Raw genomic sequence first — 57,671 nt, forward strand, 5'->3', positions numbered from 1 at the left:
TGCTGCCGTGGCGCACAGTGCGCGAAAACGTCTGGCTGGGGCTGGAGCTGTCGGGCATGTCCCGCACTGAGAGGTTGCAGCGCACCGATGAACAGCTCGCTCTGGTCGGTCTGTCTGACTGGGCCGACCGTAAGGTCGGAGAGCTTTCGGGCGGTATGCAACAACGCGTCGGTCTGGCCCGCGCCTTTTCCACTCAGGCACCGATCTTGCTGATGGACGAGCCGTTCTCGGCCCTCGATCCGCTGATCCGGACCAAGCTGCAGGATGAGCTGCTCCGCCTGCAGGAAAAGCTCAAACGCACGATCATCTTCGTGTCCCATGACCTTGATGAGGCCTTCAAGATCGGCAACCGTATCGCCATCATGGAGGGCGGTCGCATCGTACAATGCGGCACCCCGTCCGAGATCTACTCGAAGCCCGAGGACGAATACGTTGCCGACTTTGTCGCGCATATGAACCCTCTGGGCGTTTTGCGCGCGCGGGACGTGATGGAGCCTGCAACCGGTACGCCGGATCGCTCTATCGATGCGGACACTGATATTCGCGACGTTATCCAGGGCTTCGACCAGAACAATGCACCGGTTGGAGTGATCGAGAATGGGGCGATCATCGGTCAGGTCACAAAAGACCGCGTGTTGAACAAGCTGGTTGATCCGATGGGGCAGTAACCCTCGGACCTTAAACATGGGGCGGTCCGGCACTAGAACGCCGGACCGTTCGTTCTCAATTGTTTTCGTGCCATCCCCTTCGAAACCTCCTAACCTGCCTTGAGAGGTGTTGAGCTAGGAGCAGGCCGTGACAGATACCTTCCAGAGAGTTGCTGATTTCACCCTTGGTATAACACCCGAGGATATCCCCGATGCAACACTGAACGCCGCAGCATTGATGCTGCTCGACACGCTGGGCATTACGATTGCTTCGGGTCCTATGGCGGCGGGGTCAATCGCCCGAGAAACCGCGTTTGCGCTCTACGGGGCAGGTGATCCAGCGCTCAGCTCGCGGATGTTGTTTGATGGCCGCCGGGTCAGCGCCGCCGGGTCTGCTTATGCTGCTGCGACGCAGACTGACAATCTGGATGGGCATGACGGGTATAACCCGACCAAAGGGCATATCGGTGTCGCTGTTGTCCCGGCGCTTTGTGCGCTGGCGGAAACGTTGCCGGACTTCTCGGGTCCCGAAGCTCTGACCGCTGTCACCATCGGGTATGAGGTCGCTGGGCGCGCCGGGATTTCTCTGCATGATACAGTCAGCGACTATCACACGTCAGGGGCATGGAACGCCTTGGGCGTTGTGGCCGTCGCGGCTCGGTTGCGTGGGTTGGGCGTGGACCAATTGCGGCAGGCCATGGGCATCGCTGAATATCACGGCCCCCGCAGCCAGATGATGCGCGAGATCGCCAACCCCACCATGCTGCATGATGGATCGGGCTGGGGGGCTTTGGTTGGTGTGTCTTCGGCCGTTTTGGCCGAGAAAGGCTTTACCGGCGCGCCCGCGATCACCATTGAGGCTGAAGAGGTCACGAGCCACTGGCAGGACCTTGGCCAGTTCTGGCAGATGCAGTATCAATATGTGAAACCCTACCCAATCTGCCGTTGGGCGCACGCCGCGATCGACGCTGTCCGGCAGCTAATGCACGACCATGACCTGAGCCATGAAGATATCGCCTCGGTGCAGGTCAATACGTTCCGCGAGAGCGCTTGTCTGTTTCAGGGCATGCCCGACGACACCTCAAAAGCGCAGTATTCGCTGCCATTCGCGGTGGCAGTGATGATGGCCTATGGGCGGATCGGGGTCGAGCATATCTCGGGTGCGGGTCTGTCTGATCCTTTGGTGGCGTCTTTGTTGGAACGTATTTCCGTTGATGAAGACGTGCGCCATTCGGCTCGGTTCCCCGAGTGTCGCATCGCCGATGTTACGATCCGCTTGCACGACGGGCGGGTGCTGGAAACTGGCGACGTCCATGCGCGCGGCGGCCCCGAGGCCCCGATGGATCAAGCCGAAGTGGTCGCAAAATTCATGGAGTTCGCGGTGCCGTCGTTCGGCGAAACAAGGGCCTCCGCCATACGCGACGCCGTTCTGGGGCTGAGAGATCCGGCATCGGCTTTCTCGGATCTTGGCGCGTTGATCTATGACGCTCCGTCCGGGTCCTAGCCCCTTAAACGCAGTCGAACAGCCGCCCCGGTAACCCCTTATGCGGTGGTAGCCCGAGTTCGCGCAGCAAGCAGAACATCATCGCCTGGTTGGACGTGACAACGGGTTTGCCCAGCGCGGCTTCAATCCGCTCGATGGCCTCGACGGACCGCATATCGGTGCAACTTAGAACGATCGCCTCGGCCTGCGGATCGTCGGCCTGGCAGGCGAGGTCAAAAACTTCGTTCGGGGTCAATTCTCCCTGACCGTAATTTCCCAGTTCCCGGCCCACATCGGCGCATTTAACCGTTTCAATCCCATTTTGGGCCATGAACGCGATGGCCTGCGTATTGATCTCGCCCAGATAGGGCGACGAAAAGCCGACTTTGCGGGCCCCAAACGCCTGAATGCCCGCGATCAGAGCACTAGCGGCTGTGACTGATTTGGCATTGGCACCGGATTTGATCTGCTCGGCCAGCTTGGCGTCAAAAGACGGTCCATGGGTCAGCGTTGCCGAGGTGCAGCCGTAAAGAACGATGTCGGGCCGCACGCCGGAGATCATCCGCAAATCATGGCTGATATCCGAAGCGCCCAAACCGGCCATCTGATCCGAGCCGGGGATTTCATCCACGTCATACCCGCCCATGCGCTGGAAATGCAGCGTGGTATTGGGTGGACGCATCAATGCCAGATCCGGCTCCAGGTTTGTGTTGGTGAAAGGCACCAGAACGCCGATCTTGGCCGCGGTTCGGGTCTCGGTCATGTCAGCACTCCTTTCAGCACATCGCGGGCGCGGTTCATCACGTCTGGTGTGCAAATCGTGGCGCGGAGGCAATCGCCTAGGCCATAGCCGCCCATCCCGCGCATCAAGAGGTTCTCGGCGCGCAAGGCAGCATCGACCCGCTGCGCTTGGTCGACTGAAGCAAAGCGCAGCAAGGCGAAATTTGTGTGGCTTTGCGGGACGGTTAACCCCATAGCGCGGCAATCTTCGTTGAACGCATCGCGGATTTGGGCAGTTTTTGTCACAACCTCTCGCATATGCGCCTGATCTCGCATTGCAGCGGCAGCTGCAGCCTGCGAGGGGATCGATACATTGTTTGGGTTCAATAGCTTGCGCAGTTCTGCCGCGATCTTGGGCGAAGTATAGGCCCACCCGACCCGAGCGCCCGCCAGCCCGTAGGCTTTGGAAAACGTACGAGTGACGACCGTATCACCGCGCTGAATCATGGCGAATATATCTACCGGATCATGTTCTGCATCCGAGAACTCTGCATAGGCTTGATCGACGACCAGCAGAACATTCTTTGGAAGGGTGGTCCGCAGGCGCACGATCTCAGCGTTCGGGACCAACGTTCCGGTCGGGTTGCCCGGATTGCAGATGAAGACGATGCGGGTTTCTGGAGTGACTGCGCTCAGAATGTCATCTACCGAAACAGTCAAGTCGACCTCGCGCGCCTTGACATAATCCGCCTGCACCTGCGCGGCTGCCGAGGCGATAAACGCGTAACCGTAGTCGGTGCCCAGCACGCGGTCTCCGGGCCCAGCATAAGCGCGGATCAGGCAACCGATCAGCTCCATCGATCCCGCGCCGCAAAGGATGTTGCTCGGGTCCAGCCTATGCACCTCGGCTATCGCTGCGCGGAGGTCCGGCCATTCCGGATCAGGATAGAGCGGCATATCTGCCATCGCGGCCTGTCCGGCGGCAATGGCGGCAGGGCTGGCGGGAAAGGCGCTTTCGTTCTGGGCCAGTGAAATCGTCTGAGGACCGCCAAGATCGGCCAGCGCATAGGCGGCTATAGCGCCAACATGAGGGATAGGCCGGATCATGTGGCTCCTCCGTAGGATTTAGCACCCTCGGCGCTGATCAAACCGCGTTTGAGGTCCAGCGCAAGTGCGTCAGGGTCGCGATCCACGGGATCGCCGAAGCCTCCTCCTCCGGGGGTTTCAAAGATCAGGTAGTCGCCGTCTTCGACCCGCAGCTCGCCCTTGCCGGGGATGTCAGCGTCGCTGTCGCGGAACCGAATACGCCCGGGTGCTCCGGGTTGGCCACCCATCCGACCAAGCGCGGGGAATTTCAGCCTCTCGACCGAAAGGAAGACGATGAAGGGCGCGCCGTTGGCCGAAGTCATCTCGATCCGTTGCCCCAACCCGCCACGGTATTTGCCCGCACCGCCCGAATCCGGCCGAAGCTCGCGCCGCCAGATCGTGACGGGGGCGACGCTTTCGGTGATCTCCACCTGGCTGCCAAACACGCCGGAAGGGTAGGCGGTTGCCGACAACCCATCCGCATGCGGTCGCGCGCCTGTGCCGCCGTTATGCACAGGCTCCACCGCGAATTCGCGGCCTCCGTCACGGGCGACCTCTGGCGCGTGGCGCATGGGCAGGTCGAACATGCAGGATGCGCCTTCCGCCGGGACCTGATCGGGCAGGGCTTGATGCAGGCAGCCCAGAACCAAATCAGGGGTCACCTGACCCAGCGTGTGTCGCATCGCCACGGGCACAGGGCGCTGTGCGTTCAGGATGCAGCCTTTGGGACCATCGACGGTAAAAGGCTCCAGAGAGCCTGCATTGTTGGGAATGTCCGAACCGACAATGCAGCGCAGGGCAAAAACGGTATAGGCAGTGGCATAATTCAGTGGCACGTTGATGCCCTTGCGCGAACAGCCGGAGGTGCCAGTGAAATCCACATGCATCCCGTCGGCGCTGACGGTCAGGGTGGCGTGCAGTTCCAGCTCATTCTCATAGCCGTCCATCTTCAGGATGTTCTTGTAGACGCCAGCAGGCACCTCGGCGATGGCGGCCAGAGTGCCCCGGCGTGAGGTCTCGATGATGTAAGCCCCAAGTGCGTCCAGATCGTCTATGCCGAACTCCTCCATCATCGACACCAGCCGGTTCACTCCGGCCTCGCAGCAGGCGATTAGGGCATAGATGTCGCCCTCATTGGCCACGGGTTCGCGGCTGTTGGCGCGGATGATGTCCAGCAGCAGAGCGTTCGGCGTGCCTTCCTCGACCAATTTGCAGGGCGGGATCAGCAGGCCCTCGTCGTATATGTCCGAACCCTCAGGCCCCATTCCAAGCCCGCCCAGATCAACCAGATGCGAGGTGCAGGAAGTGAAGCCGACGACCTTGCCATCCTTGAACGCAGGCATCATCAGCAGGAAGTCGTTCAAGTGACCCGAGGCGAGCCATGGATCGTTCGTCATATAGATGTCGCCGGGTTTCATCGTCTGAACCGGGAAGGCGGCGCGCAGGTGCTGAACGGCTTCGGCCATGGTGTTGATATGGCCCGGCGTGCCAGTAACGGCTTGTGCCAGCATCCGGCCGTTCACGTCGAAAATCCCAGCAGAAATGTCGCCGCATTCGCGTACAATCGGGCTGAAAGCCGCGCGGATCAGGGTCTGGCCCTGTTCCTCGACAACCGCCAGCAGCCGGTTCCACATCACTTGCAGTCGCGCAGGTGTCATTGCAGGCCTCCTTTCTGGTTCCGGATCAGGACGAGGTTTCCGATGGCATCCACATGGGCCGAGAAATCGGCTGAGACGAGCGTTGTCGTCTGTGGTTCATGGATCAGCGTGGGGCCGCAGACGCGGTCGCCGGGGTTGAGAGTGGCGCGGGCCACAAAACCAGCCTGTTTCGTCTGCCCGTCTACATCACAGATGATGGGCCTGGTTTCCGAAGGTGTCATAGTGGTCAGCGCCGGGGTGGAAAGCACTTCGGGAACGGCAGCGTCCGGGGTCGCGACCTGTACGGCCCAGTTCAAAATCTCGATCTGCATGCCCGGCACGGGGCGCGAGAATTGTTTGCGGTACTCCGCTTCAAACGCCTCGGTCAGCGGGGCGAGGTCTTCGGCGGTAAATGTGCGGTCGGGCAGCGAAATCTCAATCTCGTGCCCCTGACCGCTATAGCGCATAAAGGCCGAGCGTCGGATTTCGGTTGGGGCATCCCCGGCACCTTGGGCAACTACTGCGCTGGCCTCGGCGATCATATCGTCAAATAGGCCGTTGATCGCCGTGAAATCCAACGTACCCAGTAGAGAATAGTACGAGCGCACGATCTCAAAAGACACGGGCGCGAATAGAAAGCCCACGGCTGAGCCAACACCGGGATTTGGAGGCACCACGATGCGGTTAACGCCCGCAGATCGGGCCACGCGGCTAGCATGGAGAGGACCGTTGCCGCCAAAAGCGATCATGGTACGCGGCCCGAGATCCTTGCCCGACTCCACCGCATGCATCCGCCCAGCGCTGGCCATGCTTTCATCCACGATGCGGCTGACCCCGTCAGCGGCCCCTGTCGCGTCGGTTTCAAGCGCCGTGCCGATTACGCTTTGCAACGCGCCGTTTGACGCCTCAGGGTCAATCTTGATGAACCCTTCGGCAAATGTGTCGGGCACGATGTAGCCCAGAGTGATGTCACTGTCGGTCACAGTCGGCTCGGTTCCGCCGCGCCCAAAAGCCACCGGGCCGGGCTCCGAGCCTGCCGATTTTGGCCCCACCGTCAGACGGCCCAGCCGGTCCACCCCGGCGATGGAACCTCCGCCGGCGCCGATTTCGATCATCTCGATCACGGGGATACGTACCGGCATACCAGAGCCTTTGATGAAGCGCGCGGCCCGCGCGATCTCGAACTGGCGCGAGGTTTGGGGTCGGGCATGGTCGATGAGGCAGAGCTTGGCGGTCGTGCCACCCATGTCAAACGACAAAACCTGATCCAACCCGGCCCGAGCAGCGATACGCGCGGCTAGAATAGCCCCTCCGGCAGGGCCACTTTCGACCAGCCGGATCGGGAAACGCATGGCCGTCTGGACGGTGCACATGCCTCCACCTGCGGTCATCATCAGGATCGGGCAGGTGACCCCTTCGGCTTCGAATTTTTCGACGAAGCGGGTCAGATATGTCTCCATCAGGGGTTGGATATAAGCGTTGGCAACCGTTGTGCAGAGCCGGTCAAACTCGCGCGCCTCGGGGCTGACATCGGATGAGATCGACACGGTCAGATCGGGGCGTCGTTCGGTAAGAGCATCGCGCAACCGACGTTCATGCGTGGGGTTCGCGTAGGAATGCATGAGGCAGATCGCAACCGCATCCGCCCCGCTGGCGTCGATTTCAGCCAGAAGCGCGTCAATAGCGTCTTCTTCCAGTTCGATCAGAACCTCACCGGTCGCTGACATTCGCTCGCGAACGGTCAGAGAGCGTTCGCGCGGGACAAGTAGGTCGGGCTTTTCCAGATTGATATCGTATTGCGCATAGCGCCGTTCGCAGGCGATTTCGAGGATGTCCCGGAACCCTTGGGTCGCGACGGTTGCTATAGTGGCCCCGCGCCGCTCGATCAGAGCGTTGGTGGCCAGTGTGGTGCCGTGGATGAAGCCGGTCACTTCGGCCAGTGACCGTCCCGCGCTTTCCATGACGCGCAGCGCCCCTTCCATCGCGCCTTTGGCCGGATTTTGGTGCGTGGTCAGGGTTTTGGTCGAGGCCAATATCGTCTCATTGCCTGAAACAAGGACAGTATCGGTAAACGTGCCGCCAATATCTATGGCGAGGCGCAGAGCAGTTGTCATGGAGGGGTCCGTTGTCGTCTGTAACAGTTTGGGCATGGCGCCCGTTCGGCCTGCTACCGACGCGGTGCCACCAAGTTGCAGCCGGTGGCCCGGCGATCCATACGAGTTGGGATGCACTGACAAGTCATGAGGAATTGTCGGGCGGTTTTTACGTCACTGCTAGCGCATTTGCGACATCGCGGCATTCCAACGACGTAAAAACCTGAACTTCGCTGCAGGGCTTATCCCGACAGCCGCGCCAAATCCGCACTTAGCGCGCGGGCCTCGGAAATACTGCGCTGTAGGGCCTGCAATTGCGCCTCGGCAGTGGTGCCTTGGGGCTTTGCGTTCAGCACCCTGTCGATTCTGGCGGCTGTGGCGGGGTCTCCGCCGCCAATTGCATCGCGCTGTTGCAGGATTTTCAATTTTAGCTGCGCCAGTTCAGTCTCAGAGGATCGGATCTGCGCGGCCAATGCGTCGTTGCGGGCCTGAGCTGTCGCCACATCGCCCTCGGCGGCCTCGATCCGGTCATCATAGGCCCCGGTCGCAATGCCGGATACTCCGGCGAAGAACCCTCCGTCCGCCGGGTCTGTCGTGGTTTGGCAGGCGGCCAAAAGAAAGCAAGGCAGAGCAATGCGTGTGATCATGTTCTGCCCTGTCACAGCGACGACGCCAAATCGCTGGCGATCCCGCGCATCTGCGAAATCTGGTTGGACAGAGCCTGCAGATCACCGTCAATGGGCGAAGTGGTTTGGCGGCGCTTGATCGTCAGGCTGCGCGCCTCAGCAAATTCGGCCTGCCGTCTGGTTGCCCCGTCAATGGCCAGTTCCATCTGTTTCAGATTGCCATTGGCCTCGGTCAGCTCTCGTTGCAACTCGGCCTGATCTACGGTTCCCGCTGCGGCGCGAGCGTTCAGTGCGTCCAATTCAGCCTTTTGAGCCACCAGAACTTCGTTCATCACGTTCAACGTGGTCTGCATTTCGGCGGCGTTCCGGTCCAGATCGGATTTGATCTGACGCAACCGTCTTTCGCGCCCGGCATAGCTGCGCTGCACATAGGCCACATAGGTACCAGCCAGAGCGCCAGCACCTAGTCCGAGGGCGACACCTGTGCCTACGTCGTCAGAACCGCCCAGCCCAAAGCCGATCGCGCCCCCCGCTACACCACCTGCAATCGCCCCTTGCAGGATCGTCTTTTGCAGGGCTGCCGCTTGCTTTGCCAGATCGGCCTCGGCCTGGCTTGAGCCAGCGCCTACGGATCTCAGCGTTTCCGGCTCGCTGCCGCCACCGCAGGCGGACAGAGCCAACGATGCCCCTAACACGGCGGAGATCAGCCGGGTGGAATAAGATCTGCCAGCCATTGATAACTCCCTTTCTTACTATCTTCTGCCTGCGCCACATGGCGCAGAAACAATGCGGCATCCTCGCTCAGGCGCGCATGTGCTTGCCCGAGGTTACGCGAAGTTGCCGCAGCGTCAAAGAAATCTGCGCCTGGCTCGGATGGAAAAAACACCACGGCGCGGGTCAAAAGTTCATCGTAATAACTGCGGCTTTGATCCAGCCGCCTTAGAATGACACCGCGTGAGCGATAGATGTCGTAGATATCATTGCGGGCCTGTTGCAGTACTGGCAGCGCGGCAGGGTCCGAACGGGCGATCTCTTCGATCTGACCCAAGGCATTTTCAGCAACGGCCAGAGTGCGTTCGACACTGCGCAGTGCAACAATATCGGTGCGCAGGCTCTGCAATGTCGTGGCGGCCAGAAAGACCGAGACTTCGGCGGCGTCTTCAAACAGACGCTCTGGCGTTGCGGTTTCCTGCAGCGGCAAGCGACGGCGATACTGATCGAGGGCCGGTTCCAGGTTCCGGCTTGGCCCATCTGGCATCAGCCCAAGGGTGGAAAGGGCCGCGGCCAGCTTATCGGGTTCCGCAGCAGCCAGCGTTGCACTGATCGGCGCGGCTGGGGCGGTTGCGGTGTTCCTCAGCAGCTCAATCCGGTCACGCGCGAAAGCGGCGAACAGGCCATCGGGATAGGTCTGCAGATAGTCCTTGAAGTCGGCTTGATCGCTGCTTGCCGAAATGCTCCGCCAATGGGCCATATCGGCCTCAAAAGCGTCAGAGGGGCTGGCCGAGGGCAAACCCGGCGCGAAACTATGCTCATCTAGAACGGATTCTTCGACCCATGGGATCTGGCGGCCTTCAGTGTCCAGAACCACTTGCTGACGCACCCGACCCAGCATCAGCCGCACATCCAGATCTGGCGTTGCAATATGATCCAGCAGGCTCGAGGTGAAGACACTGTTGTCGCCCAGCCCATCATACGCCACGTTGCCGGGGTCAGTGGCATAGGCGATCAGTAAACCTGCACCGCCCCGGATGCGTACCAGACCCTGTTCGACGATCCCTTTGTCCGAGAACGGGTTATTGCGACAAGCGTCGAGCAGCAGGATGCCCACATCCGGCCCCGCCTTGGCAAGCACATCGCGCACGCGGTCGATGGTGATCGAACTTCGGCTGAGGGCGTCCAGGTCACTGCCCGAGAATTCGGTGCCGATCAGGTGGTTCTGACCGCCGATTTGAACCCCGTGGCCGGCATAGAAGAAGACAGCCATTTCAGCGCCCTGCGCCGCCTGCCCAAAGGCGTGTACAGCACGATCCATCGAAGCTGCGTTCTGATCGGTGGCCTCGGTTACGGCAAAGCCAAGCTCGCGCAGCGCTGCGCCCAGGGCCTCAACATCGTTGACCGGATTGCGCAGGGCCATATCCGGGGCGCGGTAGTCGGAATTGCCGATCAGCAAGGCCACACGATCCGCAGCCCGGGCCGAGCCTGTCGCCAGAACCAGACAGGACATTAGGCAAACCAGCAAAAATCGGACCCGAGTCATACCGTCACCTTAGCGCATGGATTTTCGACTGCACAGGCAGATTGGAACTCTATAGCCTGCCCAGTCGATCCTCGTCGTCCACAACGGTCAGCCACATATCCGGCCCGCTCCACCGCCAGAGGACGAGGTTGAGGTTCGCCGGTGTCGTCCCCGGCGCGAAGCTGCGCACCAGCAAACCGAGAAAACCGTCCTTGATCAATTGCGAAGCCAAATCTTGCGTCGGGACGGCGCGACGATCCAGCATGGCCGATCGCCAACCGGGATCGGCCAGTACGGGCGCGGTCATTCCGTATTGGGCCAAGGCGGCTGCGTCTCTTGTGTCGAAGATCGGGCCTAAATCAGCGTGGTAAGAAACCAGTACCGTCGGCTGCAAGTCCCCGACCTGATTGGCCTCACGCAGGGCCGTGGCCGGGTCCAGCGCCGTGTAGAGCGCGGGTGTGCCCTTCGCGTTGAACCGACCGCCATACTTCTCAGCCCCACGACCCGACAGGGGCTCACGCGCGTAGACCGGGTTTAATGCGCGAAAAAGCGGCCCGCGATACCAGCCCTCGTCAAGCGGCATCAGGCATAGACACCGGCATCGACGGCATCAATGTACTCCAACACCTGCTGCGCCTTGCCCTCCTGCACCAGCTGCATAGCGGTACGCCCGTCAAAGCCGGGCAGGGGTTCCGAGCGATACCAGGCATATGCGATCAGATCCGAGCCAAAACGCGGTTGCACCTTGTTGAGAACTTCGACCAGTTCGCGCAGGCGGCGTTGGGTCTTGTCGGATTGAATGCGCGTACGGCGTTGCAGGGCATCCTTGCCCAACCCCACTGTCAAGGCAACCTCTTCGGCGGATGTACGCAGAGCCGCCGCGATTTTCCGAGGCTCAAACAGCCCGCCTTCGGCGAATTGAGTAATCTGCATGCCACCCTCCAATCCTGCTACTTTCACGGTATATAGCGTCATTATTGCTGATTTTCAAGAATGTATGCCGTGTCACTGCCTCTCAAACCTCACCAAACCCCTTGGCAGACGACATGATCCTCACCAACTTGGGACCACCCGTTGATTGACGACAGGCTGAGCGGCCCTTTTACCTGTTCGCAGCCTCGGGTATGAGGTCTCAAATGGCAAGAAAACAGCAGGAGCCCGTCCATGTCGTTTCATCGCACCGCTTTTGCGGCATTGTTCGCGGCCGTGTTGCCAGCCGTCAGTTGGGCGCAATCAGAAAGCGCATCGTCTGAGGCGCTGTCCGTCGAATTGAACACAGCACAGAATGTGGGCAATGCCTGCCGTCTGACGTTTTTGGTGCAGAACGGAACCGGGGTCTCAATCGACAAAGCCGTGTTCGAGACCGTGATTTTCGACATCGATGGCGGCGTGGTCAGCCTTTCCCTTTTCGATTTCCGAGATCTTCCGGCGGATCGCCCGCGCGTGCGGCAGTTTGATTTGCCGGGAAGGGATTGCGCGCAAGTGGGCCGCGCCTTGATCAACGGTGCAAACACCTGCGTGGTCGACGGTGCGGATAGCACTATTTGTCGCGATACGCTCAGCCTCAGCAGCCGGGTCAAAGTGGAGCTTTTGGGATGAACTTCTTGGGCACTTTGCGTGAAATTCTGGCGCTTGGCGGGCCGGTGGTTGGCATCCTGATCGTGATGTCGATTCTGACGCTTTCGGTCACGCTGTATAAACTTTGGCAATTCGCGGCTTGTGGTGTTGGTCGCCATAAGGTTCTGTCCGAAGCTCTGGCTGCCTGGGATGCAGGGGATCGCGCAGCGGCGCGTACTCGGCTGAACGACAGTAGCAGCTACCTTGCGCCGATCGTTGGCGCGGCGATGGATGGGGTCGACGTGCCTGGCGTGGATGACCGTTTGGATGCCGAGGCTGGTCTGGCCTTGGCCGGGTTGGAGCGTGGCTTCCGTCTGTTAGATACGGTGGCGCAGCTTGCCCCGCTGCTTGGATTGTTTGGAACGGTGCTTGGCATGATCAACGCGTTCCAGAGCCTGCAAACCGCCGGTTCCTCGGTGGACCCATCGCTGTTGGCCGGTGGGATCTGGGTGGCCCTTGTGACAACAGCTGTGGGTCTGGCGGTGGCGATGCCAACCTCGATGGTTCTGTCTTGGTTGGAAAGCCGCACTTCGCGTGAGCGGGTGTTTGCGGACAAAGCGCTGCGGACCATTCTGGTGCCCGGTCACGCGCTGCAGGCAACGGCCGGGGCACAGATCCCGCGCGCCGCCCCTGAACATGCGTAACACGGCGCCCTTTGTCAGACGCCCCTTGTCGATGACGCCGTTGATCGACGTCATCTTTCTGTTGCTGCTGTTTTTCATGCTTTCATCCACATTCTCGCGATTTGCTGAGATCGAGTTGACTCAAGCCGAGGCTGGTAGCGGCGCGGGCACGGCACCGGCGGACAGAGTGTTCCTGCAGCTTGGTCCGGATCGGTTGGTTCTGAACGGGGCCTCGATCACGTTGGATGATCTGCTGACGCAAGTTGAAACCGGGCAGGTTCTGATCAGCCTCGACGCCGATACCTCGACGCAACGTCTTGTCGATGTATTGGTCCCTCTGCGAGGCCGGGACGGGTTGACCGTAACGGTGTTGGAGTAGGCCGATGATCCGTCAGACACCGCAACGCCGCGGACGCGACTCCACGATCCCGCTGATCAATGTGGTGTTCCTGATGCTGGTCTTCTTCCTGATCGCCGGTACCGTGGCCCCCCCTTTGGATCCCGACCTTGAGCTGGTCGATACCGCAGAACTGGAGGGGCGTGAGCCGCCGGATGCGCTGGTCCTGCATGCAGACGGATCGCTCAGCTTTCGTGGGCAGGCCACGGACGCCGAGACCTACATGGCGGATCATGAGGGCGAAGAGGTCCGCATCGTACCGGATCGCGCGGCCTCGGGCCCGCGTCTGATAGAGGTGACAGGTGCGCTGCGGCGTGCAGGGGCGAAATCGGTCTTTCTGGTCACGCAGCAGGCGATCGAATGATCCGAACCTCGGCCATCATCGCCGCTGTGGCCGTTCTGGTTTCGCTCTTGGTGCATATTCTGGGGCTGAGCATGACCACAGCCAGTTTGACCCATTCGCCAAGCGTTGTGGGCGATGAGGAAGATGCGGTGACCCTCGGCACGGCCTTTGAGGACCTGGCCGAACAAGTGCCCGAACCGATCGAGCCAGAAGAAGCGGAGGTGCCCGAACCTCCGGTCGAAACCTCGCCCGAGCCTGAAGAAGCGGAGATTCCGACAAGCGAAGCTCTGGTTGCGTCACCCGACCCGCAAGAGCAGGTTTTCGCACCTGATACCGGCCCCTCCAACGGCGGTCAGGCCGAGGTGCCAGAGCCTGAAGTGACCGAATCCGTTGACCAGTCCGAGACGCAAACGGCAGCAAGTGATGAGGTCGATGCAACACCACTGGCCGAGCCATCTGATATCGTCGAAATCCCGCAAGCCAGTGCGGCAGAGCCAGTCGAGCCGGTTGAAACGCCGGAGGCGGAGCAACTGGCCGCCTTGCCGCCCGTCGAGGTCGCGCCAGTGCCGCTGGAACAAGAGGCTGTTGAGCCAGAAATCGCGGTGGAGCCTGTGCCAGACGAAGCAGAACCCGTGGAGGACAGCGAAGGCACCGAGCAGGCGGTGGCAACCTCTCTTCGACCGCGTTTGCCCAATCGGACGCCCTCGGACGAGGTTCAACCTGCGCTGCCCGGTACGCGCAATTTCGACAACCTGAAATTCCCAGATCAAACCATTGAATCCCCACTGGCGGCTTATCAGCGCGAAGGGATTGATGCTTTCACCCGCAATGACAGAGGCAACCAGTCCGGTGGGCGAGGGCCGGGCAATTCCACGACGACCAACTATGCCGGACAAGTTCTGGTTCATCTGAACCGCGCGCCTCAGGTCTACGCGCCGGTTCGCGGCTATGCGCAGGTGTTTTTTCAGATCGACCCGGATGGCTCATTGGCCTGGGTCGAGGTGATCACCAGCTCGGGCTCGGACCAGGTGGATCGGGCCGCGAAGGAGCAGGTCAGGGGGGCAGCACCGTTCCCGCCGCCGCCCGGTGGTGTCAGCCGCAAACTGTCTTTCTACTACCAGAATGGCTGAGCCTAGCGTGGTCCGCGCCGTTGCTGCGCCCCGCCATCTTTGCGCATGGTCAGGCCAATCCGTTTGCGGGGGACGTCAACCTCGACAACGCGTACCTTCACGACCTGACCGGTTTTGACCACCTCATGCGGGTCCTTGACGAAGCGGTCCGCTAGTTGGCTGACATGGACCAGCCCATCCTGATGAACGCCGATATCCACGAAGGCCCCGAAAGCAGCCACATTGGTTACCGTCCCCTCCAACAGCATGCCAGGTTTGAGGTCGGTGATCTCTTCGATGCCGTCCCGGAACGAGGCGGTGACGAAGCTGGGGCGCGGATCACGGCCCGGTTTTTCAAGCTCGGCAAAGATATCGCGCACGGTGGGCAGGCCGAAGGTCTCATTGGCGAATTGCTCGGCTCGCAAGCCCTTCAGCGCTCCGTCACGTCCCATGATCTGCCGGATGTCCCGACCGCAGGCCGCCACCACACGGCGGGCGACGTCATAGGCTTCGGGGTGAACCGATGAGGCATCCAGCGGCTCCTCTCCTTCCCGGATGCGTAGAAATCCTGCGCATTGTTCAAAGGCGCGTGGACCAAGGCGGTCGACCTTCAACAAGTCTTTGCGGGACTGAAACGCGCCATTGTGATCGCGGTGCTGTACGATGGCCTCGGCCAAACCGGGGCCAAGGCCCGACACATGCGACAGCAGCGGGGCCGAGGCGGTGTTCAGGTCGACACCGACCGCGTTCACCACATCCTCGATGACCGAGGCCAGCGACTGTGACAAGCGATGCTGGTCCACATCATGCTGGTATTGCCCAACGCCGATGGATTTCGGTTCAATCTTAACCAACTCGGCCAACGGGTCTTGCAAACGGCGCGCGATCGAGACCGCGCCGCGCAGGGATACGTCCAGATCTGGGAACTCTCGCGCGGCCAGCTCCGACGCGGAATAGACCGAGGCTCCGGCCTCAGACACGACGGTTTTGGTGGGGGCTTTGACCGATTTGGGCAGCAGGCTGAGCGCGTCTGCGACCATCCTTTCGGTTTCACGGCTGGCGGTGCCGTTGCCGATGGCAATCAGTTCGATCTGATGGGCTGAGATCAGGTTGAGGATCGCCGCCTGCGCCCCCCGGAGATCCTTTTTGGGCTGAAAGGGATAGAGCGTGTCTGTCGCAACGACTTTCCCGGTTGCATCCACCACGGCGGCTTTGACGCCGGTCCGAATGCCGGGATCCAGACCCAGCGTGGGACGTGCGCCCGCCGGGGCTGCAAACAGAACATCCTTGAGGTTGCGCGAGAACACCTGAATCGCCTCATCCTGCGCCCGGCTGCGCAGGTCGGCCATTAGCTCGACCATCATGGAAAGCGACAGCTTGACCCGCCAGGTCCAGCCCGCGACCTTGCGTAGCCATTTGTCTCCGGGACCATCGCCACGGGTCTGCAGATGCGAGGCAACAATCGCCTGAGCCCGCGCCGCGCCCGCCTCGGGCTCAGGGGCGATATCAAGCGTGACGATCCCCTCTTTCGAAGCCCGCAGCATGGCCAGCGCCCGGTGTGAGGGGGCAGTCGCCCAAAGCTCGGAATGGTCAAAATAGTCGCTGAACTTCGCGCCTTCCTTTTCTTTGCCCTCAACGAGTTTTGACGACAATAGCGCCTCTTGCTGCATGAATTTGCGAAGTTCACCCAGCAGAAGGGCGTTTTCCGTCAGCCGCTCGGTCACGATGTCACGGGCGCCGTTCAGTGCGTCCTTGGTCGTTTCGACAGCCTCGGACAGATAGCCCTGAGCAAGGGTTTCCGGGTCGGCATTGCGGTCGGCCAGAATAGCGTCGGCCAGCGGCTCCAGCCCGTTTTCGCGGGCGATCATCGCCTTGGTGCGCCGCTTGGGTTTGTAGGGCAGGTAGATATCTTCCAACTGCGCCTTGGTCTCGGCCCCGGCGATGGATTTCGCCAGATCGTCCGACAGCTTGCCCTGATCCTTGATCGACGTCAGGATTGTCTGCCGTCGCGCCTCCAGCTCTCGCAGATAGGTCAACCGGTCCGAGAGGGTTCGTAGCTGCGTATCGTCCAGCCCGCCTGTCGCCTCTTTGCGATAGCGGGCGACGAAGGGCACGGTCGCGCCTTCGTCCAGCAACCTTACGGCGGCTGAAACCTGATCCGCGCGCGCGTTGATTTCGGTGGCGATTGTGCGGGCGATACGGTCCAAGGGGGCCTCCTGATACTGGGTCGGAAGGACTTCTTAGACAGCGTTTCGGAAGAGGGGAAGAGGGGCAGCGCATTGGGGCAAGATTTCCTGAAATGGTCTGCCCCTTTATCTGTGTTCGAGGCCCGGCCGCTGAGCCGGCCGGGCGTTGGCGTGCCTTAGAGGCACTCAGCCAATGTGTTTGCCATATTGCGCAGAAGTTGGGGATAGAGCGCCGCGCCGGGTTCAAGTTCGGCGCCAAGTGGGTCGATCACGGCGGTGTTGGCCTCGGACCCTTCCATCACGGTTGCGATCAGGCCGGGGTTGAACTGCGGTTCGGACAGAACGCAATCAATCCCTTCTTCTTTGATGCGACCCTGAATCTCTGCAATGCGCGCAGGGCTAGGATCGGATGCATCGCTGATCGAGATCGCACCGGATGCCGGGAAGTCGAAGTCATTTTCAAAATACTGATAAGCGTCGTGGAACACGATGAAGCTACCACCTTTAACCGGGGACAGCGTTTCTGCGATCTCGGCTGAAAGCGCCTCCATCTCAGCGCGCGCGGCGGCTGCGTTTTCAAAGTACTTACCAGCGTTTTCAGGGTCAGCAGCCGAGAGTTGAGCGGCAATCACGTTCAACCATGTTCCGGCGTTTGCAGGCGACAACCAGGCATGCGGATCGTGTTCGCCATGCGCGTGACCTTCGTGGTCGTCATGATCATCATGGTCTGCGTGCTCTTCATGGCCATGGTCGTCATGCGCGTGATCATCTTCCTTGTCATGGTCGTGATCATCGTGACCATGTTCATCCTTGTGATCGTCGTGATCATCATGGGCGTGTTCGTCTTCGTGGTCGTCGTGATCGTCATGCGCGTGTTCATCTTTGTGATCGTCATGATCATCATGCGCATGTTCGTCTTTGTGATCATCGCCATGATCTTCATGACCGTGATCGTCATGATCCTCGTCATCGCCGTGATCATGCGCTTCGAACAGTGCGTCCTCGCGGAAGTCCAGCAGAGTAGTTCCGTCCGCCTCCAGCAGCGTTGTTACAGCCGCGCCGCCAGCGAGCGTTTCGACAGCGTTTTCCATCCACGGCGTCAGATCTTCGCCGATCCAGAAAACCAGATCCGCCTCTTGCAGAGCTGCCGCCTCGGACGGGCGCAGATTGTATTCATGGGGTGAGGCACCCGGCTGAACGATCAGGCTGGGTTCGCCCACGCCGTCCATCACACGGGCCACAAGTGAATGCACCGGGGCAATGTCAACGGCCACATTCGGGGCGTCCGCCATGGCTGTTCCGCCCAGCAATGTAGCGGTGATCGAAATGGAAAGGAGGTTTCTGGACATTGGACCCTCTGTGTGATTTTATAACATTTAATCGCGGCATATATGATATAAGATAACATGACAAGTCAGAGGCAACAGAACTTGATCAGCGAAGCTGCGCCGGTGGGGTTCCATGATCATGACCACGTGTCCTGCGTGGAAACCGGCCTTGCCATGGCCGAGGCAAAATGCAGCGCCGAGGGTCTGCGCCTGACGCCTGTGCGTCACAAGGTGCTGGAAATGCTGTTGCAAGAACACAGGGCGCTTGGCGCCTATGCCATCCTCGATCGCTTACGGGATGAGGGATTCGGCTCACAGCCGCCCGTGGCCTATCGGGCCTTGGATTTTCTGGTCGAAAACGGGTTTGTCCATAAGATCGAACGCCTGAACGCTTTTGTGGCCTGCGCCCATCCGGGGGCAACGCATTCGCCGGTGTTCATGATCTGCCGAGGGTGCGACGCGGTGGCCGAAGCTTCCTCGGCCGTTGATAGCGGGGCCCTTGGCGATGCCGCCCGCGCCGTGGGTTTTGAAATCGAACGTACTGTAGTAGAAGCCGAAGGTCTCTGCTCTGACTGCACCGAAAAGGCCTAGCAATGTCCCTTGTCACCGTTGAAGACCTGAGCGTGAGCTACGGGGCCAATACCGTGCTGCGCCATGTCCATATGATCATCGAACCCGGTGAGATCGTGACAATTGTCGGGCCGAACGGGTCCGGCAAGACAAGCCTTCTGCGCGCCATTATCGGGGCCACCAAACCGGCCAAAGGGCGCATCACGCGCAAACAAGGGCTACGGATCGGTTACGTGCCGCAGAAACTGCATATCGATCCGACCCTTCCCATTTCAGTCGAGCGCTTCATGCGCCTTACCAATCGCGTCAGCCGCGCCCGCTGTGCCGAGGCGCTTGAGGAAGCAGGCGTGCCAGATCTGTTGAAGCGGCAGATGACAAAATTGTCCGGCGGGCAGTTTCAGCGCGTGCTGCTGGCGCGGGCCTTGATCAACCACCCGGATATCCTTTTGCTGGACGAAGCGACGCAGGGTTTGGATCAACCGGGTTCAGCGGCCTTTTATCGGCAGATTGATACCGTGCGCCGCGAGACCGGCTGCGCGATTTTGATGATCAGCCACGAATTGCACGTGGTCATGAGCGCCTCGGACCGGGTGATCTGCCTGAACGGTCATGTCTGTTGCGAAGGCTCGCCCGCCGTTGTGGCCTCAGCCCCTGAATACCGCGCCTTGTTTGGGACCGGGACCGGAGGAGCGCTGGCGCTGTACCGGCATGACCACGATCATCATCACGACCACGATCATAGCTCTCAGGACGCTGCAGAATAATGCTGGATGACTTTATGACCCGTGCGACACTGGCCGGGATTGGTGTGGCTTTTGCGGCGGCTCCGCTGGGATGTTTCGTAGTCTGGCGCCGAATGGCCTATTTCGGCGACGCAACCGCGCATGCGGCCATTCTGGGCGTTGCGCTGTCACTAACCTTCCAGATGTCTATCTTCGCGGGCGCATTGGCCGTAGCTCTGGTGATGGCGTTGACGGTTACTTTGCTGTCCGGGCGGGGATACGCGATGGATACACTATTGGGCGTTCTGGCCCATTCTGCACTGGCCTTTGGCCTCGTCGCCGTGTCATTCCTTTCAGGTGTCCGCATTGACCTGATGGCCTACCTTTTCGGCGATATTCTGGCTGTTTCGCGCGCGGACCTCGCCGTGATCTGGGGCGGTGCGGCACTGGTCGTTGCCCTGATCGGATGGCGCTGGTCGCAGCTATTGACCGCGACCCTGAACGAAGAACTGGCCTATGCCAGCGGCTATGATCCCAAGCGCGAGCAATTGATCCTGACCCTGTCTCTGGCGGTGACCGTCGCGGTGGCAATCAAGGTCGTGGGCGTTCTTCTGATCGCAGCCTTGCTGATCATTCCGGCCGCCGCTGCGCGCAGCCTCGCCCGATCACCCGAGTCCATGGCCTTGATCGCTGCGGCCATCGGAGCGGTTTCCGCCGTAGCCGGTTTGCGGGCTGCTTACGTTTTCGACACTCCTGCAGGGCCATCAATTGTATGCGTCGCGGCAATCTTGTTTGCCTGTTTCAGCCTGCTGGGATGGAAAGGTCACAGGCGGTAGAACGCCCTACCTTTCATTAAATGCGCGCTCCAACGTCAGTTGGACCGGTTTCAACAGATAGCTGAGAAGTGTCTGCTCACCCGTTGTCATTTCGGCCACAACGGTCATACCCGCCTGCAGCGGACGGTTGAACGCGCCGGTGCCGATGGTTGAGCCTGCCAGAGCGAAGGAGGCCCGGAAATAGGTCTCGCCCGTTTGTTCGTCGGTCATGGGCAGGGGGTGGACCGACAGCAACCGCGCCTCAACCTTGCCAAAACGGCGGGCATCGAACGTATCGACGCTGATCGCCACCGGGTGTTCCAGAGCCACATGCCCCACCTCGGAATTGGGAATGCGCGCCTCGACCATCAAGGTCTGCCGGGTCGGAAGCACTTCATAGAGCGTTTCGCCCGGGGCAATAACCTCACCGGGATTGGGTGAGGCAACCGACTGGATCACGCCACGCACCGGAGCGATCAGGCGCAGGTCGGCAAGCCTGGCATCTACGAGTTTCTGCGCGGTCCGCAACTGATGATGTTCATGTTCCAGCGCGTTGATGCGGGTCAGCACGTCCTCTCTCAGGGTTAGGGCCTCTTCCGCGAGTACCGCTTTTGCAAGGGTCAAAGCGTTGCGCGCCTCGGCAACGCGCACACGGGCGTCTTCGGCAGCGGCGCGCATGGCGTCGACTTCGTCTTCTTCTTCCAGAAAATCACTGAGAGATTTCAGACCCTGTGTCTGCAGCTTCGCGTAGCGATCCAGAACCTGCTCTTTCTTTGTGACCCTTTGGCGCGCGAACGCTGCGGCGTCTTCAAGAATTTGCAATGTCTTGGTTTGCTGCTCAATCGAAACGCGCTGAACCTTCTGGCTTTCGAGAAATAGCTCAATACGGGCAGCAGCCGTCGTCAGACCTGAATTTCTAAGCGTTTGTATCTGGGTGGACCTCTGCGGAGCATCGCCTTCAAGCATGGCAAGCACGGCCTGTGCATTTCCTAGATCCCGCGCGACAGAGGAGGCTTGCGCGGACAGGACCTCCATCTCTTGTGTCAGTTCCGGGTGGTGCAACTGGACAAGAACATCACCGATTTCCACAGTTTGACCGTCCTGCACATGGACTGAACGGACAATCCCGCCTTCCATGGTTTCAATCTGAACATAGTGGCCCATGGGAACGATGGTGCCCGGCGCGCGTGTGATCTGTGGGACATCGGTCCGCCATGACAAAGCGATCAGACTGGCAAGAAAACCGGTGATAGCTAGCGCGAGAAACGCCGCGAACCGAGGCGCGCGGGCACGCTTTCGTCGAGCGCTGCGGTCAAGCAGTCCTTCTCGGTTTGCGGAATGTGTTCGGAAAACCATCTTCAAGCTCCAAGCGTTTTCAGGGCGGCCCACATCTTCTTGCGCCCGACTTCTCCGGTGTCGTTCACAGCAACCTGGCCCGCGTTGAGATAGATGAATCGATCGGCGATGTTCAGAAACGAACGATCTGCGGTCGCGATGATCACAGTGTGGCCCCCGGCCTTATCCTTGACCCATGTTTTGAACGCTTGACGGCGAGTGTCGTTCAGTCCGTTTGTCGGTTCCGAGAACAGGTAGACCGAGGCTGGTCGTGCCATGCTACGTGCGAGGGTGAGAGATTTCAAAATCTCATCTGGCATTTGCGAAAGGGCTTCATCGGAAAGGCGCGTCTGCGCACCGTCTGGCAGCATACTGTGCCCTTGTCGTAAGCCCATCCGATCCAGCGAGGCTTGAATTCCCATGTCGGAAATGGACGGCGCGGCCAAACGGAAATTCTGCGCAACTGTGCCATAGAACAGTGATTTCTCGTAAGTCGCGTAGGTGACCGATTCGCGCAGCTCGTCCCGCGCGATTTGGCGGATGTCGATCCCGTCGTGCTCGATCGTTCCCCCAATCGGGGAGGCCAGACCATCGATTAGATCCAGAATGGCGGCACGCGCGGCTGTGTCGCTGCTCAGGACAACCACGACTTCGCCCGGCTTAAATGCCAGACTGACTTGCGACAGGATCGGAGGGCGGAGTGGATCCGGGCGGTATGTAACCGAAGAAAACACGATGGAACCGTTCAGCGCTTTTTGGTGGGACCAGCCGAGGCCAAGCTCCATCTCTTGCGGCAGGAACAGCACCCGGTCTGCCTGGCTGCGGCTGGCCTGGAAAGACATAAGCTGCGGAAATCCGGTATACAGCGCCTGAATGGGTCCGAAGATCTTTGACACCAAGGCGATTGAGGCGATCAGAGCGCCAAAACTCAAAGCTCCGGACATCGCGGCATGGGCGCACAATATAATTGCACCGGTTGTGGCTACGGCCGCAATTGTTTGCCCCAATGACTGCGCAAGTGCTTGAAATTGCCGAGCGCGCTTTGTGCTTTCCTCACTGGTTTCGATCAAAGGCATGCAGCGTTGGAGCCAAGGCGTTTGCATGCCGAGATTTGCGAAGGCGCCTTGATGGACGATTGCGTCTTGTACCGCCAGCTGGCTGAGTGAGGCGCCCCGTGCGGCTTTCCTTTCGAGCTGTTTTTGACGTGGGATCGTGATCAATCCCACTATTGCCAAAGCCACCGCCAAGCCAAATGTCCAAAGCCCAACGCTTGGCGCAAGATAGAGCAGAACGGCGAGGAACAGTAAGGCAAAGGGTAGGTCCAGAAGCGTGGTAATCATCTGCCCGGTAAACATCTCTCGGAGGGCCTCGAATTGGCGGAACCGGGACAGGTGTTGGTTCACGCCTGAGCTTTGCATTTGGCCCAGTGGCAGGGACATCAGTTTTCGGAACAAGGCTGTCATCAGCTTTTGTTCGCCGCGCCAGCCAATATATGTCAGCGAGCGCGTGCGCATGTGGCGAAAGCCCATGTCCGTCGCCGCGACGACGGCGACCCCAACGGCCAGTGACAGCAGCATGTCAACAGATCCCGACGGGATGATCCGGTCGTATACTGCCATCATGAGCAGCGGGGTGAAAAGGCCCAAAATGTTGCTGAGCAGGGAGACAAACAAAAGACCCGGCAGGATCGGGCGGAGGTCGCGAAAGGCCTGTGATACGGTGATCTGCGTTTTCGTGGTTCGGTTAAAGGCAAAACGATCGATCCGAAACAGGGTGCACCGGTGACGCGGAAGCTTTTGAAACCGCGGATTTTCCGCCTTTGCATCATCAACCAGTACATGCGCGCCTTTGCTGTTAAGCGCGAGAAAGGCTGGCCCATGATCGGGTACGACCAAGGCAGGACAGTCCGAGGCCGCGATCTCGTGCATCCGACACCTGACTTGTGCGAATGGTATTCCGAGATTTTCCAGGGTTTGTTTGATGTCCCCCGGCTGCAGGCGTTGGGAAAAGTGTGGAAACGCTTCGATCAGGCTGTCTCGGTCATGTTTCCAACCACTTGCCTGCAGGAGCGACTGGAAAAGCTGAGTGGTGTTTTCAATCGTCAAAGTGGTCATGCGGCACCTCTTTTCATGCGGCACGCTTCATCAGTGTCTCGATAGGCATCCTCTTGCCATTGAAGCAGATCGGAGGTCCGGATGTTGCCCAGCTGGGCGGATTGATCCGTCAGCTGGTGCAACCGGGGGTCGGGGCTTGCGATCACCAGAGTGGGGCGCGGCGAAAGCGTTTTCAAACAGGTTGCCAAGGCCTGACGCTCAGGTGCGTCCAGAACAGACGAGGGTTCATTCATCAGTAACATCCGAGGGCGTAAAGCAAGGGCTCGGGTCAGCGCGATCAGTTGTCGGTTGACCGGATCGCTTTCAAAACTCGACCCCTTGCCCAGCTGGGTATTGTAGCCTTCTGGCAGCCGGTGAACACGCTGCTCCAAACCAAGCGCGGCAGCGATCTGTTTGGCATGTTCAGCCGTTTCGGCGCCGCCAAACGCGGTCAGATTGTCCAGCAAGGTTGCTGAAAGGATCGCAGGGTCGCGCTCCAGCGCCACTATTCCGCCCCGACCTACAAGGGCGGGCCGTTCGGTTGTTGCAGCCTCATCTATCAGGCACGAGCCAGCATTGGGCTTTTGGTTGCCCAAAATGGTCGCGAAGAAGGCACCGACCATCCAGCTTTCTTCCGCTTCTATCAGTATCCCAGTGCCAGCTGGCACGTGAAAACTCACAGGGCGACTGGGGGCCTGTTTGTTTTGCGGGTGAGGCAGGCATAGCCCTTCGACCCGCAAATCACCTTTCAGTTTTTTGTGCGTAGCCCAGCTTGGCGGTTGCCGCGAGATACTGTCCATTTCGCGCAGTTTCCGCCGGGATAAAGCGACGCTTTCTGACTGAACCCATATCGCCATGATCTTGGTCAAAGGCTGAATGATACGACCATTCAAAAGCATACAGGCCGCCAATTCGGCAATTCCGATCATGTTCTGAATGACGAGATAGGCCCCCAACAAGCCCATTGCCGCGACCATGATCTGCCCGAAAACAGCGCCAAAACTCTGCGCAAAACCCGAGAACAGGATCAGCTTGCGGCTGACGTCGACAGTCTGGTCTTCAAGCAACTCAAACCTTCGGGCCATCTGAGGTTCCATCCGGTTGGCTTTGACCGTGGACAGGCTGGACATCAGGGCCGAGAGGAACGCATAGCGGCGGGTATCCAGTGCCTTGCGACGCTCAAACAGGGACCATTGCTGATGCTTCATCACAACCGCAATCACTAAAACGATACAGAGCGCGGCAATGGGAACCAGAACCAACCACCCTCCGATCAAGCCGATCATGAGGGCGAACAGGATCGTAAATGGCAGATCAATGGCGAGCGTCTGGCTCTGACCTGATTGGTGTTCTCGCAGTTGGCTGATCGCCATGTAGCGATCGAAATAGGTGCTGGCGGTGTCCTGAGCGAAGCGGATCGGATTTGCGTTCAATACCTGTTCCAGAAATTGGCGTTGGCGGGCGACGGCACACTCTTCGGCCCCGGTTGTCAACAGAACAGAACGCGCCCAACGCAATGCAAACTCAAGCCCTACACAGACCACCAGTGCCCAGGTCAGGAGGCGCAACGTCTCGGTCGATTGAAAGGGGATGATACGGTCGAAGATCAGCAGAATGGTGATAGGCGCCAAAAGGGACAAGATGTTCAGGGAAAGCGACGCCGCCAGAAGCGGAATACCCATCCGCAGCCTTGTTCTGCGCTTGACCGACCTGTTCGCTTTCATGTGTTAACGCCCGTTCATTTGCCCCCTAGGTCTGGGGTCGAGGCTTTTAAAAACGAGTAAACATCAGGTCGCGTGATGCGCTAAATTTAGAAAAAATTTCATGTATTTCAGTAACTTTCGAGAAAGCTCCGCGTGCTACTGGTTTTTGGGAATCGTCAGTAGGTAAATCGGGGTTTTGCGATGAAAAAGCCGGACATCAATCTGAATTTTCAAGCGAATTCCGCGAGGGCTGCGCAAAGCGAAAAGCAGGATATTGCAGAACACCTTTCACGGGCACCTGCAAGTTCGGCTGAGGACCCGACCAGGAGTACTCTGCATACGGGCGAACAGGCGCAAGGGGTGCTGGATGAAGCCCAGACCAGTGGTGGAGCGCCCTCGACTCGTGTCACTTTCGCTGAAAACGGGATGGTTGAAGAAGGTGCTATTTTAGACAAAACAAGCGCGCCGCAAAGCGTTGTCGCACGGGCTGGGTCGTCTGTGAATACAAGCCCATCTGGCGCCAGTGGGCAATCGGAGTATCAAGGGATGGTCTCCTCTGCGGAAACAACTGTCGGACCACTTCCTACTGCCGATGCATCGGCCGAATTGCCGGAAAATGCGCCTGTGGTCGAGCCGAATACACCCACCCCTCCGACAATTCCTGCAGCTTTGCCCCCTCAGCCACTGGAAGAACAAAACCAAGCCCCCAAGGATTTCATGCTTGATGGCTCAAGCCTATCAGAGAACGATGAAGGCGCGGTGGTCGGGACCATTTCGGTGTTTGATCCAGACTCGGATGGGCCGCATCAGTTTGAGGTGTCTGACCCTCGGTTCGAAATCCTCGACGGTCAGTTGCGGTTGAAACCCGACGTTGCGCTCGACCATGAAGACGCAAGCAGCGTTGAGGTGGATGTCACCGTTACGGATGAGGGCGGGTTGAGCTTGACTGAGCGTTTCACAATCGACGTTGCAGATTTGAACGAAGGCCCGGAAAAAGTGTCTTTGGACAACACGACCCTGGCTGAAAACGCAACGGGGGCGGTGGTTGGAAATATTTCCGTCGTGGACCCTGATTTGAGTGACACCCACAGTTATGAGATCTCGGATGGACGCTTTGAAATCTCGGACGGGCAATTGCGCTTGCGGCCGGGTATCTCGTTGGACCACGAGGGCGCAGATCACATTGAAGTCAGTATCAAGGCGACCGACGCCGGAGGCTTGAGCGTCACCGAAACATTCTCGATATCGGTTCAGGATATCAACGAAGCGCCGATTGATCTGACTGTTCAAAACGGAACGGAAAACCTGATCCGGAACGGTAGTTTCGAGGAATTCGACCTTACGCAGGGCCGGTGGAGAGGGTTTGACGATGATCAATCCGGTGCGTGGACCGATGCCAACGGGATCGAGATCTGGGACCGCCTAGGGGGGCTGCGGGCCTCGGACGGGGATCAGGTGATGGAGATGGACCATGGCTGGGGCATGGATAGCATCTCTCAGGTTGTGCAGACGCAAGAGGGGCAGCTCTATGATCTGGGCCTCGACCTGCGCGAGCGCCTTGTGAATGGCACCGACACGGTTGAGGTGTATTGGAACGACACTTTGGTTGCGGAACTGGATCCCAAATCGTCGGATTGGGAGACGTTCCAACTGCAGGTTGTCGGAACGGGTCAGGACAAGCTGGAACTGCGTGAGGCCGAAGGCCAGAATGACTCTTATGGCGCGTTGGTTGACAATATCACTCTGACCGAAGCGCAGTTGACCGTGGCGGAACATGTCGCGGGTGCCGTGATTGGACAAGTGCGGTTCGATGATCCCGATCATGGTGATACGCACCGCGTCGAGGTCTCGGATGACAGATTCGAAGTGATCGGAGGGCAGTTGCGTCTGAAACCAGATGTTGCGCTTGATCGCAGTGAGGCTGAGGCCTTGACCATTGACGTAACTGTCATCGACGAAGGCGGGCTAAGCACGACCGAGACACTTTCGATCTCTGTTGCAGACAGGCCCGACATGTCGATCAGCACCGGGTTTCACGCCAAATATTTCGATGCCGACCACAGCGTGACGCGACTTGAGGACGTGAACTGGGCCGCGCCCGCCATGCATCAGGAGGTCACGACGGAGATTGACTACGAAGTTAGCCGCGGGTCATTTTGGGAAGACGGGTCGCGAAACACTTTTGGCGTTGAGGTTTCCGGAACGGTACAGGTTTCCGAGGGCGGGACGTTCACTTTCCATCTCGGAGCAGACGAAGGCGCGATGCTGATTGTTGATGGAGTGCCGGTCATCAATGAGGATGATTCACATGGATATCAAACACGCACGGGCCAGATTGACCTCGAACCCGGAGCGCATTCTATCGAGGTTCGCTATTTTGAGAATTCGGGCGAAGCAGGCCTGAAACTGGAATGGGATGGCCCCGGCCTTGACGTCCGACAGCTTGTTTCGGCCCCGGATGTCGCTCAGGCACAGGTCGTGGCGGGGACTCCGCTCGCTTTCGATATCGACACAGCAGCTCTGGAAATTGGCTACGATACCCTGTTTTCCTTGGATGGATTGCCGCTGGGAACGCAGGTTGAAGTGGACGGTCAAACCCATGCTGCCGGTGAAAACGGCACCGTGGAAATGGTAGGTTGGCAGGGGGATTTGCTGATCATACAGCCTCCATTCGATTTCTCGGGCCCTATTGATGTGGGGGTACGTTCCTCCACTCCAACCGAATTCGGTGGTAGCCAAGACGCTGTCCAGACAGTGTCATTCGAGGTTCACCCGGCGCAGGTTTTTGCCCCGACTGCGCAAGTGATTGTAGGATTTCAGGCCAGTTACTTCGATGCGGAAAGTAGGTTGTCGAAATTGGACGACATTGATTGGAGCGCCGACCCGGCACATCAGGAAATCGTGTCTGAAATTAACTACAAAAACAGCGCTGACTCGTTTTGGGAAGGCGGATCAAAAGACACATTCGGCGCCCGCTTGGAGGGGCGCGTTTCGGTCGAAGAAGGCGGCACATACACCTTCTTTGCCGGAGGGGATGATGGCGTCGTACTATTCGTCAATGGTGTCGAGGTGATCGAGAATGATGGCCTCCACGCCTATAGGACCCGAGCCGGTCAGATCGAGCTCGACCCCGGCATCCATGATATCGAGGTCAGGTATTTCGAAAACTACGGGCATGCGGGGCTAAAACTGGAATGGGATGGCCCTGATACAGAGGGCCGCGCCTTGGTGCAGGCGAATCCGGAACTGACGATTGAAGAAAACGGGACCTTGGCGCTTGGCATTGACCTGACGGGTGCCAGCGATCAGGCGGATGTGGCAATTGAGGGGTTGCCAGCCAACAGCCTGATTGTAGGCGCAGAGGCCGCGGTGATGTCGGATGGGGGGCCGGTTGATGTAAGCGGCTGGGATATCGGCTACCTTGAAATCTCGCCACCACCGGGGTTCGAGGGCGCAATTGAAGGCCAGATCGTGATCTCGGATACCGGCTTTAACGGCGCGCCGGTGACATCGACAACCGCGTTTTCGATGGAGGTTGGAGATGGTGATGCGCTCACAAAACTCGATGCGCCGGATGAATTCGCGTTTTTTGGGAATGCCTCGGGCAACGGGGATGTAGCATCTTGGGATGCTGATTCATCCGATGCCGCGCAGGACGACGCTGACGATGTTCTGAATGAAGACGTAATCTCGCCCTCACATTCCGAGATCATGAGTATCGAGACAGAGGCCTATGAAAGGGTCGATTGGTAGCCCGCGGCTGACCTATTCGGACGTGGTTATGAAAAAATAGACCCATTCGCCTTTGAATTCCGGGTCCTTGGCGCGGGCGGCGGCGACTCGATCCTTTAGGAACTCAAGGTAAGGCCCCGCCGGTTCGATCAGAGGTCTTTCCTCGTCAAAGAGGGGCCTCGACGCCGCAAAGGCGACCGCGATTTCTTGTCCGTATGGAGGGCCGATTGTGATGAAAAGGCCGGGGTCGCCTTGTTTCTCAGCGCCAATTTTGAATGCAGATTTGGCGGGTGTTCTGGCAAACGGGACCGACGCGTTTGGGCTGAGATGTATGACCTGACCGTCGGCGTCGAAATAGTCGACATAAATATAGGCGTCGTAGTCGGCCCCGGTCAGGTCAAGGACCAGTTGCTGGCCTGAAGCGTAGCGAAACTCGCGCGTGTGGATATCATCGCCCACCAGCAGGGGGTTGGTGATCTGGTCAGTCGATTGTGGCAAGCCCACATCGACAATCCCGCTAAGCGCGCCGCATTGGGGTCGGGGGAGGATCAGCAGATTGTCAGTGACCTGAATATTGGCCCCCATCTGCGCCTGAAGCGCCGACAGGACAGGTCCGCGTAGCCCGTTTTCAGGGATGTGACCGATCAGTTCGAGGGTATTTGTTTCTGGGCGGAACTGCACCTGAAGGCGTGAGCACGGTACCTGCGCCAGCAGGCCGTCTATGCCATCACGCAGGTCTTCAGCCGCCTGGCCCGCATCTTCAGGGCGCGTGAAACTTTGAAAGGCGGCGAGGCTTACGGGATCAATCGGGGAATCGCCGGTTGCCGAAAACACATCGGCCGCCTTGGCCTTTGGGACGTCCGGTTGGGTTTGGGTCAAAGCGACGGGCCGCGCCTGCACGGCCTGAGCGGTATCAAAGGAAGGTTGTGTCAACGCCACTGTATCCGTCGGCGCGCGGTTGGATGACAGCGTGGTCGTCGGCAACTCGGCCGAGGCCAGAGACACCGCAACCGCCTGTTCGGCAACGACAGGTTGGGGCTTGTCCGGAACGGCCGTCAGAGCCTGCGTTTGGTTGGCCACCTCGTCGCTGACTGCGAGACTTAGAGCATTCGGGGCAATCTCTGGGGCCGAGGATTGTGGAATAGCGCCCTGCGCCAATCGTGCGCCGCTTGTTTCTTCGGTTGAGGTCGTCTCTGTATCCGGCTGCGCCTGCGCCGCGGTGCTTTGTTTCACCTGATGCGCCGAAAGCTGCATCCGTGTTTCCGGTACGGGCTGCTCGATCACGGGTTCAGGCTCTGTAGACCAAAGCAGAACAACCGCAGCCACGGCGTGAATTGTGACCGAGCAGAACAGCGCAGTGCCCCATATCAAAGGAGTGCGCGTCACCGGACCGGACCCGGAGGTGTAACGACCAGCACCACATCCCGCGCGCCCATCGCCTCGAACGTGGCGATCAAGGGCAAGACCTCTCGTAGGGCGGCATCCTGATGGGCGTTGATGCGGAGCAGCAGGTCGGGCTGTTCGGACAGCGCCTCCTCGACCGATAGCGCGATCTGATCCGCCGAAAGCTCTGTTCCGTCCAGGGCCAATTGGCCATCAGCGCTGACCGACAGGGTCAATCCTCCCGCTGGCATATCCGCTCCGGATTGCGACACCGGCGGGGTCACGTCGAATGGCGCGGTGGCGTCCATGCGTCCGATGAGCATGAAGAAGACCAGTAGAAAAAAGACGACATCTATCAGGGCGATTATGGTTTCGGGGTGATGGCGCGGGGCAGGGCGGGTGATCTTCACGGGCGCGCCTCCAGCCGGACGACGCGCATGTTGGTCACGCCTGCGCGGGTGACCACGTCCATGACAGTAACCAGCGCCTGCATGCGGGCGCTGCCAGTGGGAAGTACGATCACCGGAGTTGCCGGGGCCTGGGCTATTCTGTCGGACAACAGTGCCTCAAGCTCCTCAGAGGTCAGTGATTGCCCGCGGAAATAGGGCGCGCCGTCGCCTCCGATACGGATCACTACGGCGCTGGCGGGTTCGCCTGAGGTGCCGGAGGGTGCAGGGCGATCCGATTGAGCCAATGCCGGGATCATGTCGAGGTTCAGATAGGTCGAGGTCACCATGAAGAACACCAGCAGGATCAGCATCACGTCGATCATCGGCACCAGCGAGATCAGGGGCCGTGTCGGTCTGCGTCTGTTCAGGCTAAGCTCGGCGGACATGTGTGAACCCTTACTGCGTGCCGCGTTCCTCGATCACCATCAACTGCCCGACCGCGTTCTCGATCGCCTGAGCGCCCGCTTCTGCGCGGCCCGATAACAGCGATGCCCCGACAGCGGCGGGGATGGCGACCAACAGACCGGCGGCGGTGGTCAGCAAGGCCTGCCAGATCCCGCCCGCAAGGACCGAGGCATTGGCCGCGCCTTGCGCCAGCTCCAACTCCTGAAACGACTGGATCATACCGGTCACAGTCCCCAACAGGCCGAGCAGGGGCGAGATCATCGCGATCAGCTCCAGCACGCGAATCCATGTGTTCATGGCGGCGAATTCCTGATTGCCGCGACGTGTGAGTTCGGCCATCAAGGCGGGCCCCTTGAACCCATCGTTCAGCGCCTGCATGGCATAGGCGCAGACGCGATCAGCCGGAGATTTCCCCGCAGCGACAGCGGCCTGTGCCGCCTGCTTTTCGCCCTTGGACCATTGCACCAGCGCCGTGTCCCTCGCGCCTCCGCCGGACCGAACCGGGGCCAGTTGCATCGCTTTGATGACAATCAAAGTGACCGAGAGCAGCGACAACGCGCCAAGGATTGCGATGATTGGGCCTCCTGCGCCCAGTGTCTCGAGCCCGAACATGATCTATTGCGCCAGATTGGCTGAGGTCTTGCTGCCCAGCGCCAGCAGTGGGAAGCAATCCAGAGGCTCGGCGTTCTGGGGCTTGCAGGCCGGCAGGTCGTGCAGCAGCACCTCTGAGATATTGGAGCATTCGATCTCGGGGATTTCGAACAGTTTAAGCACCGTGCGTTGAACGGGCAGGGGGGCCGCGTCGATGGACAGTAGCCGGTCGATCACGCCATTGCTGTCGAGGATGGCCAGCGACATCTCGAATTCTTCGAAACTGTTGTCAGTCTGGTTGCGAAACAGGAAGAACGCGCGGCATCCGCCGTTTTCGGCGGGTTCGAATTTGTTCAGTTCGATACCAAGGCGGCCCTCATCGGCCTGCGCGGTTGCGGCCATCAGTGTCAATGCAACTGCGCCGAAAAGGGATTTTCTCATCTTCCTACCTCTGCTGCCGGTCGTTGAACCCACATCCGATGTCATGCGTCGCGGGTCTTAGCACTGAACATTGCAGAAACAGGGCGCATGCGGGAAGATATTTCTGCAATGGGTCACGTTCGCGTCGGAACAATGAACTTGCCCTAGCGTAAACAAACGGTACGGCGGATCAGGAAAATGTGTATATTGATCTCGACCTGGTCTGCACATTGCGACCGATTAACCACACAAACCGCAGAGGAAACTGGAAGTGTTTGCGAGTTTCGCCATCATGTGAACTAATTCATACACAAGATTGCAGGCGCTGCTGTAAGCGATTCAACAAGAACAACAAGCTGCGATCGAACAGGACGGTATTGGGAATAAAATGGACCTTTCATCTTATCTGGAGCCCAGAGACGACGAACCCCCCAGCGGAGAAAATCTGGAATACGATCCGGCCTTTACGGACCTTGAGATCGCGGCTCAGCCGGGCGAAGAGCGTCAGATGGGCGATGAGGTCGTCGCGGCCGAAGAACAGGACTGGCGCGATGTCGAGGAGAAAGCCCTGGCCGTCATGGATAAAAGCCATGACATTCGCGCCGCGATCTATCTGGCCGAGGCGGTTTTGCACACCAAGGGTCTGCCCGCCTTTGCCTCGGCCGTGGGCTATGTGAAATCCCTGCTGGAAGACAATTGGGATACCTGCCACCCCGAGCTGGATGAAGATGACGGCGATGCCACGATGCGCATCAATGCGGTTCGCGGTCTGGCCTCGTCTGATCGGATGGTACGCGCCTTGCGTCGGACCGCTTTGACAGACAGCCGCATGTTCGGTCGGATGACCCTGCGCCATCTGGATGTCGCCGAGGGTCGCATCAACATGCCCGCGGATCTGGACGACGCGCCGGATGCAACCGGGGTTGCCGCCGCGTTCAAAGACACCGATGACGAGGTGTTGGAGGCCAATGCCGATGCAGCGTCCGCGGCTCTCGATGATGTTGAGGCAATCGACGCTGTTTTCAGCGACAAAACTCCCGGCGAAGGCCCGGATCTGACGCCTCTGTCTGATGCGCTGAAAAGCATTAAGCAAGCGTTGGCCAGCTATGCCGATGTGGGTGAGGCCGAAGCAGACGATTCCGGCGACGATGACAGCCCAAGCAGCCCAACGGGTGCCCCGGCCGCGCCGATGGCGTCGGGCGGTGGCGGCGGTGGGGCGATCAACACGCCCGAGGATGTCACGCGGATGCTGGAACGCATCATGGATTATTATGCCCGGTGCGAGCCCTCCAGCCCGCTGCCAATTTTGCTTGAGCGTGCCAAGCGCCTTGTGAATGCCGATTTTCTGACAATTATCGAAGATATGGCAAAAGAGGGTCTGGACGAGGTGCGCCAGATCGGCGGCATAAAAGAAGACGACGATGACGATTATTGATCCGTTTGGGCGCAAGCCGAACACCGGATTGAAAAGAAACACTGATGGATGAATCGAGGAGCATCAGATGGCTGACAGTTCACAAAAATTTATAGCCCGGAACAGGGCTCCGAGGGTTCAGATCGAATATGATGTTGAACTCTATGGGGCCGAGAAGAAGGTCCAGCTGCCCTTTGTCATGGGTGTCATGAGCGACCTTGCCGGGAAATCCGAGGTCGAGCAGCCCGCCGTGGCCGACCGCAAGTTCCTGGAAATTGACGTCGACAATTTCGATGACCGGATGAAGTCGATGGCGCCGCGCGCGGCCTTTACCGTGCCGAACACCTTGACGGGTGAGGGCAATCTGGCCGTCGATATCACGTTCGAGAGCATGGATGATTTCAGCCCCGCCGCGATTGCCGCGAAGGTTGAGCCTCTCAAGGAGCTGCTGGACGCGCGCACCCAGCTGTCCAACTTGATGACATATATGGATGGAAAAACCGGGGCCGAGGATCTGATTTCGAAGATCATGCAGGACCCGTCGCTGCTGAAGACACTGGCAGCCCAGCCCAAACCCGGCGCTGACGCCGCCGAGGAGGAGTAAAAGATGGCCGAAGAAGAAGCCAAGGTAGAAGCCGCCGAAGGCGCAACCGCGTTTGGATCCTCGGAATTCGAGGCGCTTCTGACGAAAGAGTTCCGCCCTAAGTCGGATCAGGCGAAAACCGCCGTTGAAAGCGCAGTCAAGACGCTGGCCGAACAGGCACTGGCCAATACCGGCCTGATCTCGGACGACGCGCTGCGCTCGATCGAAGGGATCATTGCTGAGATCGACAAGAAGCTGACCGAACAGGTCAACCTGATCCTGCACCATGCCGATTTCCAGCAGATGGAAAGCGCGTGGCGTGGTCTGCACTATTTGGTGAACAACACCGAAACCGACGAGATGTTGAAAATTCGCGTGATGAACATCTCGAAGAAGGACATGCACAAGACCCTGCGCAAGTTCAAAGGGACCGCATGGGATCAGTCTCCGATCTTCAAGAAACTCTATGAAGAAGAGTTCGGCCAGTTCGGTGGTGAGCCTTATGGTTCGCTGGTGGCAGATTATCACTTTGACCACAGCCCGCAGGACATCGAGCTATTGGGCGAGATGTCCAAGATCGCCGCAGCCGCGCATGCACCGCTGATCACCGGGGCCAAGCCCAGCCTGTTCCAGATGGACAGCTGGTCGGAACTGGCCAACCCGCGTGATCTGACCAAAATCTTCCAGACTCCGGAATATGCCGCATGGCGGTCGTTGCGCGACAGTGAAGATGCGAAATATGTCGGTCTGGCAATGCCCCGCTTCTTGGGTCGTCTGCCTTATGGCTCCAAAACCGAACCGGTTGAGGAATTCGCGTTCGAAGAAGACACCAGCGGTGCAACCAGTGACAAATATAACTGGGTCAACGCGGCCTATGGTATGGCGGTGAACATCAACCGGTCCTTCAAGGAATATGGCTGGTGCTCGCGTATTCGCGGCGTGGAAAGCGGTGGCACGGTCGAGGGCCTGCCCGCGCATACCTTCCCAACCGACGATGGCGGCGTGGACATGAAGTGCCCGACCGAGATCGCGATTTCGGACCGTCGCGAGGCGGAACTGGCCAAGAACGGCATGATGCCTCTGATCCACCGCAAGAATAGCGATTCGGCGACCTTCATCGGCGCGCAATCGCTGCACAAGCCGGCGGAATATGATGATGCGGATGCAACCGCGAACGCCAACCTGGCTGCGCGCTTGCCCTATCTGTTCGCGACCTGCCGATTCGCGCATTACCTGAAATGCATGGTGCGTGACAAAGTTGGCTCGTTCAAAAGCCGCCAGGACATGGAATCATGGCTGCAGGGCTGGATCAACCAATACGTGGACTTCAACGCCGATATCTCGGCTGAAGCAGAAAAAGCACGTAAGCCTTTGGCCTCGGCCGAAGTGGTTGTGGAAGATGTCGAAGGCAATCCAGGCTATTACACGTCCAAATTCTTCCTGCGCCCGCACTATCAGCTGGAAGGCCTGTCAGTCTCTCTGCGACTCGTATCGAAACTTCCATCCGAAAAAGCTGGATAAAGGTCAAAAAAAATGGCGGCATGTGATGTGTTTCACTGCCGCCGTCACGACCCTCCGGTAAACCGGGTTTAGAAACTAGAAAAGAGGAAGGCTAAAATGGAAAACGTATTTGTACAGATGGACTTCCCGGGCGAAGCACGGGAAAAGCAGCACAAAGATTGGATCGCGGTTAAGTCGATCTCGTGGGAGGTTGAGCGTACGCTGGACATGTCCGACATGGGCACCACGCAGCGCGGTTATGCCAACGCGAATTTCGGCAAAGTGACCCTGAACACCGAGCTCAGCAAAGCGTCTGCCAAGATCATGACTTATGTCGCGTCGGGCAAGTCGAACTCGGAAATGCTGATCCACATGTGCCGGTCTGGCGATGACGAAAAGAAAGGCATGGAGCCTTATCTGATCATCAAGCTGCGTGATGCAATCGTGGACAGCTACTCGGTAGATGGCGGCGAAGATTCGATCCCGTCGGAAACCTGGACCGTCGCGTATCGTGGCATCTCGGTTAAGTACAAGATCGCCGACTTCAAAACCGGCAAGCTCAGCGACTGCAACGAGTTCCTGTGGAACCTGGAAACCGGCGACGTCAGCTAAGGTTTCAAACGACTACGGGTCCCGGTGGCATTTGCCGCCGGGGCTTTCGCACTTTTTCCATCCTGACTGCGCGAGGGTTACATGACGCCGGAAGAGCATCTTAAATCAGGCGATCTGGCGGCCACATTGGCCTCTCTGCAAGATAAAGTCCGTGCCAATCCCGCAGACGCCAAGCTGCGGATTTTTCTGTTTCAGCTGCTCTGTGTGATGGGTGACTGGAAACGCGCGATCACCCAGTTGAAACTGAGCGCCGAAATGGATGAAGCGGCCACGATGATGGCCAAAACCTACCGGGAGGCCATCATTTGCGAGGTCTATCGCGAAAAGGTCTTTGCCGGGGAAAAGACCCCAATGATTTTTGGCGAGCCAGAAGAGTGGCTGGCCCATCTTATCGAGGCACAGAAACTGACGGCTGGCGGGCATTTCGACCAGGCCACTGAGCTGCGCGGGAGAGCGTTTGACGCTGCGCCTGCGACATCCGGCACGGTGAACGGTGAATCGTTCGAATGGATCGCCGATGCCGATATGCGGCTGGGGCCGGTCCTCGAAGTGATTGTGAACGGCCGCTATTTCTGGCTGCCGTTTTCTCAGATCGTTCGGATCGATATCGAACCGCCCAGCGACCTGCGTGACGCGGTCTGGACGGCCTGCACGCTGACAGTTTCCAGCGGAGGGGAACTCGCCGCCCTGATCCCAACACGCTATGCCGGATCAACCGAACAGGGTGATGATGCTGCCCGTCTGGCGCGGGCGACCACTTGGGTTGATGCCGGCGGCGAAACCTTTGTCGGGCTGGGCCAACGTTTGCTGACAACAGACAAATCCGACATCGCGCTGATGGACATTCGCGAACTGGTTCTGGACGTGGCGGTCGGGGCCGGGGAAACGGCGGGAGATGGCTGAGAAGACCCTTGCCGAACGTCTGCAACCCTCGCTTCTGGATCGGTTGACGGATGACGCGCCGGATCAGTTGAAAGAGGGGCGGGATTCCCGCGTGATTGACGTCGGGCGCCTGCGCGAGATCATTCAGCGCGATCTGTCCATGTTGCTCAACACCACCGATCAATCCGATCTGATTGATGAGGACGTCTATCCTTATGCTTCCAAATCAGTCCTGAACTACGGCATCCGCCAGACTTCGGGCTCGTTCTCTACCCTGCGTCAAGCCCAGCGCATTCAAAAGTCCATTGCCGATTCTATCGAGGTGTTTGAACCTCGGATCGTGAAAGGGTCGGTCGCGGTCGAATTGCGCTCGGAAAAGCAATCGGGCGAGATGCATGTGGATTATGACATCCGCGCCGTGATGTGGGCGCAGCCCATGCCTCTGGAATTGTATCTGCGCAGCCGGGTCGACGTGACCACCGGCGAAGTCTCGATCGAGCGGAGCTAGGCGCGATGGATACACGGCTTCTGAAACACTACGAAACCGAACTGGCTTTCCTGCGCGAAATGGGGGCCGAGTTTGCCAATGCCTATCCCAAGATTGCCTCGCGCCTGGGGATGGAAGGGATCGAGGTTGTCGACCCCTATGTCGAACGTTTGCTGGAAGGTAGCGCGTTTCTGGCGGCTCGGGTTCAGCTGGAACTGGACATGCAGTTCCCGACTTTCACCTCGAACCTGCTAGAGATTGTCTATCCGCACTACCTAGCCCCGACACCGTCGATGATGGTGGCGCAGATGGAGCCCGACATCGGCAATGCTGCCCTGAAAGAAGGCTACCCGATCCCGCGAGGCACCACCTTGCGCGCGCGTTTGGCCGAGGGCGAACAAACCGCGTGTGAGTTCACCACGTCCTCGGACCTAACCCTCTGGCCGATTGAGATCACAGAGGCCGAATATATTGACGGCCGGGGGGAACTGGTGGCTGCCGGAGTGGCGCGCGACACCGACGCGCGCGCCGGTATTCGCCTGCGTTTGAACCGCACCGACGGTGAGCCGATGGCCGAGCTAGGTATGGACAACCTCGTGCTGCATCTGGACGCCCAAAGCGGCAAGGCTTGGGCCCTGCATGAGTTGCTGGCCACCCAATGTGTTGGGCTGACGGGCCGCTCGACGGACCGCCGCGCGGATTGGACCACCCGGCTGACGACTGCGGATGTGCTGCCCAAAGGGTTTGACGCGGATGAGGCCCTGTTGCCAACGCCGCGCCAGTCCTTCGACGGTTATCGCTTACTTCAGGAATATTTTGCGATGCCGGAACGGTTCCTCTTTGTGGAACTGACCGGCTTGCGGCCCGCGCTTGAGAAATCGACAGGCACGGATGTGGATATCTACATTCTGTTGCAGGACGGGATGCGCGATGTCGCCCCCGCCTTGACCCCTGCGGCCTTTGCGTTGAACGCGGTGCCTGCGGTGAATTTGTTCCACCGCCGCTGCGACCGGGTGCATATCACCCAGATGGACACGCAGCATCACGTGGTGCCCAACCGTACTGCGGGTCTCGACTATGAGATTTTTGGGATTGAACGTGTCACCGGCATTCAATCCGATGAAGAGGGCGACATTTCCTTCCGCCCCTTCTACAGCGACACCGATCTGACGGCGGCGGGCGACAATCACTCGGCCTATTACACGATTAAACGTCGGATGCGGCAGCGCAACGAAAAGGAACGGCTGCGGGGCGTGCGGACCTCGTACTTGGGGTCCGAGGTCTACCTGACTTTGGTTGACCGAGCGCAGGCGCCCTATCCCGGATCGTTGGAGCAATTGGCGGTTGAAGCGCTGTGCTCCAACCGCGATTTGCCCCTCTTGCTGGCCGCAGGCGGAGATGACGTCTTTCATCTTCCAGACGGTGGTCCGGTCAAGACAATCCGAACGCCTGTGACACCGACGCGCCCGCACGCGACCTTGGCGCAGGGTGATGCTGCGTGGAAACTGATCAGCCATCTCAGCCTCAATTATCTGTCCATTGCGGGCGATGGGAAAGAAGGCGGAGCGGGCGCTTTGCGCGAATTGCTCGGCATCTATGCACCGCTCGGCAACCGCGTGACCGAGAAACAGCTTGAGGGCGTCGTCTCGGTCTCCAGCCGCCCCATCGTGCGCCGGATGAGCGACGAGGTCCTCAGTACGGCGGTGCGCGGGTTAGAGATCACGCTGGGCTTCGACGAAAGTTTCTACGAAGGCACCAGCGTCTATGTGCTGGGCGCGGTGCTCGAGCGGTTCTTCCGCAAATACACCACGATCAACAGCTTCACGGAAACCGTGCTGAAAACCGAACGACGAGGAGAGATTGCCAGATGGCGACCAGCGGCCGGACTGGGCAGGATCATCTGAGCCTGCTTGCCGCGCTGGCGGCTGATCCTGAAAGGCATCACGTCTTTCAGGCGTTACGGGTGATCGAAGCGCATTATGCGGATGCGCCGCGCCTGGGTGAATCGCGCCGCCCGCGCGAGGATCGCGTGCGTTTGGGGCAGGATGTCTCACTGGCCTTTCCGCCCAACACGCTGACGCGGTTTGAACCGGCGACCGACGGCGCGCCGGGCAAGCTCAACAACCTGTTCTTTGGCTTTTTTGGTCCGCAAGGCCCTCTGCCCCTGCACCTGACTGAGTTCGCCCGAGACCGTCAGCGCAACCACCGCGACCCGACTTTCGTGGCCTTTGCCGACATGCTGACGCATCGGATGATGAGCTTGCTCTACCGTGCCTGGGCAGCGGCCGAACCAGCGCCGAGTTTCGACCGGGGCGATGATCCGTTTGAACAGCGCGTGGCGGCTTTGGCCGGGTTCAAGGGCGAAGACTACAGCGACCGTGACGCGATGCCGGATATGCTGCGTCGTTTCTTTGCAGGGCATCTTGGGTCGGGGACGAAAACGGTCGAAGGTCTGATCGCGATCCTGTCGGACTATTTCGGGGTGGAAGCGCATGTGCAGCAGTTCGTCGGTTCTTGGTTAGAGCTGGAGCCGGACGACACATGGCAGCTCGGCTCGCCCGCGCGATTGGGGCAATCCACCAGCATCGGCAACCGCGTCTGGTCGCGTGCGGCCAAGTTCCGTATTCGCATCGGGCCACTGTCGCTTGAAGACTACAAACGCCTGCTGCCCGGCGGCGTTTCTCAGGAACGGATGGAGGCGATCATTCGCACCTATGCCGGCGACACCTTGGATTGGGAGGTCAATCTGGTGCTGGCCGGTGATGAGGTGCCGCGCGCCTCGCTGGGTGGAACGACGCAGCTGGGTCATACCAGCTGGATTCGAACCCGCGATGATCCTGACCAGAACCGCCCGGATGCGGACGATCTGATCCTGTATCCCAGATATGTATCACAAGAATTCGAGGCCGAAGAACTGGCCCATAACGAGAGGTATTGAAGATGACGGAAATCAGCCGCGTATCGCTGTTCGGCAAGCTGAACAAGCTTGGCTATCAGGCCATCGAAGGGGCCACCGTGTTCTGCAAGATGCGGGGCAATCCGTATGTCGAAATTCAACACTGGCTGCATCAGATCCTGAACGGCCAGGACAGCGACATTCACCGCATCATTCAGCACTATGATCTGGATCCGGGCAAGATTGCGTCGGAGCTGACGCGCAGCCTGGATATGCTGCCGCGTGGGGCATCCTCGATCTCGGACCTGTCCGATCATCTGATGGACGCGATGGAGCGCGGCTGGGTCTGGGGTTCGTTGCTCTATTCGGACAGCAAAGTGCGGACTGGGTATCTGATCCTCGGCATGCTCAAGACGCCTGCACTGCGCAACATCTTGGCCAGCATGTCGCCGGAGCTGGCAAAGATTGGCGCGGATGATCTGGCCGACAGCTTTGCCGAGGCCACCGATGGCTCACCCGAGGACACTCTTGGCGCTCAGGATGGCTCGAACGTGGGCGGTGGCGCTGAGCCGGGCGAGGCCAGCGGCGCAATGGCCCCCGGCGCGATGGGCAAGGGTGAGGCGTTGGAGCAGTTCTGCACCGACCTGACCGAACAGGCTCGCAACGGTGAGATTGATCCCATCGTCGGCCGAGATGAGGAAATCCGCCAGATCGTCGACGTATTGATGCGCCGTCGTCAGAACAACCCGATCCTGACGGGTGAGGCGGGCGTGGGTAAGACTGCCGTGGTCGAAGGGTTTGCTCTGCGGATTGCGCGTGGCGATGTGCCACCGGCGCTGAAAGATGTACGCCTGTTGGTTCTGGATGTGGGCCTGCTGCAAGCGGGCGCGTCGATGAAGGGTGAGTTTGAAAACCGCCTGCGTCAGGTGATTGATGAGGTTCAGGCCAGCCCGACTCCGATTGTGATGTTTGTCGATGAGACTCATACGTTGGTCGGGGCCGGGGGCGCTGCCGGGACCGGCGACGCGGCCAACCTGCTGAAACCGGCGCTGGCGCGCGGTACGTTGCGCACAATCGGCGCGACCACATGGGCCGAGTATAAGAAATATATCGAGAAAGACCCGGCTCTGACCCGTCGTTTCCAAGTCGTGCATGTTGAAGAACCCGATATCCCAAAAGCGGTTCTGATGATGCGCGGCATCGCCTCGATGCTGGAAAAACACCACCGCGTGCAGGTGCTGGACGAAGGGATCGAGGCGGCAGTGACGCTGTCCGCGCGCTATATCCCAGCGCGGCAACTGCCGGACAAATCGGTCAGCCTGCTGGATACGGCCTGCGCGCGGGTCGCGGTGTCTCAGCACGCGGTTCCGGCTGAGGTGGATGACAGCCAGCGCCGGATTGAGGCTCTGACCACCGAATTGGAGATCATCGAACGCGATGAGACTGCAGGCTATGACGTCGCCGACCGGCGCGAGGCCGTGAATACCGCGAAAGAGGCGGAAGAGGCGCGGTTGGCCGAACTCAACGGGCGTTGGGAGGCTGAAAAGAAAGTGGTCGAAGAAATCCTCGACCTGCGGGCCAAGCTGCGCGCAGGCGGGCAAGAAGTCGAAGGCACTGGCACTGCCGAAGGCGAAGCCGCGACCGAAGAAGCTCCTGACGCACAGCCCATCGACCGTGAGGCACTATTGGCCGAACTAAAAGCCAAGAACGCTGAGTTGGAAGAAGTGCAGGGCGATAGCCCATTGATCCTGCCCATCGTCGATCATCAGGCGGTGGCGAGCGTTGTTGGCGACTGGACCGGTATCCCCGTGGGCCGCATGGTCAAGGACGAGATCGAGACGATCCTGAACCTCGAAAGCCGTCTGGCGCAGCGTGTGATTGGTCAAGATCATGCGATGAAAATGATTGCCAAGCGCGTTCAAACCAGCCGCGCGGGGTTGGACAATCCGAACAAGCCTATCGGCGTGTTCATGCTGGCAGGCACCAGCGGCGTCGGTAAAACCGAAACCGCTCTGGCCTTGGCCGAGGTGCTGTATGGCGGTGAACAGAATGTCATCACCATCAATATGTCGGAATACCAAGAGGCCCACACCGTCAGCAGCCTGAAAGGCGCGCCTCCGGGCTATGTCGGCTATGGTGAAGGTGGCGTGCTGACCGAAGCGGTGCGGCGCAAGCCATACTCGGTCGTGCTGCTGGACGAGGTCGAAAAGGCCCATCCAGACGTGCACGAGATATTCTTTCAGGTCTTTGACAAGGGCGTCATGGAGGATGGCGAGGGCCGCGTGATCGACTTTAAGAACACGCTGATCTTGCTGACCTCGAATGTCGGCACTGAGATGATCATGGATATGTGCGCGGACCCGGATCTGATGCCCGATCCCGAAGGCATGGCCAAGGCGCTGCGCGATCCGCTGCTGAAGGTGTTCCCACCAGCGCTGTTGGGTCGTTTGGTGACGATTCCCTATTATCCGCTCAGCCCCGAGATGCTGGGCGAGATTACAAAGCTACAACTTGGCCGAATCAAGAAGCGCGTCGAATCTGCTCATGGTGTACCATTCGAATACACCGATGCAGTCGTGGACGAGATCGTCAATCGTTGTCAGGAGCTGGACAGCGGTGGTCGTATGATCGACGCGATCGTGACCAATACAATGCTGCCGGATATCTCGGCAGAATTCCTAAAAAGAATGATGGAGGGCGAAGAAGTTTCCAAAGTCGTGATCGACGTCACAGACGGGGACTTCACTTACGGGTTTGATTGAGCGCAACGCATGATGCGTCTGACCGAGAAAGGGGACACTTTATGAAGGCGACTATGACACCGGAACTGGATCAGAAATGGTGGTCCAAGAACAAACCGAAGCTGATGAAGAAAACCGGCCTGGGCGATGCTTTGAAAGCATACCAGGTCGCCGAAGATCAAATGGATTGGGACAAGACTTTGAAAGCCTTGTCCAACGTCAAGCGCAAGGTTGCCGAGGCTGTGAAGCTCGCGGGCAGCAAGCACTCGGATACAGTGACGGTCCTGAAAAAGTACCCCAAGATCATCGACAAGAAAGAAAAGGAACTCGAGGAAAAGAAAAAGGACGCAGCGGCTCGGGCTAAGTCGGCCTCGAGTGATGCGCCCAAGCAGAAACTGGGTAAGTCGGTTGTCATCTGGAAAAAGGATCTGGGCACCGAGATTACCAAGAAATACAAGCCCGATTGGCTGAAAGAGCTGAAGGGTTATGCGTTCCAGTTGAAGCTGAACGATGATCTTCTGGATGTTCTGGAAGATGAGGGCGACTATGTCACGCCGCAGCAGATGGTGGATGACGCCAATGCAGTGACCGACAAGCTGGTTGCCTTGATCGCCAAAGAGCTGATGGCGACGGATGCGGCGATCAAGAAGGCCAGCGACGCAAAGAAACGCGCGGCGTTGATCAAAGGGTTCGACGACAAGCTCGCGACCATCATGAACGGTGCTAAAAAGCACTATGAGTCGATCCCGGCCAAGCGCTGGCAGGCCTTTGTGAAGCGCAAGCAACAGTACAAGGACTATAAGGTTAAAACCGGCTTTGACATCACGCTTGGCGTGTTGGGTGTCGTCGGTGGGGCCGCGGGTGTGGCCGGTGCGGCCGCAACAGGCGGCGCGTCGCTGGCCTTGGGGATCGTCTCGCTGGTGCGGGGCGTTGCGCAACTGGCTGATAAGATCAAGGACGCCGCGCAAGAGGCCGAGAAGGTCGAAAAGAACCTCAAAAGCGATCTGGACACGCTCCTCAAGCGGTATCGCACCGCGGAAGGCGAGGCCAAAAAGCAGGTTCAGGGCGGTGCCGAGGTTGGTGCCTCAGTCCTAAAGGGTATTTTGGGCACCGATACGCCGTTCCTGGCCACTCTGCCGAAATGCGACAAGAACTATGGTCTGTGGCAAAACAAAGTCGCCGGGCTTGAAGTTGGTGGGCGCAAACTGTCTCAGGCGATCATGAAAGGTCTGCAGGAATGCGACAAGCTTGAGAAAGCAATGAAGCAGGCAGACGCGAAGAAGGCCGGTAAGTATCTGGACAAGCTTAAGAAAGCCCGTGCCTCGTTGCAGAAGGGTCTGGACGGGTGTTCGGATATGATGAAGCGGGTCTCGGACGCGGACAAGAACGCGCCGAACCTCAAGAAGATGCTGGATGCGCTGAATTCGAGCAATCCGAAATACGCGCAGATCTTCGACAAGGTATTCCCGGTTGTCGTCAACCTGACGCTGGCGGGTGCAAATGCCGGGGTTGGTTTCAAGGAAGCGTCGAGCACGCTTGATACGGTCAACACGGCGCTTGGGCTGTTCAACGACATTGCCTCGGAAGGCAAGGATCAGCTGGAAGAAGCGATCGGCTAAGCGGCGGGGCGGCGCCCGTGGCCCAAAGCCACGTGGCGCCGACCTCATCCGGCAGGAACGAAAACGGAATATAGGCGCGAAAAAAATGGCAAAGCAGACAGTTACACCTCACAAGTTTTACGTGGTCGATCTCATCCGGTCGAAGCCCAAGCTTCAGTATATTGAGATCCCCAGCTACCGCGTTGACGTCAAATTCGAAGTCACGGCCAAAGGTCCGGTGCCGTCGACCACGCTGAAACGTCTTGAAGCAGCCGGTATGAAAGAGCTGGAGCGCTATGAGACGGTGATCAGTCAGGAGGCGGTCAAGCTCGACAAGAAAGTCGCCGAGCTGATGAAGACGCCGGGTCAGAAATCTCAGGCTGAAGCCGAGAAGATGATCCAGGCCACCAACCAGATGATCAAGAACGCTCTGCGGTCGGCCGAAGGGGCCGCTCAGGTCGCGATCGAAAAGCAGATCAAGGTTGAGGCGAATAAGGACAAGCTGCTGAAAGAGGCGCGGGTCAAGACCACGCTCAAGGTGACAGCTGGTGTGATCAAGATCGGCACGGCTGTCACGCGGCTTGTGGCGACCTCGGGCGCGGATGTCATGGCCTACAAGACAATTGTCAAACAGGTCTACGATCTGGGCAAAGAGGTTCAGCAGCAGTTGAAGGGTGAAGAAAAACTGCGCAAGGACCTGGAAGGCGCCATCCAGAAATACATCAAGCTACGCGGCACCTCGATCATGCAGGCGGCTGAGCGGCAGGGTATCACGGACACTTCGGGTATCTCAGTCAAGAAACCGATGGAGGCGATCAAGAAACTGACCGCCAAGGCCCTCGCCATGGGGGATGAGGTCACCAAGGGCCGGGACGCCAAGAAGATCGCCAAGGAAATCGCGGATTTCGCGATCAAGGGCTATCAGGTCTATCAAAAGGACTCGAACAAGAAACGCGCGCTCTATCGTGAGCATACGACGAAAACGCGCCATAAGGTCGATGATCTGGGCAAGGCCGCTGACAAGCTGATGAAGGCTGCGAAGTCGCAGAAAACCCTGAAAGAGGGCGTCAAGCTCGGGGCTGAATGCATGGCCGTCAAGCGTGAGGCCAGCGCCATGGCCGCCAAGCTCGAGGAACGTCAGAAGTTCCTGGCCGAGATGGAGGCTCTGATGGAAGGCAACGGTCTGAAAGTGGATGACACCACGATCATGGACAAGCTGAAGAAGCTGGACAAGATGACGGTTCTGAAAGAGACCAAGACAATGTTTACCTCGGTCAAAGGGGTCTACAAACTGGTGGACGGAATCAGCGACGTCGTTGGTTAAACACGTAAATCTTCGGGTGCGGTTCGCCGTGCCCGACACCCAAAGCAACAGGAGGTGTTGGTGGAACCCGGTATCGAGAAGAGCGAAACGCTCCGCGACACCGTGCGCGAGTTTGTCGAGCGTAAGGCTGTAACCAACACCATTCTTGGTGTGATCATTTTCAACGCGATCACGCTGGGGCTATCAACCTCTCCTTCGGTTCAATCGAGTATTGGCCCGACCCTGGTTGTGATCGACAAGATCGTGCTGGGCATTTTCGTGGCCGAGCTGTTGATGAAATTCTATGCTTACCGGTTCAGCTTCTTCAACAACGCCTGGAACATCTTTGACCTTGTTGTTGTTACGCTGGGATTGCTGCCCAACCGCGACGGGCTGTCCGCGCTGCGTGGGTTGCGGGTCATCCGGGCGATGCGTTTGCTATCGGTCATCCCGCAGATGCGGGCGGTGGTCCAGGCCTTGCTGGACGCGCTACCAGGTATGGGCGCGGTGATCATCATGATCTCAATCGTGTTCTACGTTTTTGCTGTCATGGCGACGCTGATGTACGGCCCGGATTTCCCGGAATGGTTCGGGTCTTTGGGTAAATCGCTCTATTCCCTGTTCCAGATCATGACGCTGGAAAGCTGGTCGATGGGCATCGTCCGCCCAGTGATGGAGGTTCATCCCACCGCCTGGATCTTCTTCGTACCCTTCATCGTTATCACTGCCTTCTCGGTTCTGAACCTGTTCATCGGTCTGCTGGTCAACACCATGCAATCCGCAGTGGAGGACGAGTCGGTTGAAGAGTTCTCGCACCTGCGAGAACTGGTGCGCAGTGAGACTGATATCGTAGATGATCGCGTGAAGGAACTGCTGGTCGAGGTTCGCGCCCTGCGGCGCGAAGTAGCCGAGTTGAAAGGTCAAACCGATGGCTGACAGCTCTCAGAAATTCATCGCCCGCAATCGGGCTCCGCGCGTTCAGATTGAATATGATGTGGAGCTTTATGGGGCCGAGAAAAAGGTTCAACTGCCCTTTGTCATGGGCGTGATGAGCGATCTCTCCGGCAAGTCAACGGTCGAAACGCCCGCAGTCTCGGATCGTAAATTCCTTGAAATTGATGTCGACAATTTCGACGATCGTATGAAGGCCATGGCCCCGCGCGTTGAATTTGCCGTGCCCAATACGCTGACGGGCGAGGGTAATCTGGCCGTCGATCTGACATTCGAGAAGATGGCTGATTTCACCCCGGCCCAGATCGCGTCAAAAATCGAGCCTCTGCGCAAACTGCTTGAGGCCCGCACGCAATTGTCGACCTTGATGGCCTATATGGATGGGAAGACTGGGGCCGAGACACTGATCGAAAAAGTGCTGGCCGATCCGGCCCTTCTGGGTGCCCTTGCGGGCAGTTCGCTCCCCGAGCAGGACAATGAGGCCACGTTGGACGCCTTGCGGGATATGATGCCCGAAGATGCCGCAGCCGACAATTCGGTGGAGGATGCGCTTGCGTCTTTACCCGAGGTTGAGGTCGCGGAGGAACAGGATCAATCGGCCGACATCTTATCCGATCTGGCGGTTGACGCTCCGGAGGACGCGCCTGAAGATACAGCCGTTGCCGATGCTTTGTCCTCTCTGCCCACCGCGGTTGAGCCCGAGGCGCCTGTAGATGACAGCGCGGATGTTTTGTCCAATTTAGCGGCCTCAGCACCCGAGGAAACGGCTCAGGATACCTCTCTCACGGACGCTTTGTCTTCGCTGCCTGAAACCGAGGTTACTGAGGTAGCCGACACGTCAGGCGATATTCTCGCGGAGTTGGCCGACGCCGCACCAGCGGATGAGGTTGAAGACACCGCCGCAGATGACATCCTGTCCAGCCTGCCAGATGTCGAGATTACGGCGGAAGAGGACGCGGCCGATGATATCTTGTCCGATCTGGCCAGTTCTGAGCCTGATGATGAGCCCGAGGATACGTCGGTCGCGGATGCTCTGTCTTCTGTTCCAGAGGTTGAGCTGCCCGACGTGTCGGAAGACTCCACGGATGTTCTTGCCGATCTGGCCGATGTAGCGCCTGAGGCGACCGAGGTTGAGGATGTGACCTCGGATATTTTGTCTGACCTCAGCGATCTGGAAACGGAAGAGGTCGAAGACAGCTCTGTGTCCGATGCCCTCGCGTCTCTGCCGGAAACTGATGTCGCGGATGAGGTTGATGGGTCCGATGACATCCTGTCGGACCTTGCAGATGCTGCCCTGGACATTGAGGTCGAAGAGGACACGCTCGGCGATGTCCTCGCCTCAGTACCCGAGGTTGAGGCCGCGTCTGAGACGGATCAGAGCGATGATATTCTATCTGAACTGGCCGATCTGGAACTGGAGGAGACGGAAGAGGACGGCGCACTGGACGCGGCGCTTTCATCGCTTCCGGATGCTGATGAAGAGGTTGCAGAAGATCATTCAAACATTTTGTCCGACCTCGCCGACGCTGCCCCTGAGGAGGTGGATGAGGACGTGGATCTGGACGGTCTGATTGATGATCTGGCGGAGAAGGCTCCCGATGAAGCTGATGAGCCTGCTGCAGAAGACATACTCGCCTCGGTGCACGAACTGGACAGCACGGATGAGACGGATCCGTTGGAGGACATCCTTGGTGATCTAGCCAGCGACGATCAACCTGGTCCAGAGGCAGAAGCGTCCGACCTGGATGATTTGCTTGCCGACCTGGCGGATTCTGCTGACGAGGCCCAGCCGGAGGAGGATGTTCTGGATGACATCCTCGGGGATTTGGTGGAAGCCGAAGCTGATGAGGTTGATGAAGCCGCCGCAGAAGATGTTCTAGCGGATTTGGCCGAGGAGCCAGACGGCGATCTGGATGATCTGTTGAATGACCTTGGGTCGGATGAGGATCCATCTGCATCAGGTGATGAAGCCGGCGATGATCTGGACGATCTTTTGGACGATCTTGAAGAGGCCTCAGGAGATGCCTCGGACGATCTGGACGCGCTTCTGGGTGATTTGGAATCCGAGCCGGGAAGCGACGCCGCTTCAAACGATTTGGATGCCTTGCTGGGTGATCTTGAAGGCGACGATGAGACAGAAGATGCGGATACAGATGATCTCGATGCGCTGCTGGCGGACCTTGGCGATGATGTTGAGGATGAGGATGCCAGCGCCGACGATCTTGACGCCTTGCTGGGTGATCTTGAAGCCAGTGATGAAACCGAAGACGTGGATACAGATGATGTCGATGCGCTTCTGGCGGACCTTGGCGACGATGTTGAGGATGAAGATGCAGGCGGGGATGATCTGGACGCCTTGTTGAACGACCTGGGGTCGGACGAGGACAGCCCGTCAGAGGAGAGTTCAGCAGATGATCTGGACGCTCTGTTGGCGGATCTTGGCGACGACGAGAGCGGTTCAGACGACCTTGATGATCTGTTGAACGATTTGGGCGCAGATGAGGATAATGAGGAATCCTCTGACGAAACGACAGATGACTTGGATGCCTTGCTGGGCGATCTAGACCTGGACGACGAGGGCGGATCTGATGATCTGGACGCTCTGCTGGGTGACTTTGGTGCCGATGACGCGTCAGATGACTCAGCGGGATTGGACGATGAGCCGCAATTGGCATTCGGCCGCATGAGCGCAGATCGACCTGACCCGGAACGGCTGAAACGCACCCGGTTCCGGATCGCGATCTTTGGCGATTTCTCTGGCCGCGCGGCGCGTGGGCAGATCGAGACTGGCGACGCCCTAGCCGCACGTAAGCCGATCATTCTGGATCCCGATACGGTCGAAGAGGTGATCGAGGGGTTCGCAACCGATCTCGTGCTGCCGATTGGCAAGGACGGTGCCGGGATCCAAGTGAAACTGAAAGAGCTGGACGATCTACATCCCGACGAACTCTATGAAAAGGTCGAGCTGTTCGATGGCCTCTCGGGTCTGAAAAGCCAGCTGAGCGCGGGTGGGACTGCAGATCACGCCGCCAAACAGCTGATCGGTTGGGGGGAAGAGTTCGGGCAGGCGGTTGTGCCGCCACGCAAATCCTCGGGCGGTAACACAGTTCGTGCTGACCTGAAGCTCAGCGATTTTCAGAAGCTGATTGGTGATACGTCGGGAGAGCTGGCGCAGGCCTCACCCGTTGATGACTTGCTGAAACGCGTGGTCGGCCCGCATATTCGCAAACTGCCCAGCCCCGATGTGCAGGCGATGCAAAAGGCCGTGGATGAGGCGCTGAGCGCAACCATGCGCATGGTTCTGCATCACCCAGAGTTCCAATCCGTCGAAGCACAGTGGCGCAGTCTCGATCTGATTGCGCGCAGCGTCGAGGATGATGATACGCTAGACGTGGTTTTGTATGACGTCTCGGCTGAAGAGATCGCGGCAGATTTGGCCGCCGAGGAAGATCTGGCGAAAACCGGTCTGGTTCGGTTGCTGACCGAAGAGCCGCTGGACGAAGAAAACGGGCGTGGCGGATATTCGGCGCTGATCGGGCTCTATACCTTTGAGGAAACACCACCACATGCGGAACTGCTGGGCCGTATTGGCCGCGTCGCAGCCCATGTGGATGCGCCGTTCGTCAGTGCAATCACCCCGGCCTATCTGGATGTTAAGCTCGAGGATCGCCACCCGCTAGTAGTCGAAGCCTGGGATACTCTGCGCGCGATGCCCGAAGCCGGGCATGTTGGTTTGGCGTCGCCCAGGTTCTTGCTGCGGCGGCCTTACGGAGCGAAGTCCGAGCCGATCTATGAGTTCGATTTTGAGGAATTCACCGAGTCTGAAGGCCTGCGTGGTATGCTTTGGGCCAATCCGGCGGTTCTGGTGACGATCTTGTTGGCGCGGTCCTTCAAGCAAAATGGCAAGGCGATGAATTTGGGCTCGGTCATGAGCCTGGGTGGTATACCGTACCATTTCGTCAATGACCGCTACGGCGATCAGGTGGCGCTGCCGTGTACGGAACGCAATATCACGCTGGCAAAGCACGAACACTCGGTCCAGCGCGGCTATATGCCTGTTCTGTCTGTCAAAGGCCGCGATGAAATCCGGCTTGGCTCGTTCAACTCGGTTGCCGGGCAGGAGATTCTGGGCCCGTGGTCCGGTATGCCCGCGCCTGCTCCGTCGCCAGACGTGCCTGCTGCGCCAGAGGCTGATGAGGATGACGATCTGGATTTGGATCTGGACCTCGACACGGGCGACGACGATGATTTCGACCTCGATCTGGACCTTGGAGATGACGACAGCGGTGATCTTGACGATCTGCTTGCGTCATTTGGCGACGATGATGACGGTGACGATAGTGATGATGAAGATATGGACCCCGAACTTGCTGCACTGCTGAACGATTTGTGACGGCGCGGTGAACGAGAATTGGAAGGAACGGTAAATGGCTGAGAGTCTGCAAAGTAAAGAGTGGCCGCTTCGGATAACGGGGTCGTATAGCTATGGTGAGGATGATCTTGTCATCAGGCGGGCCGTCGTCTCGGAAGAACTGGGAAAACTGACCGAAATTCAGGTCGAATTCCTGTCGGAAAAGACGACGATTGCGTTGGACAAGCTACTGGGCAAGGTGATGACCATCCATCTGGCTGCTGACGGGGCCGAGCGTAAATTCACTGGCACGATCGTGAGGGTGGAGCGGCTGGCGCTGCGCGATGGCTATGTACAGTTTCTGGCCGAATTGCGCCCTTGGTTCTGGCTGCTGACGCAGACCACCGACAGTCGCATCTTTCAGGAAATGACCGCCGTGCAGATCATCGAAAAGATTTTCGGTGAATACGGGCTTACGGATTTCAGAAAAAGCCTGCGCGCCACTTACCAGCAGCGCGAATATTGCGTGCAATATCGCGAAACGGATTTCGACTTTATCTCGCGCCTGATGCAGGAAGAGGGCATCTACTACTATTTCGACTACACAAATGCCAAAGACAAGAATGAGACGCTGGTCATGTGCGACGGACCAAACGCGCATACGCCGATTGCCGGTGACGCAAAGGTCGAATTCCGAGGCGGGGATGACTACAGCCAACGTCTTGGTGACTCGGTCACCGAATGGGCCGCGTCCGAGACGATCCGGCCCGGAGTTGTCTCGCTAGGCGATTTTGATTTCGAAAAGCCCAAGGCATCGCTGGATGCGCGGGCCAAAACGCCGACCGGCGCAAAGCACGGGTTCAAGGACAAACTTGAGCTTTACGATATTCCAGGCCACTACAAGGAAACCGGGCCGGGCAATACGCTGGCCAAGGTGCGGATGACGGCCGAGGATGCTCTGTTCGACCGGCGGCGCGGGCGGGCCTCGGTCCGGGCGCTGGAAACCGGGCGCAAGTTCACGCTGAAGGATCATCCCGACAAGGCCGAGAACGCGGAATACCTTATCACCAAGGCGCGGTACTTTCTTCAGACCACCGAAGGTTATGGATTTGCCAAGAACGATAAGGATCTGGACACCGGTGCGCTGGAGTTTCCGGAGGACAGCAATGAGATGTTCATGGTCGAGTTTGAGGCCCAGCCCGGCAAAACCGAATTCAAATCGCTGCGCACGATCCCGTGGCCCGAAATCTCGGGTCTGCACACAGCCATTGTGACCGGCAAGGCCGGTGAGGAAATCTGGACCGACAAATATGGTCGCATCAAGGTTCAGTTCCATTGGGACCGCGAAGGCAAGAAGGACGAAAAGACCACCTGTTGGGTGCGGGTTGTCACCCCTTGGTCGGGTAAGAACTGGGGTATGGTCAGCATCCCCCGGATTGGGCAGGAAGTTGTCATCCAGTTCGAAGAGGGTGATCCGGATCGGCCGATCTGCACAGGCATGCTCTACAATGCCGACACCATGCCACCCTATGCCTTGCCTGCAAACCAGACGCAAACAGGGATCAAGACGCGGTCCTCGAAACAGGGCAGCGCCGAGACGTTCAACGAACTGATGTTCGAGGACAAGAAAGACGCCGAACTGGTGCGCTTTCAAGCGCAGAAGGATCACGAGAAGCTGGTCAAGAATATGTCCACGATTACCATTGGCTATGACAAGCTGGACAAGGGTGGCAATGGCGGTGACGGCTGTCTCAGCCAAGTGGTCAAGAAGAACGTGGATGAGACGATCAAGGAAGGTGACCATACTTTCACCATCGAGAAGGGTAACCAGACGGTCAGCATCAAGACTGACCAGACCGAGACTATCGAGGGCAAGTCCACCCGCACCGTCACAGGCAATCACGCCGAGACGATCAAGGAAGGCGACAAATCCACGACGGTCAAGATGGGTGACATTCAGGTCGATGCCAAAATGGGCAAGATCACAATGACCGCAATGAAGTCGATCGAATTGAAGGTTGGTGGCTCATCGATCAAACTGGACCCGACAAGCATTACGATCAAGAGCACGATGATCAAAGTCCAGGCCAATGCCAAGTTGGATGCAAAAAGTCCGATGACGACGGTCAACGGTGACGCCATGCTGACCCTCAAGGGCGGCCTGACAATGATCAACTAAGGGGGCGACGCGATGACAGACCGTTTTTCCGGAATGACCAAAACGCCCCAGATGCCCGCTGCGCGCATGCTGGCCGATGCCAACGCTCGTCTGAGCGTCAAGCTTGAGGCCCCGGCCAGTGCGCCCTTGGATGTGGTGTTGACTGAATTGGAAGAGAAAGGCGCAGTGATCGACATCCTGCGCCTTCTGGGGGTGGCCTTGCCTGCCCGAGAGCGCGTGTGGTGGTCTTGTCTGGCCGCGCGTGACTATATCGGTGAGGCCCCGGACAATAACACACCCGCGCTGGCGGCGTCCGAGGAATGGGTGTTTCGTCCTACGCCAGAAAACCGCGACAAGGCGGGCGCGACGATTGATCTCGCCGAACCTGATGATGAGACGGTAAATTGCGCCATGGGCGTGTTATACTCGGACGGAACCTTGGGTTCGGGTGAACTAGCCAATGTCCCGGCCCCTCTCGGCGCGGCCGAAGTTGTGGCCTTTGCGATGAATGTTGTTGCAATGGACAAACATGAAGAGGATTTTGATGCCTACGTGCAGTTGCTGATTGACCGTGGGGTCGATATTGCTCGGGGTGGAAATGGTAAGCTGGACCGCGAGAACGCCAGCGCTGAGAAAGAGGAGTAAGCATGGGATTCCCGCAAGCACGAATCTTGGACTTGCATGCGTGTACGCTGCCTGCTCCTCCGCCAGCCCCGCCACCGCCTGCTCCGGTGCCGATGCCGATCATGCCGCCCTGCTGTACGACGGTTCTGGTGGGAAAACTGCCCGCAGCGCGTCTGTCAGATATGGCGACGCCGGCGTTTCCGCACCCGATCATCAAGGGCTCGGCCACCGTTCTGATTGGCAAGCTGCCTGCCGCCCGTGTGACGGATACCTGCGCTTGTGGTGGCCCGATCATCAAGGGCGAGCTTACCGTACTGGTCGGAGGATGAAGACAAACGAATGACGGTCACTTTGAAATTCCAATCCACCGGCGTGGTGCCGGGCGACGGGCGCCCGGTCTCGATGCAGGGGGGCTCTTTGACCGTGGGGCGTGGGCCAGCTAATGACTTGGTTCTGCCTGACCCTGAAAAGACGCTGAGCAAAAGCCACTTCGTGATTGAGGATCACAATGGAAACGTGGTGATTGTTGATCTGTCGACGAACGGAACTTTTCTGAACTACTCGAAAATCCCTCTGGGTCGGACACCGACGCCGCTCAACAATGGCGATGTGCTGGTCGCGGGTGGGTATGAGATGGTTGTTGAAATTGGGACGGACCTGCCCAGTTTCGAAGACTCGATCCCGCAGCCTATGCAACAGGCGGGGGTGTCTCCGGGTCTGTCCCAGAACGCGCCAGATCCGATGGCGTTGCTTGACGATGCCGCTCCGGGCGGGGATTTTCTGGATGATCTTTTGGGCGGTGACGCCAAAGGGCCCGGGCAGATTTCCACGCCCGACCCGATGGATGAACTGCTGCCGCCCTTGGAGGATGACGATCCGTTCTTTGCAAAGCCCAAGGATGTGCATGCGGATATGGGCGCAAGCGATGCGATGCATAACCCATCGGCCAGCGACGCGTTTACCGCACCCTCTGCAGGCGGTTCGAACCTGATCCCTGATGACTGGGATGATGATCTGCTGTCGCCCTCTGGCGGCTCGAACTCGGACCCGTTTGCCGCGCCTGAACCGGCGCGTCCGGAACCCACCGCGCCGCCTCCGATCAAGCCAAAGCCGGGCGGCCAGGCCGATGTAGTTCCGCCCCCCGAACCGGTTGAGGCAGAGAAAACCGTTCCGACCGGCGGTGGCGATCAATCCGCTGCCCGTGCCTTGCTCGAGGCGTTGGAGGTCGACGATCTGCGCATCGACGACGCTGATCTGCCTGCCACGATGGGCCGCATGGGCCGTGTGTTGCGGGTGATGATCACCGGCTTGCGGGAAATCCTGATGACCCGCACCTCGATCAAGTCCGAGTTCCGCATCGAACAGACCATGATCAATGCGGGTGGAAACAACCCGTTGAAGTTCTCGATCAGCCCCGAACAGGCGATTGAGGCGTTGGTCAAACCGCGTGTCAAAGGCTACCTTGCCTCGGAAGAAGCGACTGAACAGGCGTTGAACGACATCAAGGCCCATGAGGTTGCGATGGTCACCGGCATGGAGGCCGCGCTCAAAGGCGTTCTGGCCCGGTTGGACCCCGAGGTGCTGGCGGGAAAAATTGAAGGTTCCGGCAAACTTGGGTCACTTTTTAAAGGTAAAAAGGCCCAATACTGGGAAGTGTACGAGAAGATGTATGCCGATATCTCGGATCAGGCAGAGAATGACTTTCACGATCTCTTCAGCCGGGAATTCGCACGCGCGTATAAAGAACAGCTGGAAAAGCTGAAGTAACGCCCCTTCGCGGGCGGTAAGAACAAGGGAGGGCAGCCATTGTCCTGGGACAGCAAGGTGCTTTGGACCGAAGGGTTGTTTCTGCAGCCCCATCACTTCCAGCAGGCGGATCGGTATACCGAGGCGCTGGTGGCCGGTCTCGCACGCCGGGTCACGCCTTATGCCTGGGGTGTCAGTGCGTTAGAGATCGATGATGAAGTGCTTAAGGTCGGTCAGTTTGCCTTGAAATCCTGCTCGGGCCTGACGCCGGATGGGCAAGTATTTCGCGTGCCGCAGGCCGAAGATCACCCGCCCGCTCTGGAAGTGCCCGAGACGATCAAGGACTGCGTTGTTTACCTGACGGTTCCCCAACGGCGGCAGGGTGCCTCAGAGGTGGATCTGAGCGGGGCCGAACAATCGGTCAGCCGTCTACGTCCGGCTGAGCAGGAAATCACCGATGTGATGAGCCAGCAGAAAAAGCCTGTCACTCTGGGCGTCGGCAAACTCCGCTTGCAGTTCGCGTTGGAAGTGGATGATTTGGCGGATAAATTGGCGATCCCGATTGCCAAGATCATCGAAGTGCGTCCGGACAAAGAGATCATCCTGGATCGCGGCTTTATCCCATCGGTGTTGGACGTGCGCGCCGCCGCCGCGCTGGCCGGTTTCATGAATGAGCTTGAGGGGATGCTGTCGCACCGCATGCAGGCCTTAGCAGGGCGTCTTTCGGATGGCGGGCCGGCAAAGGGGGCTGCCGAGATTTCGGATTTCCTGCTGTTGATGACTATCAACCGCAACCTGCCCTTGGTGCGCCATTTCGCCAATATCGAAAACGTGCATCCCGAACATGTCTACCGTGTCTGCGCCGCGCTCGCCGGTGAGCTGGCGACCTTCATGAGCACCGAGAAAGAGGCCGTGCAATTCCCGGCCTACCAGCATGACGACCTGACCGCTTCGTTCGCGCCGGTCATTCGGACTCTGCGGCAGTACTTGAGTTCCGTATTGGAGCAGACGGCGGTTTCAATCCCGCTAGAGGCGCGGAAATACGGTATCAGCGTGGGCGTGATAGCCGACCGCAAGCTGATCGGCAACGCCGGTTTCGTTCTGGCCGTGAATGCGGATATCCCGGCTGAGGACGTACGCCGCCATTTCGCCGGGCAGGCCAAAACCGGTCCGGTTGAGGAAATCCGTCAACTGGTAAACTCGGCGCTTCCCGGTATCACGCTCCGTCCGTTGCCCGTTGCCCCGCGGCAGATTCCATATCACTCGGGTGTCGTCTATTTCGAACTGGATGCCGCCAGCCCATACTGGGGCAAGATGACCACCTCGGGTGGGATCGCGGTTCATGTATCGGGGCAATATCCGGGACTTGAGATGGAGCTGTGGGCGATCCGCAACCAATAAGAGTGAACGTGATCACTGGCGGCGCCAAAACAATTTGATAGGGCTTGATATGTGGGTCACACTCGTGACGCGGAA

48 protein-coding genes and 1 pseudogene (1 of these 49 running past the window's edge) are annotated in these 57,671 nt (G+C 58.9%); 30 read left to right on the plus strand and 19 right to left on the minus strand.

Annotated elements, in window-relative coordinates; genetic code table 11:
• Positions 1 to 668 carry the 3' portion of a choline ABC transporter ATP-binding protein gene (gene choV, locus ACR0NO_RS13570; RefSeq protein ID WP_170549346.1) on the plus strand. The gene continues 358 nt to the left of window position 1, outside the view, so the window shows 668 of its 1,026 coding nt (coding positions 359–1,026); its start codon lies beyond the left edge, outside the window; the stop codon is at positions 666 to 668.
• A gap of 127 nt (positions 669 to 795) precedes the next feature.
• Complete coding sequence (locus ACR0NO_RS13575; RefSeq protein ID WP_480724317.1) at positions 796 to 2,151, plus strand: MmgE/PrpD family protein; 1,356 nt, start codon at positions 796 to 798, stop codon at positions 2,149 to 2,151.
• Positions 2,152 to 2,155: 4 nt separating this feature from the next.
• On the opposite strand, the gene ACR0NO_RS13580 is transcribed toward ACR0NO_RS13575, so the two are convergent.
• The 9 genes from ACR0NO_RS13580 to ACR0NO_RS13620 form a co-directional block, all read right to left on the minus strand.
• Positions 2,156 to 2,893 carry a maleate cis-trans isomerase family protein gene (locus tag ACR0NO_RS13580; RefSeq protein WP_480724318.1) on the minus strand — a complete coding sequence of 246 codons (738 nt, stop codon included), beginning with the start codon at positions 2,891 to 2,893 and terminating at the stop codon, positions 2,156 to 2,158.
• A complete protein-coding gene (locus ACR0NO_RS13585) occupies positions 2,890 to 3,957 on the minus strand; it encodes a pyridoxal phosphate-dependent aminotransferase (RefSeq protein WP_480724319.1) in 1,068 nt (355 codons plus the stop codon). Before ACR0NO_RS13585 ends, ACR0NO_RS13580 begins: the two co-directional genes overlap by 4 nt.
• On the minus strand, positions 3,954 to 5,594 hold the full coding sequence (locus tag ACR0NO_RS13590; protein ID WP_480724320.1) for a hydantoinase B/oxoprolinase family protein: 1,641 nt from the start codon (positions 5,592 to 5,594) through the stop codon (positions 3,954 to 3,956). The genes ACR0NO_RS13585 and ACR0NO_RS13590 overlap by 4 nt, the downstream gene beginning before the upstream one ends.
• Entirely contained in the window at positions 5,591 to 7,687 is a 2,097-nt protein-coding gene (locus ACR0NO_RS13595; protein WP_480724321.1) for a hydantoinase/oxoprolinase family protein, read from the minus strand. Before ACR0NO_RS13595 ends, ACR0NO_RS13590 begins: the two co-directional genes overlap by 4 nt.
• A 221-nt stretch (positions 7,688 to 7,908) precedes the next feature.
• The gene (locus ACR0NO_RS13600) at positions 7,909 to 8,313 is read right to left on the minus strand and encodes a hypothetical protein (RefSeq protein WP_170675865.1); all 405 of its coding nucleotides are present in this window, start codon (positions 8,311 to 8,313) and stop codon (positions 7,909 to 7,911) included.
• Between the two features lie 11 nt (positions 8,314 to 8,324).
• Positions 8,325 to 9,026, minus strand: coding sequence for a hypothetical protein (locus tag ACR0NO_RS13605; RefSeq protein ID WP_480724322.1), 702 nt, complete (start codon positions 9,024 to 9,026; stop codon positions 8,325 to 8,327).
• Positions 8,996 to 10,549, minus strand: a complete 1,554-nt coding sequence (locus ACR0NO_RS13610) for a caspase family protein (RefSeq protein WP_480724323.1) — start codon at positions 10,547 to 10,549, stop codon at positions 8,996 to 8,998. The genes ACR0NO_RS13605 and ACR0NO_RS13610 overlap by 31 nt, the downstream gene beginning before the upstream one ends.
• Before the next feature lie 49 nt (positions 10,550 to 10,598).
• Positions 10,599 to 11,111, minus strand: coding sequence for an RES family NAD+ phosphorylase (locus ACR0NO_RS13615; RefSeq protein WP_480724324.1), 513 nt, complete (start codon positions 11,109 to 11,111; stop codon positions 10,599 to 10,601).
• Positions 11,111 to 11,461, minus strand: a complete 351-nt coding sequence (locus ACR0NO_RS13620; RefSeq protein WP_425084495.1) for an MbcA/ParS/Xre antitoxin family protein — start codon at positions 11,459 to 11,461, stop codon at positions 11,111 to 11,113. Before ACR0NO_RS13620 ends, ACR0NO_RS13615 begins: the two co-directional genes overlap by 1 nt.
• 231 nt (positions 11,462 to 11,692) lie before the next feature.
• On the opposite strand from ACR0NO_RS13620, the gene ACR0NO_RS13625 reads away from it, so the two are divergent.
• The 5 genes from ACR0NO_RS13625 to ACR0NO_RS13645 are packed head-to-tail and all read left to right on the plus strand — an operon-like array spanning position 11,693 to position 14,638.
• Positions 11,693 to 12,127 (plus strand): hypothetical protein, encoded by a 435-nt coding sequence (locus ACR0NO_RS13625; protein WP_480724325.1) that lies wholly within the window; start codon positions 11,693 to 11,695, stop codon positions 12,125 to 12,127.
• Positions 12,124 to 12,789, plus strand: coding sequence for a MotA/TolQ/ExbB proton channel family protein (locus ACR0NO_RS13630; protein ID WP_480724326.1), 666 nt, complete (start codon positions 12,124 to 12,126; stop codon positions 12,787 to 12,789). Before ACR0NO_RS13625 ends, ACR0NO_RS13630 begins: the two co-directional genes overlap by 4 nt.
• Positions 12,782 to 13,147 (plus strand): ExbD/TolR family protein, encoded by a 366-nt coding sequence (locus ACR0NO_RS13635; RefSeq protein ID WP_480724327.1) that lies wholly within the window; start codon positions 12,782 to 12,784, stop codon positions 13,145 to 13,147. The genes ACR0NO_RS13630 and ACR0NO_RS13635 overlap by 8 nt, the downstream gene beginning before the upstream one ends.
• Before the next feature lie 4 nt (positions 13,148 to 13,151).
• The gene (locus ACR0NO_RS13640) at positions 13,152 to 13,529 is read left to right on the plus strand and encodes an ExbD/TolR family protein (protein WP_480724328.1); all 378 of its coding nucleotides are present in this window, start codon (positions 13,152 to 13,154) and stop codon (positions 13,527 to 13,529) included.
• Positions 13,526 to 14,638 carry an energy transducer TonB gene (locus tag ACR0NO_RS13645; protein ID WP_480724329.1) on the plus strand — a complete coding sequence of 371 codons (1,113 nt, stop codon included), beginning with the start codon at positions 13,526 to 13,528 and terminating at the stop codon, positions 14,636 to 14,638. Before ACR0NO_RS13640 ends, ACR0NO_RS13645 begins: the two co-directional genes overlap by 4 nt.
• Positions 14,639 to 14,640: 2 nt before the next feature.
• On the opposite strand, the gene ACR0NO_RS13650 is transcribed toward ACR0NO_RS13645, so the two are convergent.
• Entirely contained in the window at positions 14,641 to 16,824 is a 2,184-nt protein-coding gene (locus ACR0NO_RS13650) for a Tex family protein (protein ID WP_480724330.1), read from the minus strand.
• 155 nt (positions 16,825 to 16,979) lie between these two features.
• A complete protein-coding gene (locus tag ACR0NO_RS13655) occupies positions 16,980 to 18,152 on the minus strand; it encodes a zinc ABC transporter substrate-binding protein (RefSeq protein ID WP_480724331.1) in 1,173 nt (390 codons plus the stop codon).
• 57 nt (positions 18,153 to 18,209) lie between these two features.
• Here ACR0NO_RS13655 and ACR0NO_RS13660 point away from each other — a divergent pair, with 57 nt between their 5' ends.
• The 3 genes from ACR0NO_RS13660 to ACR0NO_RS13670 are packed head-to-tail and all read left to right on the plus strand — an operon-like array spanning position 18,210 to position 20,259.
• Positions 18,210 to 18,722 (plus strand): transcriptional repressor, encoded by a 513-nt coding sequence (locus tag ACR0NO_RS13660; protein WP_480724332.1) that lies wholly within the window; start codon positions 18,210 to 18,212, stop codon positions 18,720 to 18,722.
• Positions 18,723 to 18,724: 2 nt separating this feature from the next.
• Positions 18,725 to 19,465: a metal ABC transporter ATP-binding protein gene (locus tag ACR0NO_RS13665; RefSeq protein ID WP_480724333.1), complete on the plus strand. Its 741-nt coding sequence runs from the start codon at positions 18,725 to 18,727 to the stop codon at positions 19,463 to 19,465.
• A complete protein-coding gene (locus ACR0NO_RS13670) occupies positions 19,465 to 20,259 on the plus strand; it encodes an iron chelate uptake ABC transporter family permease subunit (RefSeq protein WP_480724334.1) in 795 nt (264 codons plus the stop codon). Before ACR0NO_RS13665 ends, ACR0NO_RS13670 begins: the two co-directional genes overlap by 1 nt.
• 6 nt (positions 20,260 to 20,265) lie before the next feature.
• On the opposite strand, the gene ACR0NO_RS13675 is transcribed toward ACR0NO_RS13670, so the two are convergent.
• Genes ACR0NO_RS13675 through ACR0NO_RS13685 form a run of 3 tightly spaced genes read right to left on the minus strand, consistent with a single transcriptional unit; the run spans position 20,266 to position 25,390 of the window.
• Positions 20,266 to 21,594 carry an HlyD family type I secretion periplasmic adaptor subunit gene (locus tag ACR0NO_RS13675; protein ID WP_480724335.1) on the minus strand — a complete coding sequence of 443 codons (1,329 nt, stop codon included), beginning with the start codon at positions 21,592 to 21,594 and terminating at the stop codon, positions 20,266 to 20,268.
• Between the two features lie 2 nt (positions 21,595 to 21,596).
• Positions 21,597 to 23,687 carry an ABC transporter transmembrane domain-containing protein gene (locus tag ACR0NO_RS13680; protein WP_480724336.1) on the minus strand — a complete coding sequence of 697 codons (2,091 nt, stop codon included), beginning with the start codon at positions 23,685 to 23,687 and terminating at the stop codon, positions 21,597 to 21,599.
• Positions 23,684 to 25,390 (minus strand): ABC transporter transmembrane domain-containing protein, encoded by a 1,707-nt coding sequence (locus tag ACR0NO_RS13685; protein ID WP_480724337.1) that lies wholly within the window; start codon positions 25,388 to 25,390, stop codon positions 23,684 to 23,686. The genes ACR0NO_RS13680 and ACR0NO_RS13685 overlap by 4 nt, the downstream gene beginning before the upstream one ends.
• A 180-nt stretch (positions 25,391 to 25,570) precedes the next feature.
• Here ACR0NO_RS13685 and ACR0NO_RS13690 point away from each other — a divergent pair, with 180 nt between their 5' ends.
• Entirely contained in the window at positions 25,571 to 29,122 is a 3,552-nt protein-coding gene (locus ACR0NO_RS13690) for a PA14 domain-containing protein (RefSeq protein WP_480724338.1), read from the plus strand.
• A gap of 12 nt (positions 29,123 to 29,134) precedes the next feature.
• On the opposite strand, the gene ACR0NO_RS13695 is transcribed toward ACR0NO_RS13690, so the two are convergent.
• From ACR0NO_RS13695 to ACR0NO_RS13715, 5 genes are read right to left on the minus strand one after another with little or no spacing between them, the layout of a single operon-like run.
• Complete coding sequence (locus ACR0NO_RS13695) at positions 29,135 to 30,487, minus strand: DUF4384 domain-containing protein (RefSeq protein ID WP_480724339.1); 1,353 nt, start codon at positions 30,485 to 30,487, stop codon at positions 29,135 to 29,137.
• Positions 30,484 to 30,894 (minus strand): ExbD/TolR family protein, encoded by a 411-nt coding sequence (locus ACR0NO_RS13700; RefSeq protein WP_170767561.1) that lies wholly within the window; start codon positions 30,892 to 30,894, stop codon positions 30,484 to 30,486. Before ACR0NO_RS13700 ends, ACR0NO_RS13695 begins: the two co-directional genes overlap by 4 nt.
• Positions 30,891 to 31,319, minus strand: a complete 429-nt coding sequence (locus ACR0NO_RS13705; protein ID WP_480724340.1) for an ExbD/TolR family protein — start codon at positions 31,317 to 31,319, stop codon at positions 30,891 to 30,893. The genes ACR0NO_RS13700 and ACR0NO_RS13705 overlap by 4 nt, the downstream gene beginning before the upstream one ends.
• Before the next feature lie 10 nt (positions 31,320 to 31,329).
• A complete protein-coding gene (locus ACR0NO_RS13710) occupies positions 31,330 to 31,950 on the minus strand; it encodes a MotA/TolQ/ExbB proton channel family protein (protein ID WP_480724341.1) in 621 nt (206 codons plus the stop codon).
• A gap of 3 nt (positions 31,951 to 31,953) precedes the next feature.
• Entirely contained in the window at positions 31,954 to 32,370 is a 417-nt protein-coding gene (locus ACR0NO_RS13715) for a hypothetical protein (RefSeq protein WP_170467424.1), read from the minus strand.
• Positions 32,371 to 32,737: 367 nt separating this feature from the next.
• On the opposite strand from ACR0NO_RS13715, the gene tssA reads away from it, so the two are divergent.
• The 19 genes and pseudogenes from tssA (at position 32,738) to tssK (ending at position 57,596) form a co-directional block, all read left to right on the plus strand.
• Positions 32,738 to 33,784 (plus strand): type VI secretion system protein TssA, encoded by a 1,047-nt coding sequence (gene tssA / locus ACR0NO_RS13720; RefSeq protein ID WP_480724342.1) that lies wholly within the window; start codon positions 32,738 to 32,740, stop codon positions 33,782 to 33,784.
• 67 nt (positions 33,785 to 33,851) lie between these two features.
• Positions 33,852 to 34,367 (plus strand): type VI secretion system contractile sheath small subunit, encoded by a 516-nt coding sequence (gene tssB, locus ACR0NO_RS13725; protein WP_170378441.1) that lies wholly within the window; start codon positions 33,852 to 33,854, stop codon positions 34,365 to 34,367.
• 3 nt (positions 34,368 to 34,370) lie between these two features.
• Positions 34,371 to 35,867 carry a type VI secretion system contractile sheath large subunit gene (gene tssC / locus ACR0NO_RS13730; protein ID WP_480724343.1) on the plus strand — a complete coding sequence of 499 codons (1,497 nt, stop codon included), beginning with the start codon at positions 34,371 to 34,373 and terminating at the stop codon, positions 35,865 to 35,867.
• A gap of 96 nt (positions 35,868 to 35,963) precedes the next feature.
• Entirely contained in the window at positions 35,964 to 36,458 is a 495-nt protein-coding gene (locus tag ACR0NO_RS13735) for an Hcp family type VI secretion system effector (protein WP_170378430.1), read from the plus strand.
• Positions 36,459 to 36,539: 81 nt separating this feature from the next.
• Positions 36,540 to 37,361: a type VI secretion system accessory protein TagJ gene (locus tag ACR0NO_RS13740; protein ID WP_480724344.1), complete on the plus strand. Its 822-nt coding sequence runs from the start codon at positions 36,540 to 36,542 to the stop codon at positions 37,359 to 37,361.
• Complete coding sequence (gene tssE, locus ACR0NO_RS13745; RefSeq protein WP_170378426.1) at positions 37,354 to 37,848, plus strand: type VI secretion system baseplate subunit TssE; 495 nt, start codon at positions 37,354 to 37,356, stop codon at positions 37,846 to 37,848. The genes ACR0NO_RS13740 and tssE overlap by 8 nt, the downstream gene beginning before the upstream one ends.
• 5 nt (positions 37,849 to 37,853) lie before the next feature.
• Positions 37,854 to 39,731 carry a type VI secretion system baseplate subunit TssF gene (gene tssF, locus ACR0NO_RS13750; RefSeq protein ID WP_480724345.1) on the plus strand — a complete coding sequence of 626 codons (1,878 nt, stop codon included), beginning with the start codon at positions 37,854 to 37,856 and terminating at the stop codon, positions 39,729 to 39,731.
• The gene (gene tssG, locus ACR0NO_RS13755) at positions 39,695 to 40,765 is read left to right on the plus strand and encodes a type VI secretion system baseplate subunit TssG (protein WP_480724346.1); all 1,071 of its coding nucleotides are present in this window, start codon (positions 39,695 to 39,697) and stop codon (positions 40,763 to 40,765) included. The genes tssF and tssG overlap by 37 nt, the downstream gene beginning before the upstream one ends.
• A 2-nt stretch (positions 40,766 to 40,767) precedes the next feature.
• A complete protein-coding gene (gene tssH / locus ACR0NO_RS13760) occupies positions 40,768 to 43,485 on the plus strand; it encodes a type VI secretion system ATPase TssH (RefSeq protein ID WP_480724347.1) in 2,718 nt (905 codons plus the stop codon).
• A gap of 41 nt (positions 43,486 to 43,526) precedes the next feature.
• A complete protein-coding gene (locus tag ACR0NO_RS13765) occupies positions 43,527 to 45,083 on the plus strand; it encodes a hypothetical protein (protein WP_170675844.1) in 1,557 nt (518 codons plus the stop codon).
• Between the two features lie 85 nt (positions 45,084 to 45,168).
• Positions 45,169 to 46,386 (plus strand): hypothetical protein, encoded by a 1,218-nt coding sequence (locus ACR0NO_RS13770; protein ID WP_170549437.1) that lies wholly within the window; start codon positions 45,169 to 45,171, stop codon positions 46,384 to 46,386.
• Positions 46,387 to 46,443: 57 nt separating this feature from the next.
• Positions 46,444 to 47,301 carry an ion transporter gene (locus ACR0NO_RS13775; RefSeq protein WP_170378691.1) on the plus strand — a complete coding sequence of 286 codons (858 nt, stop codon included), beginning with the start codon at positions 46,444 to 46,446 and terminating at the stop codon, positions 47,299 to 47,301.
• Positions 47,294 to 47,794: pseudogene (gene tssB, locus ACR0NO_RS13780) on the plus strand (type VI secretion system contractile sheath small subunit); the annotation flags it as partial. The gene ACR0NO_RS13775 and the pseudogene tssB (ACR0NO_RS13780), both read left to right, overlap by 8 nt.
• A 30-nt stretch (positions 47,795 to 47,824) precedes the next feature.
• Complete coding sequence (locus ACR0NO_RS13785; protein ID WP_480724398.1) at positions 47,825 to 51,709, plus strand: type VI secretion system contractile sheath domain-containing protein; 3,885 nt, start codon at positions 47,825 to 47,827, stop codon at positions 51,707 to 51,709.
• 34 nt (positions 51,710 to 51,743) lie between these two features.
• Positions 51,744 to 53,846, plus strand: a complete 2,103-nt coding sequence (locus ACR0NO_RS13790) for a type VI secretion system tip protein TssI/VgrG (RefSeq protein ID WP_170643323.1) — start codon at positions 51,744 to 51,746, stop codon at positions 53,844 to 53,846.
• 12 nt (positions 53,847 to 53,858) lie between these two features.
• Complete coding sequence (locus tag ACR0NO_RS13795) at positions 53,859 to 54,470, plus strand: DUF6931 family protein (RefSeq protein WP_170639707.1); 612 nt, start codon at positions 53,859 to 53,861, stop codon at positions 54,468 to 54,470.
• A gap of 2 nt (positions 54,471 to 54,472) precedes the next feature.
• Complete coding sequence (locus tag ACR0NO_RS13800; protein WP_170378401.1) at positions 54,473 to 54,778, plus strand: PAAR domain-containing protein; 306 nt, start codon at positions 54,473 to 54,475, stop codon at positions 54,776 to 54,778.
• 10 nt (positions 54,779 to 54,788) lie between these two features.
• Positions 54,789 to 56,216, plus strand: coding sequence for a type VI secretion system-associated FHA domain protein TagH (gene tagH, locus ACR0NO_RS13805; RefSeq protein ID WP_480724348.1), 1,428 nt, complete (start codon positions 54,789 to 54,791; stop codon positions 56,214 to 56,216).
• A 39-nt stretch (positions 56,217 to 56,255) separates the two neighbouring features.
• Entirely contained in the window at positions 56,256 to 57,596 is a 1,341-nt protein-coding gene (gene tssK / locus ACR0NO_RS13810) for a type VI secretion system baseplate subunit TssK (RefSeq protein WP_170378397.1), read from the plus strand.
• The last annotated feature ends 75 nt before the right edge of the window (positions 57,597 to 57,671 follow it).

The organism is Ruegeria sp. CL3, from assembly GCF_056536505.1.

Excerpts from the sequence above, each read along its gene's own strand:
- ACR0NO_RS13790 (WP_170643323.1), top strand. The coding sequence starts at position 51,744 with ATGGCTGAGAGTCTGCAAAGTAAAGAGTGGCCGCTTCGGATAACGGGG.
- ACR0NO_RS13610 (WP_480724323.1), bottom strand. The coding sequence starts at position 10,549 with ATGACTCGGGTCCGATTTTTGCTGGTTTGCCTAATGTCCTGTCTGGTT.
- ACR0NO_RS13645 (WP_480724329.1), top strand. The coding sequence starts at position 13,526 with ATGATCCGAACCTCGGCCATCATCGCCGCTGTGGCCGTTCTGGTTTCG.
- ACR0NO_RS13655 (WP_480724331.1), bottom strand. The coding sequence starts at position 18,152 with ATGTCCAGAAACCTCCTTTCCATTTCGATCACCGCTACATTGCTGGGC.
- ACR0NO_RS13680 (WP_480724336.1), bottom strand. The coding sequence starts at position 23,687 with ATGACCACTTTGACGATTGAAAACACCACTCAGCTTTTCCAGTCGCTC.
- tssF (WP_480724345.1), top strand. The coding sequence starts at position 37,854 with ATGGATACACGGCTTCTGAAACACTACGAAACCGAACTGGCTTTCCTG.
- ACR0NO_RS13740 (WP_480724344.1), top strand. The coding sequence starts at position 36,540 with ATGACGCCGGAAGAGCATCTTAAATCAGGCGATCTGGCGGCCACATTG.
- ACR0NO_RS13590 (WP_480724320.1), bottom strand. The coding sequence starts at position 5,594 with ATGACACCTGCGCGACTGCAAGTGATGTGGAACCGGCTGCTGGCGGTT.
- ACR0NO_RS13800 (WP_170378401.1), top strand. The coding sequence starts at position 54,473 with ATGGGATTCCCGCAAGCACGAATCTTGGACTTGCATGCGTGTACGCTG.
- tssC (WP_480724343.1), top strand. The coding sequence starts at position 34,371 with ATGGCCGAAGAAGAAGCCAAGGTAGAAGCCGCCGAAGGCGCAACCGCG.
- ACR0NO_RS13640 (WP_480724328.1), top strand. The coding sequence starts at position 13,152 with ATGATCCGTCAGACACCGCAACGCCGCGGACGCGACTCCACGATCCCG.
- ACR0NO_RS13735 (WP_170378430.1), top strand. The coding sequence starts at position 35,964 with ATGGAAAACGTATTTGTACAGATGGACTTCCCGGGCGAAGCACGGGAA.
- ACR0NO_RS13635 (WP_480724327.1), top strand. The coding sequence starts at position 12,782 with ATGCGTAACACGGCGCCCTTTGTCAGACGCCCCTTGTCGATGACGCCG.
- ACR0NO_RS13620 (WP_425084495.1), bottom strand. The coding sequence starts at position 11,461 with ATGCAGATTACTCAATTCGCCGAAGGCGGGCTGTTTGAGCCTCGGAAA.
- tssE (WP_170378426.1), top strand. The coding sequence starts at position 37,354 with ATGGCTGAGAAGACCCTTGCCGAACGTCTGCAACCCTCGCTTCTGGAT.
- ACR0NO_RS13600 (WP_170675865.1), bottom strand. The coding sequence starts at position 8,313 with ATGATCACACGCATTGCTCTGCCTTGCTTTCTTTTGGCCGCCTGCCAA.
- ACR0NO_RS13605 (WP_480724322.1), bottom strand. The coding sequence starts at position 9,026 with ATGGCTGGCAGATCTTATTCCACCCGGCTGATCTCCGCCGTGTTAGGG.
- ACR0NO_RS13685 (WP_480724337.1), bottom strand. The coding sequence starts at position 25,390 with ATGAAAGCGAACAGGTCGGTCAAGCGCAGAACAAGGCTGCGGATGGGT.
- ACR0NO_RS13770 (WP_170549437.1), top strand. The coding sequence starts at position 45,169 with ATGGCAAAGCAGACAGTTACACCTCACAAGTTTTACGTGGTCGATCTC.
- tssB (WP_170378441.1), top strand. The coding sequence starts at position 33,852 with ATGGCTGACAGTTCACAAAAATTTATAGCCCGGAACAGGGCTCCGAGG.
- ACR0NO_RS13660 (WP_480724332.1), top strand. The coding sequence starts at position 18,210 with ATGACAAGTCAGAGGCAACAGAACTTGATCAGCGAAGCTGCGCCGGTG.
- tssA (WP_480724342.1), top strand. The coding sequence starts at position 32,738 with ATGGACCTTTCATCTTATCTGGAGCCCAGAGACGACGAACCCCCCAGC.
- ACR0NO_RS13625 (WP_480724325.1), top strand. The coding sequence starts at position 11,693 with ATGTCGTTTCATCGCACCGCTTTTGCGGCATTGTTCGCGGCCGTGTTG.
- ACR0NO_RS13615 (WP_480724324.1), bottom strand. The coding sequence starts at position 11,111 with ATGCCGCTTGACGAGGGCTGGTATCGCGGGCCGCTTTTTCGCGCATTA.
- ACR0NO_RS13690 (WP_480724338.1), top strand. The coding sequence starts at position 25,571 with ATGAAAAAGCCGGACATCAATCTGAATTTTCAAGCGAATTCCGCGAGG.
- ACR0NO_RS13785 (WP_480724398.1), top strand. The coding sequence starts at position 47,825 with ATGCCCGAAGATGCCGCAGCCGACAATTCGGTGGAGGATGCGCTTGCG.
- ACR0NO_RS13765 (WP_170675844.1), top strand. The coding sequence starts at position 43,527 with ATGAAGGCGACTATGACACCGGAACTGGATCAGAAATGGTGGTCCAAG.
- ACR0NO_RS13665 (WP_480724333.1), top strand. The coding sequence starts at position 18,725 with ATGTCCCTTGTCACCGTTGAAGACCTGAGCGTGAGCTACGGGGCCAAT.
- ACR0NO_RS13670 (WP_480724334.1), top strand. The coding sequence starts at position 19,465 with ATGCTGGATGACTTTATGACCCGTGCGACACTGGCCGGGATTGGTGTG.
- ACR0NO_RS13580 (WP_480724318.1), bottom strand. The coding sequence starts at position 2,893 with ATGACCGAGACCCGAACCGCGGCCAAGATCGGCGTTCTGGTGCCTTTC.
- ACR0NO_RS13715 (WP_170467424.1), bottom strand. The coding sequence starts at position 32,370 with ATGAGAAAATCCCTTTTCGGCGCAGTTGCATTGACACTGATGGCCGCA.
- tssG (WP_480724346.1), top strand. The coding sequence starts at position 39,695 with ATGGCGACCAGCGGCCGGACTGGGCAGGATCATCTGAGCCTGCTTGCC.
- tagH (WP_480724348.1), top strand. The coding sequence starts at position 54,789 with ATGACGGTCACTTTGAAATTCCAATCCACCGGCGTGGTGCCGGGCGAC.
- ACR0NO_RS13705 (WP_480724340.1), bottom strand. The coding sequence starts at position 31,319 with ATGTCCGCCGAGCTTAGCCTGAACAGACGCAGACCGACACGGCCCCTG.
- ACR0NO_RS13675 (WP_480724335.1), bottom strand. The coding sequence starts at position 21,594 with ATGGTTTTCCGAACACATTCCGCAAACCGAGAAGGACTGCTTGACCGC.
- ACR0NO_RS13585 (WP_480724319.1), bottom strand. The coding sequence starts at position 3,957 with ATGATCCGGCCTATCCCTCATGTTGGCGCTATAGCCGCCTATGCGCTG.
- ACR0NO_RS13630 (WP_480724326.1), top strand. The coding sequence starts at position 12,124 with ATGAACTTCTTGGGCACTTTGCGTGAAATTCTGGCGCTTGGCGGGCCG.
- ACR0NO_RS13710 (WP_480724341.1), bottom strand. The coding sequence starts at position 31,950 with ATGTTCGGGCTCGAGACACTGGGCGCAGGAGGCCCAATCATCGCAATC.
- ACR0NO_RS13795 (WP_170639707.1), top strand. The coding sequence starts at position 53,859 with ATGACAGACCGTTTTTCCGGAATGACCAAAACGCCCCAGATGCCCGCT.
- tssH (WP_480724347.1), top strand. The coding sequence starts at position 40,768 with ATGACGGAAATCAGCCGCGTATCGCTGTTCGGCAAGCTGAACAAGCTT.
- ACR0NO_RS13595 (WP_480724321.1), bottom strand. The coding sequence starts at position 7,687 with ATGACAACTGCTCTGCGCCTCGCCATAGATATTGGCGGCACGTTTACC.